The following is a 57,671-nucleotide window of genomic DNA, read 5'->3' as shown; positions in this document are numbered from 1 at the left end:
GGCCAATGGACCTACCATTTTGGATCAAGGTTTTACCTTTTTTGATATGGTGGTTTCCCGGGCTTCATTTTTGGACGGCTGGAGTCAGTAAAGAAAGCCTCCTTTTTCTGGGTTTGATGGGGGTTTGGTACACTCGGGTTTTTATTCCCCAAAAGATATATGTGTTGGCGATCTTTTGGTTACTTATTTTTATGATCAAACCTTTGATTGGGATTTTACTTCTTCCGTTTCTTTTGCTGATGTATTGGAAGGAGTTTTGGATAAATTGGAAAGTAGGGCTAGGTCTTTTAGTATTGTTTTCTCCGGTTATTTTTTTGGGTGGCAGATGGCTTTGGGTTTACAGTCATATGGAAGCTTTTTCGATTTCGGACTTGCTTCGCTTCAGTGAGGAGCAATTGTCTTTTTTGGCATCTTATGGAGCCAATTCAGCACTTCCTATGTTGGATTATTCATTGACTTGGCGGATGATAAGTTTTTTATTTCGTCCATTTATTTGGGAAGTATGGGATGGGTTTTCATTGGTGTTTGCCTTAGAAAATAGCCTTTTACTTCTACTGTTTGTTTGCTCTATTTTGTTTGGAATCAAGTATTTGAAAAGCTTTTCTTTAAGCTTAGGTTTACTTTTCTGCTTTACCATATTGATTGCATTTATCTATTCGATGACCCTAAATAATTATGGACTTTTTTATAGAATGAAATCTGTTTGGCTTCCTTTTTTGTATATCGGTTTGCTATGGTTAATTTGGCCTTTCATAATCCGAAAATTTCGGTGAATAAGTGGTGAATTTGCAGCGTCCTATCTTAGTTATTTCTTTAGATTTCGAACTTCATTGGGGAAGGTTTGATAAGTATTCATTGGAGGAGCATCAAGGCTATTACGAAGGGACACTTCAAGCTATTCCGAGGATATTGGAGCTTTTTGAAAAGCATCAAATTCATGCCACTTGGGCTACCGTTGGGATGTTACTGGCAAAAGATTGGGAAGAGTGGACCCATTATTCTCCGGCCTTGCTTCCAGGCTATGTTAACTCTAATTACTCAGCCTATCATTGGGCTATAAATAAGCCTAATTTGAAAGGACTTTTTGCTCCTGAGCTAGCCCTAAAAGTAAGCCAAACGCCTGGTCAAGAGATGGCTTCTCACAGTTTTGCCCATTATTATGCCATGGAATCAGGGGCTAGCAAGGAATCTTTTCAGGCAGATTTGATGGCTAGTAAAAAGATCACAAAAGATAAGTTAGGAAAGGATCCTGTTTCCTTGGTTTTTCCCAGAAATCAATACGATCCTCAAATAATCCAATCTGCGTCTGAAGTTGGTTTTAAAAACTTTAGAACCAATCCAGAAGATTGGTTTTGGAAAAATACAGTAGAGGAAACTCTCCTTAAAAAGATTTTCAGGACTGGAGACACGCTTTATCCTTTAGGTAAAACAAGTAGCTATGAAAGTCCTGAGGTCTATGGTGATATTTGCAAAATTCCGGCCTCGAGACTCTTGCGACCATATCGTAAAGGTTCTATTTTTAATCCCACCAGAATTAAAAGGATTAAGTCCGAAATTAGAGCAGCTTGCAAGCAGAATCAGGTTTACCATCTTTGGTGGCATCCACATAATTTTGGGCATTATCCAATGGAGAATTTAAAGGTGCTTGAGGAGCTTCTCGAATTTATAGATGAAATGAAAGCCACATCAGGCTTAGAAAGCAAAACTATGGAGGAGTTGGCAAAGATTATGTTTGAAACAATAGAGAAAGAAAAATCTTCGGATCAGAATATTTCCGTAAATTAAAGCTAATGCGAAACCTGCTTCCTATTTTGATCTTAGTTTGGAGTCTTACTGCTTGTATTAGCAATAAGAGAATCACTTATTTGCAAAATCTTCCCGGAAATGAAGAAATAGATTTGGATGAGTTTATTCCATTCGCTGAGGTAGAATACGAGTATATTCTTCAGCCCTTTGACGTGGTAGATATCGACTTTGCAAGTTCGGATGAGGAATTGACCAAAGCTTTCGAGTTTCAGGGTTCCCGAATGATGCGTCAAGGCGGAGGGGGTGGAGGTGCTAGTGATATTTTTTATTTTACAGGATATAGTATAGACAAGCAGGGCTTTGTGGAGCTACCTAAACTCGGAAGAATAGAAATCGCAGGATTGAGTGAAAAAGAGGCACAAAAGAAAGTTCAGGATGCTATCAATGTCTATTTTAAGGAAGACGTGTTTGTAAAACTAAGAATTGGAGGAATTCGATTTACTGCATTGGGAGAATTTAATAATAGCGGTACCCAGATAATTCTAAAAAATAGGGCGACTATTTTCGATGCCTTAGCGATAGCGGGAGAAAGTAATATCCTAGCTATGCGTAATAAGCTTTTCATCATTCGTCAGTACGATGGAGGAAGCAAAATCCATCAAATTAATCTTCACGACAGAGCTTTATTAGGTTCTCCCTATTATTTCATACAGCCTAATGATATTCTATATCTTGAGCCCATGAAAATTAGGCAATTTGGAAATGCAGATAATTTATCCTCTTCCTTGGGCTTAATTATTTCCATTGGCTCCTCTTTGATCTTATTGACCGCTCTTTTGACTAGGAATTTATGATCGATGGCAAGGTAGACGTATCCAAATTTCAGGAAGATATCAAGCCGATTGATATCAAGTATTACTTGATCAAATATTTCAGGTATTGGCCACTCTATGTCACAAGTATATTCTTGGGATTGATCATTACCTTTCTTTTTCATCGCTATTCTGTGGAGGAATATGAGGTACAAGGAAGTATTTTGATCAAGCAGAATTCCAGTCCAGAAATGAGAATATTGGACCGTTCCAATATTTTTTCCGGGGCTTACAATTTGGAAAATGACATCCTACTTTTGACTTCAAAAAATCTTGCTGCAGAGGCATTGAGCAAATTGCATTTTAATGTCACTTACTATGCCTCTACCAATATCAAAGAAGTAGAGCTCTACGATCAGTCACCGATATTTGTGGAGGTAAATCCGGACTTTCCGCAAATGGAAATGGGAGAGATTACCTTCACCATGCTCAATGAGGATCAATTTGTCTTGACTAGGGAAGAATCTGGCTTTTTTGATTTTCTCAATGCCAAGGCAGACGGGCCTGTGGACGAGGCCATTTTAAATAAGGTTTACAGTTTTGATGAGGAGATTACCTCTCCTATAAGCAGTTTTAAGATCCTCAAAAAAAAGAACCTTAGACAAGGGGATCAATTGTCTTTCGTGATTCATAGTCAGATGAATGTGATTGATGATTATTCAAGAGGGATATCCGTCAGGCCGATAAATAGCTACGGTACTGTACTTCAGGTCACTATGGCGACCAAAGTAGTAGAGAAAGGTAGAGACTATGTCAATTCTCTGATGGATGCCTATATCGAATACAGTTTGAAAGAGAAGAATCAAATGACAGAAAATACGCTCAACTTTTTAGAGGAGCAACTCTTCATCGTCGAGGATTCTTTGAAGAAAGTGGAGCGTAGGATTTTGAACTTTAAAGTTCAAAATAAATTATTGGACATTAATTCTGAGTTTGGGGGTGTATTGGGTAATATACAAAGTTTGGAAGATCAAATTCAGGCTATTGATTTTGAGCTTCAATACTACCTATCCCTTCAGTCTTATCTGATCGAAAAAGGGAAAGACTATTCTGATATTCTAGCACCCTCACTAATTGGGATAAATGATGGCCTCCTAAATGGTCTAATCAGCAATCTGATCGATATCTCTTTGCAGCGAAGAAAGCTCTTGGCCTCTGTCAATGAAAATCACCCCAATGTGATGGAGTTGGATGAGCAGATTACTAAGATTAGAGAAAATATTTTTGAGAATATCGACAACCTGGTACAAAATACCAAGGATAGAAAGACCAGAGCAATAGCAAAATTAGAATCAGAAGGGCAGGAGTTTTCCAAACTGCCACAGGCCGAGGCTGACTTTATGGCTTTAAACCGCGAGTTTAAACTTCGTGAAAACTTATATAACTATTTGCTCGAAAAGCGGGCTGAGGCAGGGATTGCCAAAGCTTCCAATATTTCCGATAACTCTATATTGGATTATGCTAGAAGAGGAAGCTTGATTTTTCCCAAGAAATCTCAAAATTATGGACTTGCTTTTGGACTAGGGCTTTTTATTCCTTTGGCGCTACTGATTTTATATCATTACCTTAATAATAAGATTGTAGATCAGGTCCAATTAAAAAATGTACTTAGAATTCCCCTCTTAGGGACAATTGGCTACAGTACAAAGGACACCAATATGCTAGTACAAGAGCATCCCAAATCCATGGTTTCAGAATCCTTTAGGTCCTTGAGGTCAGCTTTGTTTTATATCGCTAGTGAAAAAACATGTAAACGGATCTTAATCACCTCCTCTGTCTCAGGTGAAGGTAAGACCTTTGTAAGTATCAATTTGGCATCTGCCATTGCCCTAAGTGGAAAGAAGACGATTTTGATTGGGTTAGATTTGAGAAGACCAAAGATATCGGAATACTTAGGTGTAGAGAATCAGACGGGATTATCTAATTACTTGGTAGATAAAGCAGATCGAGATGACATCATTGTACAAACCAAGTATGAAAATCTCTTTGTGGTGCCTTCGGGCCCTATACCTCCCAATCCTGCAGAACTTTTGCTCAAGGATAAAATGACCGAATTTTTAAAATCTTTAGAGGACGAATTTGATGTGGTAGTGATGGATACCCCACCTATTGGGTTGGTTTCAGAGACGATGGATTTGCTTCGTTTTTCAGATGTCAATTTGTATATAGTTCGTCAGGATTTTACTCATAAGCGCTACCTTTTAATGATCAATGACCTCTACGCCAATGATCAAGTAGATAATATCTATTGTGTGTTCAATGGTTTGAAAGCGGGGCTAGATGTTTATGACTTCGGTGGATACAATTATGGCTATGGATACAATTATTCCTACATGCGTAAGAATGAATATACCGGTGCCTATTATGATCAGGAAGAACCCAAAAAGCGATCCCGATGGGTAAGTAAAGTGCTCGACAGATTTAGAGTTTAACCGCTCTGTAATTTTTGATGTAAGAATTTATGCAATCTTTTTAGTAAAAGATTGATGGGAGAGAATCAGCTTTGAACTTTAAATAAGTCAACCTAGCATCTGTCCTCATAATTCAGGGGGATTTGACATGTAGAACCTTTGAAGGGATTTAGCTCTTCCTATTCTCTACTGTATTCAAAAAGAATCAAATCTGATGTTTCTGTTTTGGATTTAAGCTGGTAATCCGCACCAAGCTTATTTATGTAATCAGGAAAATCGTAGGGTCCCTTAGTTTTATCAGCAAGTAGAAAATAGCTCTTAAACTCACCCAGTCTAGTAAACCCTAAACGTTGGTAAGCTTTCTCTTGAAATGGGCTTCGGGCTATCCATCCTTCGATAAAAAATCGGGTTTTTTCACCCTTTGGATAATATTGTGAAAAATATTCTAAAGGAAAACTTTCAAGATAAAGTGGGATGTCCTGCCTTTTTTGTTCAATGATGCTTTCGTATTGGGAAAGGTATTCTTTTCTTTTATTTGCCTCTTTCAAAAAGTTAGCTACATGAATACTCAAGAAAAGGCCAAACAGGCAAAGAGTTAGAATGAATTTGAGTTTGGTTTTGAAATGCAGGCTTTGCTCTAAAACGGGAATTAAAATGGGGAGATAAAAAAGGAAAATCACCCGGCCTCTTATGTGATTAAAGTGATTAAAAATCAGTAGAAAGAGGATCCAAGCAAAGGCAAGAAAGAGCATTTTTTTGTTGGTTCTAAAATGAATCCAGTAGAGGAATAAAAATGTATTGGCTAGAAAACTTTTGAAGAGCTCCATGGAGTGGACCTGAACCAGTCGGGTTAAAGAAGCCATGATTTGTTTTGTAGAAAAATACTGATGGTTTAATTCCTTTTGATGAAGTTTTAAATCAATAATTTCAATTGGAGATTCTTGGATAAACCAATTTGAAAAAGCTCTCCATTTAGGATCATTTTTATAAAATTCTTCAATCGTATTTTGATAAAATACAGGATGGTCAATGACCTTATGTCTTGCCTTATTAAACTCCAGGTATTCCTTGTATTCCGATTGATTCTCCCAAATGGTTTTGGAAGCTATCAATACTAAGATTACACCCAAGGCAATACCCAAACGCAAAACTTTGGTTTTTTGAAACTTAGTCAAAGCAAACCATGCAAAACCAATCCAAATCAATAAGCTTGCTTCTGCTCGGAGTATCCCTGAAAGGAGTAGCAATAGCAAAGAAAAGGTAATTGTTTTACTGTCTTTATGATCACTTATTATGGATAATAAAGCAGCAAAAGCTGACCACCCGGCCACCAATGTGAATTGCGGAAAAATACAAAGGTGCAAGCTGATCAGAAGCAAAATGACTTGGTAAATCGACTTGCTCCGGGTAGAAATAACAGACTTTTGGATGACTCGACTCGAAAAGCTAAAAGCAAAAAAGATCAGAAAATATTGGTAGATGCTGTACCAATTTGCAGGTGGTAAATGCTGGTACAAAAAAGAAAGAGAAGTAGATAAAAGTGGGTGCATGAAAACAGCATAGGTTTCGGATTCACCAGTATAAGCTCCCGAAACCAACCACATCATGATCACGTCATCATTGACTTGGAATCTCCAGGGAAGAAAATAGAAAATCAGGATAGCCAGAAAACCAATCGCAATCCAAGTATATGCAAATCGGGATGGTTTAGTGTTAGGCTGGACTTGTTTCATAAGGACAAAAACCTGATTATTTAATTTTGACTAAAAATAGGTTATTTTTTCCAAGGGGAAAGTCTGATACGTGCTCTGCTTTTTTCAAAAATTCTTTTTAAGAAATAAGACCAAAGCTCTTCATAGGTAGAAAGTAAAAATTTTAATCCTTGTCATGTCCTGAGTTTAGTTGATTTCCCATAAAATCATAGAGACTTGTCGGAGGGAATCAGCTTAGGAGGAGCGTATACTAAAAATGAAATCTTCATTACGTATTGGATGAGTAGTTATTTTTTTGAGAGGAGAAGGCTTTGTTCTAAAAAGAATAGCTTCTATTTTAAATACAATAAAACCCGTAAACTTGTGTGATCATCGCTAATTAAAGCCTATTTACTTCCATGAAATCCGCCGCTCTTATTCCCGCACGCTTTGCCTCTACACGATTACCGGAAAAGTTGATTCAGGACCTTGGAGGAAAGTCAGTGATTCAGCGAACCTATGAGAGTACTTCTGCCACCGGACTTTTTGATGAGGTTTGGGTAGTGACAGATTCTGAAACTATTCAAAAACAAATTTTAGACTTGGGAGGTAAAGTCTTTTTTAGCCAAAAGTCACATGAAAGCGGTTCGGATCGTATAGCTGAGGCCCTTTCGGAAATTGATGCTGAGATCATCGTCAATGTGCAGGGGGATGAGCCTTTTCAGGATAAAAAATCTCTGGAGGATCTTTTGAACTTGTTTGATGACGCTAGCGTGGAGGTTGCTTCTCTTTATTTTTCCATTACCGGAGAGGAAGCCCAAAATCCCAATGCGGTAAAAGTAGTCTTGGATGATCAAAGCAATGCCCTTTATTTTTCCCGATCCATCATCCCTTTCAATAGAGAAAAAACAAATGAGGTTTCTTACAAGAAGCATGTGGGGATTTATGCTTATCGAAGAGCAATGCTGCAAGCCTTTCCCTCTTGGCCAAAAGGGAATTTGGAGCGAATCGAAATGCTTGAACAGCTCCGCCTATTGGAAAGGGGCATTAAGATCCGGATGGCGGAAACTCTACATCAAGCCATTGCCATCGATACTGCTGAGGATTTAAAGCGAGCACGAGCTTATTGGGTCGATTTTGCTAGTAAGGGATAAAAAAACCTGTCAGGTTATAAAACCTGACAGGTTTGATAGAAATGGAGTTCAAATTAATTCAACCTTCTCAAATACCGGAAAAACTCGGAATCCGTAGAAAGAACGATACTGGTATTTTCATCCATAGATTTCTCGAAACTCTCCATAGTTCTTAAGAATTTGTACAGGTCGATGGATTGCCTGTTTTTATTGTAGGCATTTGCATAAATATTGGTTGCCTCGGCATCAGCCCGTCCTTTGATTTCTTCTGCCTCACGAAATGCTTCCGATTGAATTTGAGCTAAGTCACGCTCCTTGTTTCCCAAAGTGACACGAGCCTGCCCTTGACCTTCCGATCGGAATTGATCAGCAATTCGGTTTCGCTCAGAGATCATTCGGTCATAAACCCGATCTCTCACCTCATCCACATAGTTCATTCGCTTAAATCGAAAATCCAAAATCCGCACACCCAAATCAGCGGTTCGTTCATTGGCTTTTTCCAAGACGATCTGTTCGATTTTATCCCTTCCAACCGAAATATCCTCCAATACCTCTATTTGCTCCATAAACTCTTCGGTGATCTCAGGATCACGGTTGGTGGATCTAACCACATCAAGCAAGTCATGGCTGGCAATGGCGTTTCGGGTTTCCCCATCAAGTATATCATCCAATCTGGATTGGGCTGAACGCTCATCTCTCAATCGGATAAAAAACTGAAGGGGATTGGTGATTTCCCATCGGGCATAGGTATCCACAAAAATGAACTTCTTGTCTTTTGTCGGTACCTGATTTTTATCTCCGTCCCACTCCAGATAGCGCTTGTCAAAGAACTGTACTTTGTGAAGAAATGGGGTTTTAAAATTGATTCCCGGCGTTGTTCTGGGTTCACCTACGGGTTTTCCAAACTGGGTGACAATAGCCTGTTCCGTTTCGTCTAAAATGAAATAGCTATTGAAAACCAATATGGCCAAAACTGCAGCTACTACGATATATCCTATTTTATTTTTTCTCATTGTACAGGTGACTTTACTTTATCGATATTCAAAAGTGGAAGGACATTATTGCCTTTCTCATCGACGATGATTTTGTTTCCTATTTTAGGTAGGATTTTTTCCATGGTTTCTAGATAGATCCGCTGCTTGGTGACTTCGGGTGCCTTAATATAGGCATCATAAAGTGCAGAGAATCGCTCAGCTTCTCCCTTAGCGCGATTGACTCGGTTGAGGGAGTATGCCTCAGCAAGCTGTATAGTTTCTTCTGCCTCCCCACGTGCTCTTGGGATGACACGATTGTAATCCGCCTCGGCTTGGTTGATCAGCGTTTCTCGCTCTTGCTGAGCTTCATTTACAGCATTGAAGGATGGCTTGACAGGTTCAGGAGGATTCACGTCCTGTAGTACAACCTGATCAATTCGAATTCCATTTTCGTATTCATCGCAGAGTTTTTGAAGCTCTACCTCTACACTAGAGGCTATCTCCTGCCTGCCTACAGTGAGCACTTCGTTGACAGTCCGGTCTCCCACTATCTTACGCATCACGGATTCAGACATATCTCGAAGGGTTTTTTCAGCATTTCTTACTTTAAATAAAAACTTGTAAGAATCAGTAATTCTGTATTGAACTACCCATTCCACATCCGTCAGGTTAAGGTCTCCTGTCAGCATCATGCTTTCATCTCCATAGCCTGTTTTGACATAATCTGAGCGCTGACCTGCTGTGAGGGTTCGAAATCCGAATTCCTGCTTTAATTGCCTTTGAACTGGGATTTTAAACATTTTTTCAATTCCTAAAGGAAGTATAAAGTTTAATCCCGGCTGTACTGTTCGGTTGTACTCGCCGAGCTGTATGACTACACCTTCTTCTTCAGGACCGACGGTTTTTACACTGGAGAATAGGATAATCAGGACAAAAATTACCCCTACAATCTTTCCGAGGTATTTTTTAATCCAATCCGGATTGATGTTAATATTGATATTTCGTTCTGCCATATTTTATTTGTTGATACTCTTAATAGGCACTTAGGCTATTTTTGGGTGTGAAAATTATTTTTTGGAATGGACGGTGTTAAGAAGGCTGTGAATAGGACGCTTTGTTGAATTCCCTCAGTTAATAAGATTCAATTGCAAGATACGAAATTCTTAGGGAATGCCTGTTTTCTTGTTAAAAAGCAAACCTTAAAGCAAGATAGGTTTCGGGATTTACAAGAGACTAAGTGGGCTGAAAATGGAATCGTTGAAAAGAGGGAGGAAAGGAGCGACTTAAACACTTCTTCCCTCACTGTTTGCAATCAAAATTAGCTATTACGCTTGTGGTCAAAGGGTGTAGCTGACTCTGTAAATACAATTGGCCACATCATCGGAGATCAATAGACTTCCATCTGGTAATTCCTGTACGTCCACAGGTCTACCCCAAACTTCCTGTGTAGCCTCATTCAGCCATCCGGATGCAAAAGGCTTCTCTCCAATCACTTTTCCATTCGCGTCAATTTCAACCTTTACTACATCGTAGCCTGATTTTTTACTTCTATTCCAACTACCGTGTTTGGCAATGATGGCCTGATTTTTAAAGTCCGCTGGAAACATACTCCCTTCATAAAAACGAATACCCAATGGGGCCACATGGGCTCCGAGTTTGGCTTCAGGCTGCACGTATTCAGAGGCCGCTTTGCCTTTATTGCCAAATTCCGGATCCTTCACCGTTCCAGCATGCCAATAAGGATACCCGAAGTGCTGACCTTTCTCAGTCACTTTATTCAATTCACAGTCAGGAATATCATCTCCCATCATGTCCCTACCATTATCTGTAAACCAAAGTTCTCCGGTAACGGGATGCCAGTCAAAGCCTACGGTATTTCTCACCCCGTGTGCGTAAATTTCCGGCTGTGGGTTCGCCGCATTAGGATCAATTCTGGTAATAGAAGCATAAATCTCATCCTTTGATTCGCAAATATTGCATGGCGCACCTACGGGTACATAGAGCATACCATCCGGCCCAAAGGCGATGAATTTCCAACCATGATGCCCATCAGTAGGGTAATCATCATAGACTACTTCAAATTTTGGATTGTTTAAATTGTTTTTGATGTCCCTGAATCTTAAAATTCTGCTGACTTCGGCCACGTAAAGGTCCCCGTCTTTGTAGGCAACTCCATTGGGCATTCGCAGTCCTTCGGCCAAAATGAACTTGGAATCCGCTTTGCCGTCTCCGTTTTCATCCACTAGTGCATAAACATTTTTTTCCTGACGGTTTCCTACAAAAACAATCCCTTCCTCTGACATGGAAAGCGACCGGGCATTGGGTACATCTGCCGCCCATACTTCTATCTTGAAACCATCAGGAAGTTTTATTCGGTCCAATTTGACATCAGCTTGGGCCTTGCTGATATCTCGTTTGTTCGAGGAGTTTGAGGTTTTCACTCCCTGTAGCTTGCCACTTTGCTGACAGCTCGCACTAAGACTCAGAAATGTGGCACTGAGGAGTAGACTAAGTATTTTTAAGGTTTTCATATTAAAATGCATAGGTTTTGATTCCAATTACTTTAACTATCAAGATACATCATGTTGTTTGAATCATTCAATTTTCTTCAAATAAATGACAAAACTGAAGCTCGATTCGGAAATCCTAGGGTAAAAAATGATTTAACTGTGTCAGTTTTTTCATCCTTCCCAATCCTTCACTTTTGATTTAGGGTACTCATTTGACCTAGCTTGCATTAGCACTCAGTCTTCCTATGAGTCCAATTAAACAAACTTTTACCATTCGGGAAGGATAGGAACGGGCGATTAGCTATTTTTGCGGCATGTTATCAATCAGTAATCTCTCATACTTTATCGGGGGAAGAGCCCTTTACGAAAACGCCAACCTTCATATCAAACCCAAAGATAAAATCGGTTTGGTGGGTCAAAATGGTACTGGCAAATCCACACTTTTGAGAATTATCAATGGCGATTATCAAGCCACTACAGGAGAGGTACAAAAGGCCAAAGACTGCACCATAGGCTTTCTGAATCAAGATTTGCTTTCCTATCAATCCGATGAGAGTATCCTCAATGTCGCTTTGGAGGCATTTAAGGAAACCCTTGCCCTTCAAGATGAGATCGATGAGGTCTTGAGGAAAATGGAAACTGACCATTCGGAGGAAATCATCAATCGTCTAGCTTTTCTTCAAGATAGATTTGAGGCCAACGAGGGCTATACTATCAAGGCCAAAGCGGAAGAAGTACTGGAGGGAATCGGCTTTAAAACCGAAGATCTTCAAAAACCGCTGAGGACTTTCTCGGGAGGCTGGAGAATGCGTGTGATGCTCGCCAAACTGCTTTTGGAAAAGCCTTCCCTCTTAATGCTCGATGAGCCTACCAACCACCTGGATTTACCATCCATACAATGGGTGGAAAACTACCTGAAAAATTACGAAGGTGCAGTGATGGTAGTTTCCCACGATCAGACTTTTCTGGACAATTGCATCAGTAGCACGGTGGAGGTAGCCAATCAAACCTTGACACTGTATCCGGGCAATTACTCTTTCTACAAGGAGGAAAAGAAGCTGCGAATGGAATTGCAGCAAAATGCCTACGAAAACCAACAGCAAATGATCAAGCAGACGGAGCGTTTTATCGAGCGATTCCGCGCAAAAGCCACCAAATCCAATCAGGTACAGTCCCGAATCAAAGCACTTGATCGATTGGACCGAGTCAATGAAGTGGTCAATGACGAAGCCTTTGTCAATTTTAAATTCAAGTTTTCACAGAAATCAGGTCGTGATGTTGTGGTATTGGATCATGTGTCCAAGGCCTATGGCGATTTGACAATCTTAAAAAATACCTCTGCTAGGATCGAGCGGGGAGATAAGATCGCCCTCATCGGTGCCAATGGGAAAGGTAAATCTACCCTGCTCAGGATCATTGATGGCTCGGAAAAAATCGAAGGAGAGCGAACGGAAGGCTATAATGTAATCAAGTCCTTTTTTGCGCAGCATCAGCTCGAGGCCTTGACCTTGGACAATGAAATCTTACAGGAAATGGCACAGGCTGGAAGCTCCAAAACAGATACCGAACTCCGTGGAGTTTTGGGTTGCTTTCTCTTCTCCAATGAGGAGGTTTATAAGAAAATCAAAGTACTCTCAGGAGGGGAAAAATCTCGTGTCGCCTTAGCCAAAACCCTGATCTCAGAAGCTAATTTCCTGCTTTTGGATGAACCGACCAATCACTTGGATTTTCAATCGGTAAACATCCTCATTCAAGCATTGCAGCAGTATGAGGGGACTTTTGTGACAGTTTCCCACGACAGACATTTTATCAAGGGCGTAGCCAACAAGATCTGGTATATCGAGGATCAGGAAATCAAAGAATATCCGGGCACCTACGATGAATATGAGTTTTGGCGCAGTCAGCAGCAGGTCAGCAGCCCAAAAGCGGAAGCTCCAAAACCCGCACCCAAAGAGAAGCCTCAACCTAAGAAGTCTGATGTAGAGCTACAGCAGGCAAGGAAGGAATTGAAAAAGCTGGAGCGGGACCTGCAGGATTCGGAGGAGAAAATGGAAAAACTGGAATCCAAGCAGATCAAATTAGAAGCGGAACTCGCCAATCCTGAATTGTATGCGGATGAGCAAAAATCACAGGAAGTTCAGCAGGAGTATCAAGCTGTCAAAAGTGAGTTGGAAAAAGTCACGCAAACTTGGGAGAAGTTGGTGGACGAAATATCGGCAGTTCAGGAGGCTTTAGCGTAAATCAGTTTAATTCCCTATTTTCCAAAATGAATCAGCTCTCCAAGATTTTTTTTATTTCCCTTTTATGGCTTTGGTCGGGTGGCTTACAGGCTCAGATTGAAGATAAAGTGCACAAGGATCATATTTATTCGGTTCGGCTTTTCCCGGCAGGTGCAGTTTATGATAGTCAGTTGGATGCTCCTGTAGTTTCCATTTCAGATTCGAGGTCTTTGGTATTACATTTTGATGATTTGGCCTATGATCCGGAGCTGTACTCGGTCAAACTCATTCATTGCGATGCGGATTGGCAACAGTCACAGTTGAAAAATAACGACTTCCTCTCCGTTTTCAATGAGTTTACGATTGAAAATTATGAGTATTCGGTCAATACCAGGATCCCTTATATTCACTATACCTTTCCGCTGCCTAGAGTTACTAAATCAGGAAATTACATTGCTAAAGTGTATCGGGGTAGGAATGAAAATGATGTGGTCTTGACGCGAAGATTTATGGTGTATGAGGACTTCTTTACCGTAGGTGCAGCGGTTGTTCCACCCACCCAAACTGCTGAAAGGCAATCTTCGCAGCAGCTCAATGTGACGATAAATTACTCCAATGGGGAGGTTATGGATCCCAATACACAGATCAAAGTTCTGATCCGTCAAAATCAACGATGGGACAATGCCAAGTACTTGACCAAGCCTACTTTTTTGAATGAAAGCAGTAAGTTGATGCGTTTTGAAAGCTTTGATGGGGAAAATACTTTTTTGGCGGGCAATGAATTTCGTTTTGTGGATTTGCGATTTATTCGGACAGCAGGGATGAATATTGCCAGAATTACGGTGGAGACAGACGTCATCTATGCAGATGCCAAAATCGACAGTCCTAGGCCTAATCTGGCCTATTCCCAGTATTTGGACTTGAATGGTCAATATGTGGTCTTTAATAACGATAGGCCGGGAGGAGACCCTGAGATTGACAGTCAGTATATCTTGACTAATTTTTATTTGAAGTATCCATTTGGAACTGAACCCATTTATTTGATGGGAGCAGTGAGTGCTTGGGGCAAATCTCCAGAAGCCCAAATGAAGTGGAACGAGGACTTGGAGCTTTATGAAACTTCACTGCTATTGAAGCAGGGGTGGTATGATTATCAGTTTGCTTTGGGAGAGGAAAAGGATACTCAATCTTTCGAAGGGAGTTATTTTCAAACCGAAAATGAATACGAGGTGATGGTCTATTTTCGGGCTTTGGGTTCTCGATATGATCAATTGGTTGGCTATGTCTACCTTCAGCCCAATCGGAGGAGATTGTAGGTCGTACCTTTGTCTTAATCTTGATTAGGGATACGGGCTTTTTCAATGGACACAAAAAAATCCCGAGTGAATTACCCGGGATTTTTTGATTCAAAGACTCATTGCTTATTGGTAGTGGACGTAGTTGGTTAATAGTTGTACGTCAAGTTTTCGGTTTTCATTTTCAGTTTCCTTCATTCCTCTCAGCACCAGCGTGTAGACACGATTTCCTTTGAGTTCTACATTCGGAGCTTCTACCAAAACTTCACCATTTACAGCTGATTTGACTTGGATGTCATAGGTATTAGTAGGAGTAGAGATGAATCCTGAATTCTCTCCAAAACCTATATTTTCTGTTAGAGGCTCCTCTGTCTCACTTAGCTCAATGAGCACATCCTCTGTATCTGGAGACAGGTGTACGAGTCGAAGCTGAGCCTCCTCTGCTACAGGCTCTTCCCATTCATCTTTGACCAAAATTATATCCAGGTTGGACAATTTATTCAAGATGAAGAGGGAGTAAATCGTATCCGGTTTCAAAAGAAAATCCTTTTCTAAAAGCGCTGATGCGGCATTGAAAGGGGAAATTTTAAAGCGTCTTTCTCCGACATAGAAGGGACTGTAGGCCAAGGCTCCAGAGAAGTTTAGCTCTGCAGTGTTGATCTTATTTGCGTCTGCATAAATGTCCAATGAAGGAGAGTCGGGTGATCCCTGATAAATGGAAACGTAGGAGGTAGGAGGTAAATTGGGTGCGTCGAAGTCGTTCAAGCAACTACTCAGAGTAAAGGTGCTTGCGATGGTCAGCATACTCAAGGCCCAGGAAAGGCCATTTTTTTTCAAAGAAGTTAATCTTTTCATCGTGGTGTTGGATTTATATTGTTTTCTGTCCCCGATACGCATAGCTCATGATTTTCGCTTCAAGAGAACCAAAAAAAAGCAAGAATTTTTCAATCCTTGCTTTTGGTTCATCTTTTCGTTTTTGGTCCATTACATGAGTAAATTACTCATTTCTTCTAGCTTAGGCTGGAAAGGCTGATCATAAAGACGGGTTCCCGTAGCTTTGTACAGTGCATTGGAAACTGCCGCAAAAACAGGTGGAAATAGTGGCTCTCCCAATCCTGTAGGGTCTTCATTGTTTTGGACAAAATGCACCTCTATTGCTTTTGGGGCATCTTTTTGCCGTATCATTCTATACTGATCAAAGTTACGCTTGGTAGGAGCCCCATTTTCAAAGGTGAGTTCTCCAAAGAAAGCATTTCCAATACCATCGACTATGGCGCCTTCACCCATGTTGGCAGCAGCATCTGGATTGACTACGATACCACAATCTACTGCGGCTACCACTTTCTCCACTTTTGGTGTCTTTCCTTCCATCTTGAGATCCAAAACTTCAGCTACGTAGGAGTTGTGACAGAAATAGGCAGAAACCCCCCGATGAACTCCAGCCGGAGGGTTGCTCCAGTTGGATTTTTCACGAACTAGTTCTAAAACGCCTGCATATCGCTTAGCATCGTAGTCATTGTTTTCTCCCACAGGATTGGTTTCCGCTCTTTTCAAAAGTTCAAGCCTAAATTCGATCGGATCCTTTCCAATTTCTTCAGCCAATTCATCCAGGAAAGATTGCTCTGCACCGGCAATAAAATTGGACCGTGGTGCTCTAAAGGCTCCAATGGTGATGTTGGAGGGGATCTCCCAGCCTTCGGCTAGGTAATTATCGATAGCACCTGCCGGGAATCTATTGGGGTGGATAGGCGTCTCTGGAATCCCTCCAGCTTTCACATGGAGAGCTAATAAATTATTGTTTTCATCCAAAGCAGCTCTGTAAGTGGCAGAATACGTAGGTCTATATACACCGGCTGAAATATCGTCTTCCCTGGTGTACACCAATTCTACTGGAGCTTGAATTTTCTGGGAAATCAAGGCTGCTTCCACCATGTGGTGGCTATAAGCTCTGCGACCAAAGCCACCGCCCATTCTTGCCAGGTTAATTTGTATTTTTTCTTTCGGTAATTCCAAGCTCGAAGAAAGTGCATTCATGATGAACTCAGGGGCCTGTGTGGGTCCATAAATGATGGCATGGTCACTTTTGACATCCGCAAAGCAATTCATAGGCTCCATGGTATTGTGTGCCAAAAATGGTGCGTTGTAAGTTCGTTCAATCACTTTTGCCGCTTTTTTAAAGGCTCCCTCAGGGTCTCCATCTCGACGAAGCACATTTCCGGGCTTTTCCACATACTGAGCCATTTGTGCTTTGTGGCTAGAAGTATTTTCTAATCCTGCAGGCACTTTGACATCTATCATACCCCCTCTTGCTGCCATAGGAAAACTACTTGCTGGCGCCTCTTCCCATTCTACTGCAAGCTTCTTTTTAGCTTGAAAAACTTCCCATGTTGAATTTCCAACAATTGCGATTATTTCTGGAAACGTAGTCGTGTCAAAGAAATTCCTTCCATAATTTTCCTTGAAAATCTGAATGTCAAATACATCCAGAATTCCTGGCATTCCCAGGACAGAAGATTTATCAAAAGATTTGATTTTCATTCCAAAAGCAGGAGGCTGAACTATAGCTGCATACTTCATTCCTTCCACCTTATGATCGATGGCAAACATTGGCTTACCTGTTACAATCTTGGATCCATCCACATTCTTTTTGGAGTTCCCGATGACCTTAAAGTCCTTTGTATCCTTAAGCTTTACTTCTTCAGGGATATCTAGTGTGGCAGCCAAACTAGCTACTTCTCCGTAGTGGATTTTTCTTCCTGATGCTTTGTGCTCAATAGATCCAGCATTTGTGATGATTTCAGAGACGGGAACGTTCCAAATTTGCGCAGCTGCAGCTATCAGCATGGCTCTGGCAGTGGCTCCGGCGGTTCGGAGTGGTGTCCACCCTTGACGGATTCCCTGACTACCCCCTGTAAATTGACGGTCAAATCGCTCAGGGTAAAAGTCTGCTTGCTCTACCATCACATTTTTCCAATCCACATCCAGTTCCTCAGCAAGGATCATTGGCATGGATGTTTTGACATTGGAGCCAAATTCTGGGTTAGGGGAGTAGAGCGTGACCGCTCCATTTTCTCCTATTTTGATATAACTATTTAATTCAAACCATTCCTTTGGCATTCCAAGTGCCTCTTCTTCGGTAGGCTTACATCCCGCCAGCCAACTGAAACTCAGTACCATTCCTCCCCCTGCAAGGGCAGAGACTTTTAAAAAGGATCTTCGATCTAATTTCTTATTTAAAGTTGCCATTGAATTTTTGGATTAAAGGTTTTGGGCGGCTGTTTTGACAGCAGCTTTGATTCGCAAATAGGTACCACATCGACAGATATTTCCATTCATTGCATTTTCGATTTCCTCATCACTTGGGTTGGGATTATCCTTAAGCAGAGCTGCTGCATTCATGATTTGCCCAGCCTGACAATAGCCGCATTGTGGCACATCGTGTTCGACCCAGGCTTTCTGAAGTGGATGATCGCCTTCCTCGGAAAGACCTTCTATAGTGGTGATTTCAGCGCCCTCGGCACTCGAAACAGGTAGAGAACAAGAGCGAACGGCCGTACCGTCCAAATGAATAGTGCAGGCACCGCATTGGGCGATCCCACATCCGAATTTAGTTCCTACTAAGTTTAGGTGATCTCTTAAAACCCATAAAACTGGAGTGTTTGGGTCTACATCAACCTGTTGAGATTTTCCGTTAATTTTGAGATTGAAAGTGGCCATATTTTTTGAATTTGAATATTAAATTTAGGCTTTTTAGCTAGAGTATCCTTACGGAAATCAAATAGAAGCTTTTGAAAATCAATCAGGTCAAGCTCTGTGGACTGTTTCTCTCTATAATGTTAAAAAATCCTTTTTCTTTTAATCCTTAAATGGGTAAAACATAAAGTTAGAAAAAAGAAAGTTCTCGGTTTAAGTTAGAAAAAACGGAAAACCTATTGCTTAGTAAGCCAGGTATTTAGTTTTTCAATCAAATCTGAAACTTGATTTTCATCCATCGGCTTCTCCCAAAAATCGATAATTAATTCATATTCAGTTGATTTTTCGCGGTCACTTTTATCCAAAGAGGAGGTAACCATGACTACTTTGATCTCTGCGTATTGGATGGATGCTCCGAGCTTTTCCAAAAACTCCCAACCACTCATCGAGGGCATATTGATATCCAAAAAAATCAACATCTTATTTTGCTCTAAGTCTTGGGAGAAAATAAAATTTAGAGCTTTCTCTGCATCATAAAAGGTTTTCGGATCAGGGTGAAGCTCTCCCTCTTTGACAATGATTTCATGTAGAAATAGCACGCCAGGATCGTCATCTATAATCAGCACTTGAGGGGAACTTTTGTTCATTATTTTGTTAGGTTTTCGGATTTGGAGTGGGTGTCCTTTACAATATCATCGACTTGCTTCAAGGTCTCCAAAAGCTCAATTTCTAGTTCTTCTTTACTTTTTCCTACTTTACTATATTTAGAATACTTAATCAATAATTGATTGATTCCCATCGCTTTGGTTAAAGGTGCTCGAAGAAGGTGGGATTGGTCCCAGGTGAGCTGCTTCATGATCACATTTTGATCTTCGATTTCTTTTACCGCTTCTTTGAGTTTTTCATTAGTTTGGCTGAGTTCCAGTGTTCGTTGGGTGACCTGGGCCTCAAGTTCCTTTTTCAGTTTGCTGTTGAAGTAAGATTGAAAGATAAAATAGATTAATAGCAACAGTGCAATTACAATGCTAATCCAGAATAGGGGTGTTTCGAAGAAAGTAGCCGCTACCTTAATGGGGAGAGAATAGATACCATCAGTCTGTCCGTAGCGAAGAATTTTAATTTCAAGTGTGTATTTTCCAGGTTTGAGCCCATTAAAGAAAAGTAATCTTTGCTCATTGATTGGGAGCCAACTTCCGGAATTACTGTTTATTCTATAAAAAACCGAATACTGAGAAGGGTTTTCAAAATCTATTAAGCTAAAGGAGACTTGAAACATTCGGACACCTTCGGGAATTTCTATTTCCCCGTGGATAGGGCTCTTTTCCTCTCCGATTTGGAGTTCATCCCAGACAAAATTGGTGGGGGCTTGTGGTTTTTCAGAAAGGGAAGTAGGATCTATTATCCCAATGCCTTCAACAGTAGGAATCCAGATTTTACCTGAATAATCTTTGATTGCAGCCGGGTAAATAAGCCCGTTGGTCTCAGAATTCGGCATCCCCATACTTTGGTTGTAAAGCGTAGATCCCAATAAAAAGTCATCTTCCTCACTTTCTTTGAAGTTATTTAACTCTTCGTAGGAGAAGTATTGTACCCCAAAATTATTGCTGATCCAAAATCCGTTATTTCCATCATCGGTGATACTGTATACCGATTGGGATTTTAAACCATTGGCCTTTATTAGAGATTTGAATTTGCCGTCTTTTAAGAGAATCAAGCCACCATGAGTACCAAACCATAAGTCTCCGCTTGCATCTTCATGCATGCAATAAATCACATCTTCACCGGGTGTCAAAGGCAGGGTTTGATTCTCTACAAACTTTCCATCTTTGATTCTGAAAATGCCGTCATTAAAGGAACCGATCAGAATTTCTTTATTCTTTAATTCTAAAATACTCACAAATCGAGTAGTACTGAACTCAATGGGGAGATCGACCAATTGTAGCTGCCCTTCGTTGTCGAGGTATTGCATTCCTCCATTTCTGCTCAGTACCCAAAGCCAGTCATTGGAGTCTTTGAACAGGGCTTGCACATAATCATTTCGAAGTCCCTCTTCTTGTGTGATTTGATCGATAACTTCACCTGAATTGATATCGATGACTGATATCCCTGAGGGTGAGCCTGCGTAAAGTTTATTTCCTAAAGAAGCAATGCTCGTGATTCCGTTCTGTAAAAGCCCATCTTCTTCGGTCCATGACTGGATTTCTCCATTGACTATTCTATGTAAACCGTCTACTTTGGTCCCTATCCATACGCTGCTGTCTTTATCTTGGAAAACAGGCTTGATGTTTTTTTCTTTCAAAACTTCAAAACCTAACTGCTGGACTTTAGCAGGTTTGACGATTGCCAAACCCTTCCCTAAGGTGCCTAGGTACAGATTGTTTTCCTCTTTTATTATTCTCCTTATGGTATAGTTGCTTATCTCCGGATAATCAATGCGAGAAACTTCTCCATTTTCAATGATTATCAGCCCTTTTTCAAGAGAACTGCCCCAAATTCGATTTTCTGAATCTAAAGTTAGGCTGCTAAGATTGATATCTTCAATTGGGTCAATTGGAATGAGGTTTTCTAGTTCATCATTTTGATTTAATCGAAAAATCCCCGAATCGGGAGAAAAAATCAGCGTGTAGTCCACGAACCCAAAGACTTTCATCGCGGCAAATGACACCGGAGAAATCAGGGTGGAGCTCTGTGCTTGGAAGTCCAATTTGTAAAGACCTTGGGTAGTTCCCACTAAAAGAAGATTGGGGCTGAGAGGAAAAAAAGATTGAATCTCAAGCTGAATTTCGGGATTCCAAAACTCAAGTGAGCTAAACGTATTGTTTTTCCAGCGGTGAATTTCTCCTTTTGCGGTTCCAATTACCAAATCACCTTGCTCGTCTTCTGCAATAGCTCTAATCCAAGTGTTTCCTGTAATACTAGAACAGTCTATTACTTTGAGGATATTTTTTTCCAAAAGTGCAATGCTCCGATCTGCAGTAGCCCAAATTCCCCCTTTTGTTTTGAAAAAGGTGTAGTAGGTTTGCTCCTGCATAATGGGGTAGGTATCCATATCAAAAACCTTGGAGGACATTCCGTCGAGCCTCACCAAACCTTCTTCAGTAGCGATCCAGAGGTAGCCTTGATTGTCTTTTTCCAGCGCAAAAACTGCATTTTGAGGCAAACCATTAGAGTTGTCCCAAATCTCCATGACATAGTTACTAGGTGTAGAGTAGGAGTCGATTTGTGGCCTTGGGTTTTGGGCGTAGTTTTCCTCAATTCCGAATAAAAGGAATGGAATAACTAAAAATACAAAAAGTTTAACTGTTTGATTCAATGGTTAAAATCAAAGGGTGAGTGGTTTTTTAAAGATATTTTTATTTCAGATCCCATTTTCCACTTGTTTGACTCAGGGGTTGATCAAACAAGGAGGAGAACTATTTTAAATGAAATTTAGGACTTTTTTTGATACGTCAAACCAATTTGGTGATCAAGAGTCTAAACGACAAAAAAAAATCTGAAAAAATCAAGTTCTAACTTGTAAGGGCTAAGTTATCAGGGTTAAAATTTCTCTTCTCGGCTTGCAGAAACTCAGCTTGTTTTATTAGGCCTCCTTCTCTCTTAAAAAACAAAGGAGGGGACTTTTACCGACCTTATTTGACTCCTCAAAAAAAGGTTCCGGGTAAGTTTTATATCTGAGGTGCAAAGGGTTGATCGTAAAACCGCCTGCCTGTCGCTTTATAAAGCGCATTTGCCAAAGCCGCAAATACGGGTGGATAGCCCGGTTCGCCTAAGCCTGTTGGATCTACCTGACTTTCCACAAAGTAGGTCTCAATCGCTTTCGGAGCTTCTTTCATTCTGATCATGCGGTATTGGTCAAAATTACTTTTATCCGGTACTCCATTTTTGAATTTCAGCTCACCATACATCGCCGTACCAATAGCATCTACTACAGCTCCTTCACAAAGATTTCTTGCAGCATCCGGATTGATCAAAAGACCGCAATCTAAAGCTTGAGTCACTCTTTCGATATTAATATTTCCATCCTTCAGGGTTAAATCCACAACAGATGCAGCATAGCTGTTGTGACAGAAGTAAGCCGAAACCCCTCGGGAAATTCCCTGCTGGCTTTTTCCCCAATTGGATTTGGTTTTTAGCAATTCTAATACACCGATGAAGCGATCCGCATCGTAGTCATTGTTTTCACCGATAGGGTTCGTTTTGGCTTTTTGTAAAAGGGCTATTCGAAAATCGATTGGATCTTTCCCCGCAGCTTCTGCCACTTCATCTAAGAAGGATTGCTCGGCCGCTGCAATAAAGTTGGATCGGGGAGCACGGAAAGAACCTACGGTAATATTGGAAGGAACGGTCCATTCTTCAGCCCAATAGTTATCGACTGCACCTGCAGGGAAACGATTGGGATAAATGGGAGGCTCCACCAAGCCTCCGGCATTGACATGAAACCCGATCAGATTATTGTTTTTGTCCAATGCCGCTCTGTAAGTTGCTTGATACATCGGTCTATAAATCCCACCAGTCATGTCATCTTCTCGTGAGTAGATCAATTTGATCGGAGCATTGACTTTTTGGGAAATCACAGCCGCTTCGATCAACCAATGTGCATAGGATCGACGACCATATCCTCCCCCTAGTCGAGTCATTTCAATTTCTATGTTTTCAATGGGTACACCCAACCTTGTGGAAAGTGCCTGCTCAGTCAGCTCGGGTTTTTGAAGTGGGCCGGCACAATGAATTTTGTTTCCCTCCACATGGGCAAAGAAATTCATCGGCTCCATGCAGTTATGGGCCAAGAAAGGGCCTCGGTAGGTTTGTTCGATGATTTTAGCAGCGGAGACAAAAGCGGCTTCAGGGTTCCCGTCTTTTCGAACTGTACGGGCATTTATTGCTGCTTGAGCCATTTTTTGAACTTGCTCATCTTGATTTTCTAGCCCTTGAGGAATTGTTCGGATTTCTTTTCTTCCAAACCAATCCCGATTTTCATCATAGGTAGAAAACTCCTCCCATTCCACCTTTATGGCCTTTTTTGCTTGCATGACTTCCCAAGTAGAATTGCCGACGATGGCTACTAAATCCGTGAAGCTAGTCGTGTCAAAAAAAGTACGTTCGTAGTCGACCTGATGCGATTTGATCTGGAAAATATCCCGGATTCCGGGCAAAGATCGAGCGGCAGAATCATCAAATGACTTGAGGCGCAACCCATGTGCAGGTGGATGGATGATCATGGCGATGAGCATCCCTTCCTTTTTGTAATCGATCCCAAAAAGTGGCTTTCCTGTTACAATATTTTTACTGTCCACATTTTTATGAGAGGTTCCGATCAGTCTAAACTTAGAGATTTCCTTGAAGGGAATTTCCTTGGGAATTGGTAAGGTGGCCGCTTGGGAAGCCATTTCCCCGAAATGGGCTTTTTTGCCACTACCTTCGTGAATTAAGAACCCAGGTTCGGTGCTGATCTCTGAAGCTGGAACATTCCAAGTTTTTGCTGCTGCATGAATGAGCAGTTGACGGGCAGTAGCTCCGGCAGTTCGCAATGCGGTCCAGCCCAATCGAATCGCTTGACTCCCCCCAATAAACTGCCGAGTAAAATTGTCTGTGTCCAAAGGGGCCTGCTCTACCACCACCTTACTCCAATCGGCATCGAGTTCCTCTGCCACGATGAGGGGCATGGAAGTCTTGATATTTTGTCCGCCTTCCGGATTAGGAGACATGATGGTGATCAGTCCGTTTTCTCCTATTTTGATGTAACCGTTTAGCTTAAACCATTCCTTTGTAAGACCCGGTTCTTCGATCTCCTTGGGCTTGCATCCCGCCAGCCAGTTGAAGCTCAGAATCATTCCACCACCTGCTAAAGCAGAGACTTTGAGAAAAGATCGGCGGTTGAGAGTAGAGGATGTTTTCATGAAGACTGCGTTTTAAACTTTCGGAGGGAATTAAGAAGTTTATCCTAATGGACTAGTGAAACCATTGAAGTAAAGTGCAAGATACAAAGTACCCTAGGAATCAAATTACACATATCAAACAATTGTGCGCTTAAAAAAAAAGTAAAAAAAAGGCTGACCCTAGGGATCAGCCTTCAATTTTGACTTGATTATTTTTTACTGAGCAGGTAGTAAAACCGTGTCGATCACGTGTACTACTCCATTGTCTCCAGCCAAATCGGCTGCTACGACTGTTGCGCCACCAATCTTAACCACTCCATCTGCAATGGATACGGTCAATGTTTCTCCATTGAGCGTAGTGACTATTTGTCCGTCGCTTAAGTCTCCTGACATTACATTTCCTGAGACCACATGGAAGGTTAGAATACCAGTTAAAGTTTCTTTGTTTTCAGGCTTCAAAAGATCTTCTACAGTTCCCGCTGGTAGGGCCTCGAAAGCCGCATTAGTAGGAGCAAAAACGGTAAATGGTCCCTCTCCGCTAAGTGTTTCGGCCAGTCCTGCTGCTTGAACAGCGGCTACCAAGGTCGTATGATCCGGAGAACCGATAGCGATGTCCACTACTGTGTTGGATGGTTCTGGAGTCTCCTCCACTACTTCTACCGCAACTTCTTCAGTGGCTTCCTCTTTAGGAGCGCTGCAAGCAGTCCACAATCCTATCGCCAGGAAACTTCCCGCTAGAGCTAAAATTTTTGTACTTTTCATTGTTTGAAGGTTTTTTTAGATGTCTACAGAGGAACAAGCTCTTGCCAAGAAGGTTTAAAAATACCCACATTAATAAATTATAAAGACTAGAATTACTTATTGGTAGTCAGTAGATTAAGTTTGATGAGCCATTTCTTTAGCTCCTGCTCTACTTGTATTTCTTTTTTACCTTCCATTAAAAAAAGAATTCCATCCCTTTCGATTCCACCTTTTGTGGAAAACCCTTTTAGGATCTGACATTTTTCGCAAATCCGTTCCACAGTTTTAAAACTACTTCCAATCTCATAGCCCGCATGCGTGTTAAAGGGAATGACTTTCTTTCCGCTTAGGTCATTTGATGAAAGGAAGCTTTTCATTGGTGGAGGCAATTGCATTCCCCAAGTCGGGAAACCGAGAAAAACCACCTCGTATTGTTCCAAATCGGTGATATTGGTTTTTAGCGGAGGCAGGAAGCCAGTTTCATTTTCTTTGGCCACTTGGGCTACGATGGCTTGGTAGTTTTCCGGATAGGGCATGACCAATTCCAATTCAATCAAATTTCCTCCGACTTCCTTTTGAATCATCTCCGCCACTGTTTTGGTGTTTTTGGTGCGGGATAGGTAGACGATTAGTATTTTGTCTGCGGCGACCTGTGCCACTTTCTGATGGTCACCTGTATGTGTTTGGCAGGAACTGTTCAAAGAGGTATATAGGAAAAAACTGAGGAAGAAGAGCTTCATTGGTTTGGTTTGATGATGCTTTTTATGCCCAAGTGAGTGCCTGCCTGACGGTTAGTCAGGTCCCTGCGCACTTGTTTTGTTTCGGTTAGTGGAGACACTAACCGAGGCTGCAGGGATTACAAATCCCGAGGAGCGTGGTTGAAAATCTGTTAAGTTTATTCGATCTGGTTCGAGACTGTCGCTATCTCTATTTCAAGCCTGTCAGGTTTAAATTCTTATTTTTAATTTCCTCAGGGAGTCATCAGTCGGGTAAAGGAGAGTGAGCCCAGCTTCCATCCATCAGCCTTTTTGATATACACTTCAGTGACTTCGAAAGGGTTGGTGACTTCGTTTCCGCCGACTTCTGCAACCAAAGTGATTCGGTTGAGAAGGATAGCTGTATTGTCGATGATTTCCACAGAAACTTCATGGATGTCGGCTTTCTTGTACCAAATTCCACCGCTGCGGATGATGTTGACTTCGCGTTCTTTCCCCCAGGAGCCACCCATGTGGACGAAGACGGATTGATCGTCAAACAATTCGGCCAGTTTATCGGCATCTTTATCCGCCATCCATTGCCATTTGGTTTTGGAGAGCTCGATGATTTCCTGTTTCTCGGAAGTGTTTTGGGCAACGGTGATTTGCACAAGGAAGAGGAGCAGGAATAGGCTGAATACTATCTTTTTCATGCTATATGGGTTTGTGTGAAGTGACAAAGTGAGTGTTCTCATTCACTTGATTTTATTTGAAAGTTCCTTTCAGTGGAGACACAGACTGGAGAATTGTCCGAAAGAAAAACCTGCCAGGTTTTATGGGCTTTGTTATTGTTTCCTGTCTTTTTTCGCCCCAAACCTGGCAGGTTTCAGTTATGTTACTTCTCGATCTCATGGGTATTGCGAACGCTACTGAATGTAAAAACAAGCATTTTCCAATCATTTCCTTGCTTTTGGTACACTTCGGTGACTGTAAATTCATTCTCAACATCACTTCCTCGGACGAAAGCTGTGAGGGTGATCCGATTCCAAACGACTGCAACATCACCGGAAATCTCCACGGCAGTGTCATGAATTTCCGCATTTTTGTACCAGATACTGCCAGTCTCAATGATTTCCAGTTCACGGTCTTTTTTCCAAGTTCCGCTCATGTGCACAAACTTCGCCTTATCATCAAAGAGTTTTTCCAATTTGACTACATCTTTATCGGCCATCCATTGCCATTTGTCTAAGGACAGTTGTTTGATTTCTTGTTCGGTGTTGGCTTGTGCAAATGTGTAATCGGTTCCTATTAGAAATAGGGCAAATACCAATAAATACTTTTTCATAGCTAGCTAATTTAGAAATTGAAATTGGAATAAATCCTTACAAAATTCATAATTGGCCTTCTACTTATCTAACTCTATTCAAACCATATCTTATCAAATTCAAACAATCATTATAAAACCTGATGTAAATCAGTCTTGATGGAAGCTCGAATATGGATATTTGTTTGAAAATCGTAAGTTTTCATTTGAATAGGATTAATCCGATTCGATGTTTTCCTACGACTTTTGTGCGCTGAATTCTTGCATTATATTACCATGAAAATCAATAGACTACTCTCCATCTTGAAGGGAATTGCCAAATTGAAGTATTTCAATGCAAAAAGTTTGTTTTGTTCGGGAATTGGGTTGATTGTGATAAGCTTCGGCGCAATTGCCCAAGAAGAAAATAATAGACACCTAAGCGGTACCATCACCGCCACCAGCAATGGGGTATCCATTATCCCTTCCTTCTCCTTGGATAGACCGGCAGTTTATTTTGATCTCAGTATGGGTGGCGAGCGATTGTCCTTTGATCCTATGCTGCGGTTTGGAATGGACGGAAAGCCATGGACACTTATTTTTTGGGGTCGATACAAAGTAATCAAAGACAAACGGTTTTCGCTTACGATAGGCGGGCATCCGGCTTTTCTCTTTACAGAAAATGAAATGATCGTGAATGGAGCGGAAGAAAAGGCATTTGTTGCTAATCGTTATGTCGCAGGGGAAGTGAATACGAATTTCAAATTCACGGATAAATTCTCGCTCGGGCTTTATTATCAGCGCGGAATGGGAGTTCAGGTAATTACTGCAAAAAACTCCGATTTTCTAGCCTTAAATGCTGGATTGGCGGATTTTAAGCTTAAAAGGGAGCTCTTACTTCAACTCAGCCCACAGGTATTTTTCCTAAATCTTGACGGAGACTCTGGCTATTATGCCAATACAGCTTTGACGCTCAAAAAAACTGATTTTCCATTTCAGCTTCAGACCTTTTTCAACCAAAAAATCAAATCCACCATCCCGGGGAATGATTTGGTTTGGAATGTGAGTTTGATCTATAAGTTTGAAAATCGTTACGCTAAAAAATAAACCCATGGAAAATCCCGAAAGCATAGAGGAGTTTTACAAGCGGAAGTTTAATTGGATTCCGGAATCTATTGCAAATGAAATTGGGCATTTTAACCTGTTTCGTTTGGAGCCTTATTTTGAAGGGAAAATGAAGGCTGTGCCTTATCGTAGAAGGGATTTTTACAAAGTTATGCTGGTCAAGGGTGAAAGTACGGTGCACTATGCAGACCGTATTTATGAAGTGAAAAAACAGGCGCTTTCTTTTTCGAATCCTTTGGTGCCTTACAAGTGGGATCATTTGACTCCTGAGACCCAAGGGATTTACTGCATTTTTAACCCCCACTTTTTTATGAATTTTGGTCAAATCCAGCAATATGAGGTCTTTCATCCCAACGGAATCCACATCTTTGAATTGAGTGATGAGGAAACAGAAGAGGTGGAAAAGCTCTTTGATAAAATGCAGAATGAGTTTAATTCAGAATATAAATACAAATATGATTCGCTTCGAGCTTTGGTATTTGAGTTGATTCATTTTGGCATGAAGTTGCAGCCTGCGGAAATACAAACCTCTCAGCACGGGAATGCTTCTGTTCGGATAGCATCTATTTTCTTGGAACTGCTTGAGAGACAGTTTCCAATTGATGATATACATAAAATCATAAGCTTGAGAACGCCTGCAGATTTTGCCGATCAACTCAATATTCATGTCAATCATCTCAATCGGGCGGTTAAGGAAATGACTGGAAAAACCACCAGCCAACTGATTGCGGATCGCCTAGTTCAAGAAACCAAAATCCTTCTAATGCAAAGTAACTGGAATGTATCTGAGATAGCTTATTCTTTGGGATTTACTGAGGTGACTCATTTTAATAATTTTTTCAAAAAACACCTGAATATGTCACCCACTCAGTTTAGAAAAGCTTGATTTCTGAACTTTGCTCTGAAAATTGAAATTCTAATTCAATAAAGTCGCTCTAACTGTATTTATAACTTTATATTTTACCTTTCAACTCAAATCGCCTTACCTTTTGAGCTAAAAATCATTATCATCGCATATGCTTCAGGACGCTTTTGGACGTACTCATGATTACCTCAGGATCTCGCTCACAGATCACTGCAATTTTCGTTGTACCTATTGCATGCCGCAGGAGGAGATGGAGTGGATGCCTCAGTCCAAGCTGATGAGTCAGGATGAAATCCTGAAATTGGGAGAATTGTTTATCCGACTTGGGGTAAAAAAAATCCGGCTGACAGGCGGTGAACCTTTGGTCAGAAAGGAATTTCCTGAGATTTTGGAGCGTTTGGCAGCCCATAATGTGGAGTTGACACTCACTACTAATGGCGTGCTCATCCATAAGCATGTTGAGGTGATGAAAAGAGCAGGAGTTCGCTCTGTAAATGTTTCTTTAGATACGCTCAATAGAGAAAAGTTTTTAAAATTGACTCGAAGAGATCAGTTGGATCAGGTTTGGGGAAATATCGAATTGTTACTCAAGGAAGGCTTTCGGGTCAAAATCAATGCTGTAGCTCTTCATGGCTTGATCGAAGAGGAAATCTGCGACTTTGTGGCCTTGACCGAGAGGCTTCCCCTTCATGTACGCTTCATCGAATTTATGCCCTTTGCCGGTAATCATTGGCAAAGTAAAAAAGTCATCACAGCAGCTAGCATGCTGGAACTGGTGAAGGAAAAATTTCCAGTGGAGAAACTGCTGGACAAAAAGCACGACACAGCTAAGAAATACCAAGTTCCAGGCTTTGCTGGCACCTTCGCTTTTATCACCACGATGAGCGAAAACTTCTGTGCAGGCTGTAATCGAATCCGGCTTACTGCAGACGGAAAAATTAAGAATTGTCTATTTGGCAAAGAAGAATTGGATCTTTTGGGCGCTTTAAGAAAAGGAGAGAATGTGGAAGAACTGATTCGTTTATCCATTTCGAGAAAGCACAAGGCCTTAGGTGGACAGTTTGACCCGGATTACCTTAAGGCCAATCCGGATGTGATTGAAAATCGAAGCATGATCAATATCGGAGGGTAAAATGATTGCAGTAACGAAAGCCAAATCCATTCTTCAAAGCCTAAACTTACCCCAAAAAAAAGTCCGAGTCCAGACTGTGGATGCTTTGGGCTGTTTTTTGGCAGAATCTGTCAAATCTACTTTGAATGTACCTTCTTTTGATAACTCGGCCATGGACGGTTATGCTTATTGCTGGGAAGATGGACTAAGTGAATTGGAACTAATCGGGGAGTCGGCAGCAGGTGCCTCTAACTTGCATAAAATTGAGCCGGGCCAAGCCATTCGAATTTTTACAGGTGCACCGATGCCGGAAGGTGCAGATTCGGTGATCATGCAGGAAAAAGTACAGAGAAAAGGTGCTCGTATTTTTTTCGAATCAGAAGAAGCAGAGCAAGGCAAGCATGTTCGCTATCAAGGATCCCAATGCCAAAAAGGAGCTACAATAGCCGAGACAGCGTCTAAAATTACCCCAGGAATGGTAAGTTTGCTAGCTTCAGTGGGAGTAGGTGAGGTGGAGGTTTTTCAGGCCCCCAAAGTCACGCTTATTATTACCGGAAATGAAATCAAAGCCATAGGATCTGAGCTTAAGCGCGGCCAAATCTATAATGCCAATGGCCCTGCTTTAGAATTTTGGTTAAAAGATTTGGGCGTTTCTGAAGTCAATCAGATCCAAGTTAGAGATCAAAAAGCCGAGGTGGTTCAAGGTCTTAAAGAAGCATTGGAAATAAGTGATTTGGTAATATTTACCGGAGGAATTTCGGTAGGGGATTATGATTTTGTAAAAGAGGCTGTGGAGGCAAATCAGGTTCAAGAGCTTTTCTATAAATTGAAACAGCGACCGGGAAAACCGCTCTACGCGGGGCAAAAGGAGGAGAAAGTTGTTTTTGCTTTGCCGGGTAATCCGGGTTCGGTTTTATCCTGCTTTATGCAGTATGTCAAGCCTTTAATTCATTCTTGGATGGGAAATTCAGATGCCTGGAGTAATTATTTTGAGTTTCCGATAGCTGCGGATTTTGAGAAGAAAATACCACTTACTCAGTTTCTAAAAGCAGAGTTAACAAAGGGGCAGGTACGAGTACTTCAAGGTCAGGAGTCCTTCAATTTGATAGCCTTTGGACTGGCCAATGGTTTTGTAGAAATACCCGAAGAAAGTACAGAGGTAAAGGCAGGAGAAAAGGTTAAATTTTATCCTTGGTAATGGAGGACTTGCTGTATTACGGTTTGTTTTTTTTGATGCCCTTTGCGGCCTTTTTGTACGCCTCGGTAGGGCATGGCGGTGCAAGTTCCTATTTGATGATTTTGGCTTTGTTGGGCTTTGCGCCCGAGGAAATACGACCCACGGCCTTGATACTGAACATGATGGTATCGATGGCCTCTTTCCTTAACTACCGAAAGGCAGGTGAATTCCCCACGCATCTTTTTTGGTCGCTGATCTTATTTTCTATTCCTGCGGCCTATTTTGGGGGGACAATTCTCTTGGATGCATCAATTTACAAAAAGGTCTTGGGTGTCTTGCTGATCTTTCCAGTGCTAAAGTTTAGTGGGATTTTCCCAATTGCTAAGGAAAAAAAACTGAAAAGAGCTTGGTGGATGGGACCGCTTTTGGGAATATTGATTGGCTTTGTTTCCGGGATGATCGGAATTGGTGGTGGGATAATTCTGACTCCTATTGTCCTGATGCTGGGTTGGGCGGGTGTAAAGGAAACCGCGGCCCTAAGTGCGCTCTTTATATTTTTAAATTCGGTCGCTGGCTTTTTGGGAGCGAGTACGTATGAGATTCCTATGAAGGAAGAACTTTGGGTTTTAGTGCCATTGACCGTGGCAGGAGGGATGCTTGGTGCCTACCTTGGGGCTAGAAAATTCTCCAATCAAGCCCTAAAGTACCTGTTGGCTTTTGTCTTGTTTTTTGCTTCCGTAAAGTTGATTTTGGGATAAAAAATGTCCCGTCCCTCTGGGACTCTCTGGACTGGGGTATGCCTCCAAGACTAGGGATTAAAATCCCCAGTTATTCAATATTGCGTCCCTACGGGACTTATTTTCGGGTTCTGCAGTAACCTTTAAACCCGGATAAAATGCCGTAGGCATAAACGATTGATTAACCAGCTATTTTAATGGCTGGATTAGGATAAGCCAAATTGGACAGAGAGTGCCAGCAGCACGGTTGATTTCTTTAATGCCCCGTCCCTTTGGGACTCTTTGGACTGGGGTATGCCTCCAAGACTAGGGATTAAAATCCCCATTTATTCAATATTGCGTCCCTACGGGACTTATTTTCGGGTTCTGCAGTAACCTTTAAACCCGGATAAAATGCCGTAGGCATGAACGATTGATTAACCAGCCATTTTAATGGCTGGATTGGGATAAGCCAAATTGGAAAGAGATTGCCAGCGGCACGGTTGATTTCTTTAATGTCCCGTCCCTCTGGGACTCTTTGGACTGGGGTATGCCTCAGAGACTAGGGATTAAAATCCCCAGTTAGTAGATCGTCCGTCCCGATGGGACTTGATTATGGCGTATGAATGAGAATTGGACACGAGTTTAATGCCGTAGGCATGGAAGATTGATTAACCAGCCATTTTAATGGCTGGGCAGGAGGTCAGATAGAATGAGGGGAGTGCCATAGGCACGAACGATTTATTTTTTAAATTAAGGTTTAATCAAACTTACTGTATCATGCCTAATACTTACTCATCACTCTATTGTCAATCAGTTTTTGCTGTAAAATACCGGTCAGCTGTAATCAAAAAATCTTTTGAGAAAGAACTTTATGCGGTAATTGGGAATCTCATAAATGAAGCAGGTTGCCAAACTTTAATTGTAAATGGTGTAAGTGATCATGTTCATTGTTTATTTCGGTTTTATCCTAGACATTCCATTTCTGATGTTATGAAAAGTGTAAAATCAAAATCATCCAAGTGGCTAAATGAATCCGGTTACTTTAACAATAGATTTGAATGGCAAATAGGTTTTGGATGTTTTGCATATAGTCAAAGTCAGGTTAGTAGAGTAAGTAGGTATATCAATAATCAAGAAGAGCATCATAAAAATATGACTTTTAAGGCCGAGTATATTGAGCTGTTGAAAGCACATAATATCTCTTATTTGCCAGAGTATTTATTTGAAGATTTACAATGATTAATGTCCCGTCCCGCTGGGACTCTCTGGGCTGGGGTATGTTTTAGAGACTAGGGATTAAAATCCCCAGTTAGTAGATCGTCCGTCCCGATGGGACTTGATTATGGTGTAGGAACGATAAATGGACAGGAGTTTAATGCCGTAGGCATAAAACGATTGATTAACCAGCCATTTTAATGGCTGGATTGGGATAAGCCAAATTGGACAGAGAGTGCCAGCAGCACGGTTTATTTCTTTAATGCCCCGTCCCTTTGGGACTCTTTGGACTGGGGTATGCCTCAGAGACTAGGGATTAAAATCCCCAGTTATTCAATATTGCGTCCCTACGGGACTTATTTTCGGATTCTGCAGTAACCTTTAAACCCGGATAAAATGCCGTAGGCATGAACGATTGATTAACCAGCCATTTTAATGGCTGGATTAGGATAAGCCAAATTGGACAGAGAGTGCCAGCGGCACGGTTGATTTCTTTAATGTCCCGTCCCTATAGGACTCAAGGGGGGAGCTCATGCCTTAGAGACTAGGGATTAAAATCCCCAGTTAGTGAATCGTGCATCCCGATGGGACTTGATTATGGCGTATGAATGAGAATTGGACAGGAGTTTAATGCCGTAGGCATGGAAGATTGATTAACCAGCTATTTTAATGGCTGGATTGGGATAAGCCAAAGTGGAAAGAGATTGCCAGCGGCACGGTTGATTTCTTTAATGTCCCGTCCCTCTGGGACTCTTTGGACTGGGGTATGCCTCAGAGACTAGGGATTAAAATCCCCAGTTAGTTGATCGTCCGTCCCGATGGGACTAATTGCCATGTTCAAAATAGTTATTCAAAAAGCTGACTGATTGTATTCATAGGGAGAAACATTTTTCCACTATCTGGGAGCTGTATAAACCCATATTTTTCATAAAACTTCTCAGCATGTTGATCAATTGGATCGACTATTACTGCGAAACAACCTAAAGATCTTGAAATTTCATAACATCTTTTCAGCGCGTCAATCAAAAGTAATTTACCTAATCCTTGCCCTTGAAATTGGTGATCAATTGCCAATCTACCGAGTAAGATTGTTGGAATAGAACTGTAGGATTTGGGTAATTTTTTCTGAATTTTTAAAGGAATTAGATCTAGGGGAATGCTGCTATTAGATAGTGTGTAATAACCTTTTATTTTTTGGGTTTCTTTTTGAGCAATCACAAAACAGGCAGAAAGTTTTCGTTTGACATCTTGATTTGCCAGCTTATGGATATAAGTATTCAGCATTTCCTTTCCACAAGAAAATTCAGATTTTTTATGCTTGGATTGTAAAGGTTCAGAGAGTTGATCCATCAGGAGAAAATAGATTTAAATTCTGCTGCTGCATCCGAAAGTGATTTATTGGGGCTTTTAGGGTTCATGACCATATCGAAAAAAATTTCACCATCTCTCTGTGAAGAAAGAATCCGTTCATTTTCAGAAATGATTTCTTTTGCTTTTTCTTGAAGGGTAAGCACTACGAAATCAGTTAGATTTCTGTATCCACCGAGTTGAACAGCCTTCTCAAAGAGTTCCTTTTGTTCTTTGGAAAGACGAGTGTCAAATCGGGCTCCTTTGGTATTTAATTCTTTGGTATCCATAATTCCAATTTTTTTGATAAATGTACGTTAAAAATACGTACGACATACCATGTACGTTTATTTTCTGTACAATTTAAAGCCAAAAATTTTTTTAACAAGGATTACCAGTGCCAAGATAATTTAAGGAAATCAAAGGTTTGATAGGTTCTCGTGGTGAATTGAAGTCCCTATGGAATCTATATTTGTCTCTCACCGGTTATTTGATCAGGGAATTAGTTAAATCAAGCCTTGAACTTTAATTTAGGGGGATCGATTAAATTACTATGGAAAACCAAATTACTCTCAAAGCTTTTGGGATGATTGCAGAGAAACTAGGTGCTGATCAGCTTCGATTGGAAAACCCTGGCAATTCTCATGAGCTTAAAAATGAGCTTTTTATGAAATACCCCGAACTGAAAGGCTTGAAGTTCAATCTAGCCATCAATAAAAAGATGGTTTCGGAGGAGACAGACATTCCAATCGGAGCCGAAGTAGCCCTTTTACCCCCATTTTCTGGAGGATGATATGGATAGATTTGAAAGACAGGTGATCCTTCCCGGTTTGGGAAAAGCAGGCCAAGACAAGTTGAGAAATGCATCGGTTTTGGTGATTGGTGCCGGTGGCTTGGGTTGCCCGATTTTGCTTTATTTGGCAGCAGCCGGAGTGGGGAGGATAGGTGTGGTGGATGGAGATGAGGTCAGTTTGTCTAATCTCAATCGGCAAGTGCTTTTTGGAGAGCAGGATTTGGGGAAAAATAAGGCGGAGCAGGCAGTTTCTTTTTTCCAAAATAAGTATAGCGATATCAGTTGGTTTGCCTTTCCGGAATTCATCAATGTCAGCAATGCCGCCCAACTACTAAAATCCTACGATTTGGTTATCGACGGATCAGATAATTTTCCCACTCGCTACTTGGTAAATGATGCCTGTGTTTTAGCGCATAAACCTTTGGTTTTTGGCGCGATCTATCAGAATGAGGGGCAAGTGTCGGTTTTTAATCGTAACCGGAGTTCCTGTAACTATAGGGATCTTTATCCACAGATGCCCTCTGCCACAGAAATCCCCAATTGTTCCGAGACCGGGGTAATTGGTGTTTTGCCTGGTATTATAGGAAATTTGATGGCTTTGGAAGCGATTAAATTGATCTCGGGTCTTGGCAAGGTGCTGGATAATAAGGTTTTGTTTTTTAACAGCTTGTCTTCCGAAACCTACGAGGTGGAGATCAATCCTCAGTTTAAGGCGAGGTCGGCGGCACCTCAGGGTTGGGAGGCTTTCCAGGCAATGAGTTACGAATTAGCCTGTGAGGGTATAGAGCAACTCGATTGGGAAGATGCCTTTCAGCGGGCGGGTCACGGGACTATGCTGGTGGATGTGCGTGAACGGGATGAGAAGCCTCCCTTGGTTTGCTCGGTATTGTTTAAGGCCCCAATGTCGGATTTCGACAGCTACATGGATCAAATGGAAGAGGCCGAGGCCTTATTTTTCTTCTGTCAAAGTGGAATTCGTAGTCAGAAAGCAGCTTTGCGGATCAAGGCGGAATATCCCGGTAAAACGGTATTTTCTATTCGTGGAGGAATCGATGCATTAAAATCAAGTCAATTTAGAAATGGATAAAATCAGAAAACCTAAAAATATATTTGTTCAAGGAGCTATCTCCCCTGACAAAATCGCCCATTCTATTGCCAATCATAGCAGCAAAACGGACATCGGTGGTCATTCCATTTTTCTAGGTCAAATAAGGGCAGACCAAAAGGAAGGAGGGAATGTCATCGGAATCGAATACACGGCCTATGAAGAAATGGCCTTGGAAAAGGCTTTTGAAATTCGAGAGGCTATCTTTGCAAAATATCCGCTGACCTGCATGCACATCTATCACAGTTTGGGAGAAGTGAAAACTGGCGAACTTTGCCTATTCGTATTTACCTCTTCAAAGCATAGAAAAGCAGCCATGGATGCTTGTGATGAACTCGTGGAGCGTATCAAAACTGAGCTTCCCATCTGGGGCAAGGAAATCCTGGATACTGATGCGCACGTATGGAAAGTGAATACCTAGAACCCAAACCCAAAGCTATGGAAATAGAGATGAAGTATTGGAGAAAACTTTCTCCTGATCAGCGACAAGAGCGCGTTCAAAAGGCCTTGAAAGATAATGTTGATTTTTCTAAGGACGCCAACCTTGGCTATCCGGCCTCCCGATTAGATGAAAAAGTGTTTAGTAATGAATCACTTTATCTCCGGGAAATGCCTGTTCTGAATACCTACATTGCTAATCCCAACCATATCGGTTGCCATACTTATGGCACCTCTGAGTATGCTTTTAAGGGAACGCAAGAATTGGAGCGGGAAGTCCTAAAGATGATCGCTGTCGATTTGTTCAAAATCGAAGACGATCAATTTGATGGCTATATTTCACCTGGCGGTACAGAAGCGAATGTACAAGCGATGTGGATTTATAGAAATGAATTCATCAAAAATCAAGGAGCTAAGCTGGAGGAAATTGTGATTTTAGCTTCAGAAGACACTCATTATTCTATTCCCAAAGGCGCTAATTTATTGATGCTAGATTGGGAAAAAGTCCCCGTGCAGGCCGATACCCGGGATATGGCTGAAGAGGAAATAGAGAGGGCAGTTAGGAGAGCGCTTGCCAAAGGTAAAAAATATTTCATTGCCATTGCCAATATGGGAACCACTATGTTTGGTTCGGTGGATGATCCTGTTCCTCTAGTGGATGTTTTAAAGCGTTTTGAGGTTCCTTTTCGTTTGCATATCGATGGCGCATATGGCGGATTTGTTTATCCTTTTTCGGATGATGAAAATCAGATTACCTTCCAAAATCCAGACATTTCCTCTTTGACTATTGACGCACATAAAATGCTTCAGGCACCTTATGGAACTGGGATTTTTGTTTGTAGAAAAGGACTGATTGAGCATGTCTTGACCAAAGAAGCTGAGTATGTGGAGGGAATGGATTTGACGTTTTGCGGAAGTCGCTCTGGGGCCAATGCTGTGGCAGTTTGGACGATTTTGACGACCTACGGTCCTCACAAATGGTTTGAAAAAATTTCTGTTTTGAAAATGCGTACCAATTGGCTTTGTAAACAGTTGGATCAAATGGAAATTCCGTATTTCCGTGAGCCCGAAATGAATATTGTTACCATTCGGGCCCATGCAGTGCCTGAACCTATTGCTCATAAGTTTAATTTAGTTCCTCAATCTCATGATGCTTCTAATGAATGGTATAAAATCGTACTGATGGATCATGTGGAGATAGAGCATTTAAAGGAATTTATCGCCGAGATGAAAAATTTTGCGAAGGTATCGAGCTAACTTAAAAATACAGATGCCTTCTCATTACTACTAGTCCAACTTGCTTCCGATGAAGAATTGGGATGGCAGTCAGACTTCGATCTCGAGACTCCCGTCTCTCAAGTGATCGGCTTGATCAAATTACACTGCTTATTCTGGCTTGGATGACGCTCAGCCTAGCTTCGACTCTCCCGATACTTGATCGGGACAGGCTGTTCAGCCTAACTAGGTCTCTTTAAACACATAATTCCTGAATACGCTCTGAGGGTTTTTAAATCCCTCGGAGCGTTTGTTTTTATAACTTATTCAAAGAAATCGGTTGATATTTTAGACCTGTCAAAATTTTCAACCGATTGCACAATTTTTTCCTATATTTTCTTTGTTTTTAGCGTTTTATACTTGCTTAAAGTTCGTATGTTAGTTGGGTTAAGTAGGTGGAAAAGTCCATCTATTTTGCGTTAAACCCAAAATACTCCGATGGCAAAACCACGCCTTTCCTTTTCCCAAATTATTAATATGAATGTTGGATTTTTCGGCATTCAATACAGTTTTGGACTTCAGCAAAGTGCCGTCAACCCGATCTATGATATGCTCGGTGCGATGCCCGATGAGATCCCCATTTTAAATTTGGCAGGTCCTATGACCGGCTTATTGATTCAGCCAATCATAGGGGCATTGAGTGATAATACCTGGAGTCCAAAATACGGTCGAAGAAAGCCTTTCTTTTTCATTGGTGCCTTGATTTGTAGCATCACGCTTTTTTTCTATCCCTTTAGTAGTTCGCTTTGGATGGCAGCTGGATTGCTATGGGTTTTGGATGCGGCCAACAATACCGCAATGGAGCCTTATAGAGCTTTGATAGCGGATAAATTGCCCGATGAGCAATACAGTACAGGATTTTTGACCCAGAGCTTCTTCACAGGATTGGGGATTACCCTCGCCAATGTGTCCCTTTTTGTCTTTCAAAAGTACATTTCCGGTACATGGGGCTCTTTGCCCTATTGGGTCTATGCCTCTTTCTTTTTGGGCACGGTTTGCTCTATAGGTTCTGTGCTTTGGAGTATTTCCAAAACTGACGAAATACCACCTAGTCCCGATGAATTGGCAGCCTTAAAGGAACGGACGAAGGGCATGCCTCACCCTGCTATTCAGTTTTTTTTATCGATTTTAACTACCCTATTCGCCTATTTGGTCTTCTTCGTTTTACTAATTCCAGCCATGTTCTCAAAGGGACTGCTACACAAGGTTTTGCAAATGACAAAGGAGAATAAGACGACTCGGGTTTTATTTGCGCAAAATATAGAAATCATAGAATCCATCATGGTGATGCCTTCCGTGATGTGGAAGCTAGCCCTGATTTATTTATTTCAGTGGTATGCTTTATTCTGTTATTGGCAAAATGCCGCTAAGAGCATTGCTCAGTCGGTTTGGAATACAAGCCCTACTGCCGACCCCAAGCTTTTCGAAGAAGCGGTAGGCTGGACAGGACTAGTCAACGGCTGGTACAATGTGGTGACTTTTCTTTCGGCTTTCTTTTTGGCTGGAATGGCGAGGAAATTTGGTCCTAAAAAAGTCCATTTTCTCTGCTTGATTTTAGCGGGGATAGGGTTGCTTATTTTTCCCAATCTGGAAAATAAATATGCATTATTTATCCCTATGACAGGATTTGGGATAGCCTGGGCTAGTATGATGGGAGTGCCTTATTTGTTGGTAGTCAATGAAATACCAAAAGAGCGCTACGGGGTCTACATGGGAGTGATCAATATGATGATCGTCATTCCGATGATCTTACAGACACTTACCTTTGGTTTTATTTCTAAAACATTCTTGAATAACGATCCCGGCTTGGCGATCATTTTTGGTGGAGTACTTCTACTCATCGCTGCAGTAGCAACACTCAATATCAAGGAAAATAAAAAAGTAATCACAGATGTCAGTGGACTTTCTGCAGGACATTAATCACAAGCATTGAAAAAATTCATGGAGCTAAATAGAGAAGTTGAGCCTCAGTTAATGGTGCTTTTTGAGGAGTTTAATTTGGACAGTAGAGGAAAGGATCAATCCTTTTTTATTCGACTACAGGAAGGATTAGACCCGCTTCGAAAGTTGTTTTTCAGTATTTATGGTACTCATTCAGCCGGTGAAAACCATTTCGAAAATCTATTGAAAACAATTTTTACCGCGTATCAAAATCGTGGGAATGACCTGAAAAGAAGAGATGAGGAAAAACTGGCAGCGGGAAATTGGTTTCTAAGTAATGAATTGGCAGGAATGAGCCTTTACGTGGATCGCTTCTGTGGGAAAATCACTGATTTGGGAAAGAAACTGGATTATTTCGAAGAGTTAGGCATCAACTTTTTGCACCTTATGCCGCTTTTTGAAAGTCCCGAGGGGGAAAGTGACGGGGGATATGCGGTATCGGATTTCAGGAAGGTTAGTGATCGATTTGGTACATTGGAAGATCTAGGCAAGCTCATTAAAACCCTGCATCGAAAAGAGATGAATGTGATGCTGGACATAGTGCTTAATCATACCTCTCATAGACATGAATGGGCCGAAAAAGCTAAATCCGGTGATGCCTTTTACCAGGATTATTTTTACATGTATGAAAATCGGTGGATTCCCAATCAATATGAAGCTGCGATGCCTGAGATTTTTCCGGAAAGTTCGCCCGGTAATTTTACATGGTCAGAAGAATGTCAAAAATGGGTGATGACGGTCTTTCACGGCTATCAGTGGGATTTGAATTATCGCAATCCACATGTCCTTCGGGAAATGCTGGACACCATTTTTTTCTATGCCAATCTCGGTGTGGACCTGTTGCGCATCGATGCACCGGCTTTTATCTGGAAAGAAACTGGCACTTCTTGTCAAAACCTTCCTCAGGCACATACTATTTTGCAATTGATCAAGCAAGCGGTTCAAATAGCAAGTCCTGGAATGGCTCTGCTAGGTGAAGCGATTGTGGCACCAGCAGCTATTATGGAGTATTTTGGTAAAGGTGAGCAGGAAGGCAAGGAGTGTGATTTTGCTTACAATGCTACACAAATGGCTTTGCAATGGGATATGCTCGCTTCGGGGGAAACTCAGGTAATGCTCCAAGCTCAGTCGATTTTGGCCCAAAAACCTTTCGGGTGTAGCTGGATAGCTTATACCCGATGTCATGATGATATTGGACTAGGGTATGATGATTATATGATCGCTGAGACAGGCAAAGACCCCTATTTGCATAGACGATTTTTGAAGGATTATTTTACTGGAAAAACGCTTGGTAGTCCTGCAAGAGGAGCCCTGTTCTCTTCCAATCCAAAAACAGGAGATGCGAGGATCTCGGGTACTTTGGCTTCCTTATGCGGGTTGGAAAAAGCCTTAGAAGATAAGGATCAGGGACAAATCAATTTATCCATTCAGAAAATCCTGTTGATGCAGGCTCATTCCTTTTTTCTTGGTGGATTGCCCATGCTTTTTTACGGGGATGAATTGGGCTATACCAATGATTACTCTTATCTAGCTGATCCTGCAAAAAGTTACGACAACCGGTGGATGCATAGGCCCATCATAGACTGGGCTAAAGTTGCCAAGATTCAGGATAAAGGAAGTATTGAAGAGCAAATTTTTTCCGGAACCCAGCGTCTACTTTCTATACGAAAAAAACTCGCAGCTGTACGGGACTTCAAAAATATTTCTTGGCTTGGATCGCATAATATTCACATTGCCGGTTACCTGAGAAGTTTGGGTTCCCAGCGAATTTATGTGTTGTTTAATTTCAGTAGTCAATTTCAGTCTTTGACTTGGTATGCTTTCAAAGAACATGGTTTGGTTCCTAATCAGCTTTGGGATCATTGGATAGGAGAAAGGATTCAGGTGGGATTAGATCATGAATACTTACATCTTAAGCCCTATGAATTTAAAATCCTTGAGGTAAAGTAAATTAGCGATAAAATATCTTTAAATACTGATAATCTATTGTTTATGGTTTATTTTAAAGTAGACTCTCTAGCGATAAGGTCTGTGTCTATTTTGTAGGTTTCATTATTTCCCAAAGAGCTTTCTTTGAGAAGATTTAGTACTATTTCAGTGGCTTTGGAACCCATTTTAAAACCATGTTGCTCTACTGTACTGAGACTAGGAGACATCACTTCCGATATTTTCCAATTGCTAAACCCCATGATGCCCATCTCCTCAGGCACGTTGATTTTTGCTTCTTTGAGAAACTTCATCGCGCCCAAAGCCACCAAATCGGTGATGCAAAATAGGGCATCGGGAGGATTAGGCAATCCCATCAGTTGCTTAGCAAAATCATATCCTTCGGACTCATTGATTTCCTTGCAATGAGGCACCCATTCCTGGTGAAATTCCAAGCCATGATCTTCTAGTGCTTTCTTGTAGCCTTTGAGGCGATCTATGGAATTCTGAACAGCAGACAGTCCATTGATATGGGCGATTTTACGATAGCCCTGATCAATCAAATGCTTTACGGCTGTGTATGCACTCTCAAAATCATCCGTGATGACTTTGGGAGTGGGGAGGAGCTCGGAAAATTTATCAAATTGAATGACTGGTTTTCCCTCGTCCAAAAACTCTTGAATGTGATCAGTTTTGATGGTGTCATTGGCAATGGAAATCAATAAACCATCTACATTCCCACCCATCATACTTCGGCAAGCGAGAATTTCATTTTCCTGCTTTTCGTCCGTCTGACTAATTAAAAGGCGGTATCCCGATTTATTGGCCTCATGTATGGCACCGCTGATCACTGCTGAGAAAAAAGGATGTACCAATTCAGGGACAATCATCCCAATGGTTTGGGTGCGGTTTTTCCGAAAATTTACCGCTATAGAATTCGGTACATAGTTATGCTTCTTGGCATATTCCTTTACCAGTTGGATGGTTTCTTCAGAGATCCCCGGATAGGAATTGAGGGCTCTAGAGGCTGTAGAAACGGAAATATCTAATTCCCGAGCGATATCTTTAAGGGTAATTCTTCGCTTGTCTGACATGGATTTTGGGTCTATGATTCTTAATATAGTCCCAAATCCTGCTGAAATCAATATGATTTTTTCTAAAGTCCGATTTATTGTATGATCGAACCGGATTGATCCAGAAATACAGTTTTTTGTTCGGTGTCCTTTTGTAGGCTGACCCGATATCTAAAGATCCCAGATTCCTCGATAAAGCTCACTCGATTAATCTTAAATCCCGGATAGGATTCAATCAGCTGCTCTGCTATTTCTTGAGGTAATTGATCCTCGTAGGGAATGGTATTGTCAAAGCGGTATTCAGGTCCCAATTCGCTTTTTCGCTCTATGAATTGATTGGCGCCACTTTTTGCCTTGACTAGGTCAAAGGCGTCGTATAGCTCGCCAACTGCAGTGTAAGCTTCAAATTTCAGCGTGTTTTTTTCGACTGTTATTACTTGAAATAATTGAGTATTCTCGGCCGCACGATCCCGGACCGCTTCAAAATTCTCCCAGGCATTGGGATTGAGGCCGTACATTTTTCCACCACTCACAGAGACGACATATACGGTCCCTGTTTGATCGCGCATGTTGAGTCCCTCTAGCTTATTTTCTCCTGGAGCCACTCTTCCTCTTGCATAGCTGTGGTCATGTCCCTGAAGCGCAAGGTCAACCCCATATTTGTCAAAAATAGGTTTCCAAAGTGCTCTCAATTCGGAATTGTCTCTTCCTGATGAAGCGGAAAATAGCGGGTGATGATAGGAAACTATGGTCCAGCGCTTGTCATTTTCAGAGAGTACCGACTCCAACCATTCTGCCTGAATCTGATGATCCCTATTACTATCCAAAAAGATAAATTTCACTTGAGGGTAATCCACATAATAAACAGTCTCTTCGAGTCCTTCGGGGCCGTTTTCAGGAAAACTGAATTGGGGTTTCCACTGAATGGATAAACTTCGCTTTCTAGCCTCACGATCCGCTTCGTTGAGGTAGTTGTACTCATGATTGCCAGGGACAGCTAGGGTAGGAAGCATGCTATGAATAAAGCCTCCTGCTGTAAACCATTCATGCCATTCTTGCTCCCTGTGGGCATAATTGATCAAATCACCGGCATGAATGATAAAATCCGCATCAGGCGCTTTGCGATAGCCTTCACGGATCAGTCTTGACCAAAGTTCAAGAATGTAGTTTTGAGCATCTCCCACATAAAGAAATGAAAACTTAGCATCTGGATCAGCCTCAGGGGTTTTAAACTGAAACCACTCGGACCATCGGGTTCCATCTCCCACACGGTAGGCGTAGACTGTTCCCGGAGTCAAACCCGAAAATCGAGCGGAATGATAATTTGCTTGTACTTCTGCCTGTTCAATTTCTGAGGCATCTAGGGTTTCAGTTTGGGCCGTTTGGGTGATGGCATTTCTCCAAAACTTAGGAGCTGCTGTTGCAGGAGCAATTTCTGCATAAGCTTCAGAAATTTCTGTGCTTGTTCGCCAGTTAACCCTGATTTCTTCGGTGGCATTCTGACCGAAAGTCAATACTATTCGATCAGGATATACAGTGGGTTTACTCCAATCAAAGCCAAATTTGGGCTCTTTGTAGACCCGTGGCTCTTGGGCTTGAATTCCTAAAGTGAAGAAGAATAAAAAACAAGTGAGGAAAAGGCGATATACAATAGTCATGTGCTTAGATTTTATGCAAAATACCCAATTTAATTTCTTGAGACAGCCTTGCTGTTTTACGCTTTGATTAAGTTTTTTGAAAGGGCTACTCCTAAACTTTCTAAAATCTTGGTCTTTTATGGGAAATGAGTAGCAGCTACTAATCAAGTGTGGTGTGTGAAAGCGGGAATTTCGCAACTGCCTAAATCCGAAAAGGGCTTACTGCGAGATCAAAAATTCCCGGAATTCATCCGTATTGAAGTTGCTCATTCCTTCTTGGTAAAAGACGATTTTCCCTTCGGGATTGACGACCAAAGTGGTAGGAATGGATTGGCTTTGTAGGCTTTTATTGATTCCATAACTGGCGTGGACAGCTGGGAAAGCCCAATTCTTAGACTCAATCAGACCTTTGCTTTTTTCAAATTCATTGTCGAGGCCGATCATCAGAAATTCCAGATTTTCTTGATCCTGTACGGATTTGTATAGTTCTGAAATATGGGGCATTTCGGCCCGACAAGGCCCACACCAAGAAGCCCATAGATTGATAAAGACTGTTTTTCCCTTGTAATCGGACAGGTTTACCCGATTGCCTTCAAAATCCATAAATTGGCCGGAATAGTCAAAATTTTGATTGGTCAGGTCTACACGCTCAAGCTTGGGTTTGATCAGCCCCGTGGATAGCAAGACGGATTGGATAGCTCCCTGCACTACAGGCAAAAGTCCTGTAAAATACAGAAATGCGAAAAATGCGAAAATGAGTCCCCAAGACTTAATTTCTTTTTTCCAATCCATTTTCTTTTCCTTTTTCTCTTCCATTATCAAATTTGGTTTACCCGGGAGATGATCAATTAAACTTATGCAAATTTACTCCATCAAAGCCAGTCGCTTAGTGACAATCCATACAATTCCTTCTTTTTGTCTGCCCAAGGACTCCTATCTTGCGGTTCGATTGGGCATCCAAAATCTATAGACTTACAATTGTCCCTGAGAATACTCTTCATCCGAATAGAATGTAAACCCATTTGTTGGACTTGCCTGCAAAAACAAGGCTGGTCTCAGAATAATAAAAATTTAATTACATGAATTACGAAATCAAGATTTCCGCCGAACTCCAAGTCAAACCCAGTCAGGTCAAAGCGACCATGGATTTGCTGGATGAGGGTGCAACTGTGCCATTTATTTCCCGGTATAGAAAGGAAGCCACCGGAAGCCTCGATGAGGTACAGGTGGCAGCTGTACGGGATCGCCTACAGCAGCTTCGAGATTTGGATAAAAGAAAGGAAGCTGTAATCAAGTCTATCGAAGAACAGGGAAAAATGACAGATACCCTGCTTCGCTCCATTGCAGCTGCAGAAACGATGGCCAAGCTAGAGGATATTTATCTTCCATATAAGCCTAAGCGAAGAACTAAAGCTACGATTGCGAGAGAAAAAGGCTTAGAGCCATTGGCAGAAGTTATTTTTAAGCAAGAGACCCAGGATTGTGAATCCCTTGCTGCTGAGTTTGTCAATGCAGAAAAAGAAGTCAATAGTGTTGAGGAAGCCCTGCAAGGAGCAAGAGATATTCTGGCTGAATGGATCAACGAGGATGCTGCACTTCGGGAGAAAATGAGAAAACTCTTTTTGGAGCAGGGGAACTTCACCTCCCGTGTCATCCCTGGCAAAGAGCAAGAGGCTATCAAGTACAAGGACTATTTCGAATGGACCGAACCGATAAAGACAGCTCCTTCGCATCGGGTTTTGGCTATGCGCCGAGGTGAAAAGGAATTATTCCTGATGCTGGACTCTTGTCCTGAGGAGGGGGATGCTTTAGCGCTGATGGAGCGTCAGGTATTGACAAATGCCTCCAACGCGGCAGTGGATCAGGTTCGTCTAGCGATCAAGGATGCTTATAAGCGACTGCTGAAACCCAGCATGGAAACCGAGATCCGTCTGATGACCAAAAAGAAGGCAGACGAAGAGGCCATCCGCGTATTTGCAGAAAATCTCCGTCAGCTACTTTTGGGAGCTCCATTGGGTGAAAAGGCCGTGATGGCCATAGACCCGGGATTCCGAACAGGCTGTAAATTGGTTTGTCTCGGTCCTCAGGGGCAGTTTTTACATTATGAGGCCATTTATCCTCATGAACCTCAGCGCCGATCGGCCGAGGCGGGTATGAGTGTCAAAGGGTTGGTGGAAAAGTTTTCCATTGAGGCCATCGCGATTGGAAATGGAACGGCAGGAAGAGAAACTGAAGCTTTTGTCAAAAGTCTGAGTTTGCCCAAGTCAGTCATCATCACCATGGTCAATGAGGCTGGAGCATCTATATATTCTGCTTCCGACGTGGCTAGAGAGGAGTTTCCTGACTTAGACTTGACCGTCCGGGGAGCGGTGAGTATCGGGAGGCGATTGATGGATCCTTTGGCCGAACTTGTAAAAATCGACCCAAAATCCATAGGAGTAGGGCAATACCAACATGATGTGGATCAGTCAGCACTCAAGAATGCGCTTGATGATACGGTGATGTCAGCCGTGAATGGCGTGGGAGTGGAGGTCAATACCGCTTCCAAGCAATTGCTCACTTACGTATCCGGTCTTGGTCCTGTTTTGGCGCAAAATATTGTCTCATATCGTGATCAAAACGGACCTTTTGCCAGTCGCTCACAATTGCTAAAAGTGCCTCGCTTGGGAGAGAAAGCCTACGAGCAGGCAGCGGGTTTTTTACGCATTCGTCAGGCAAAACATCCTCTAGATAGTTCGGGGGTGCATCCTGAGCGCTATGAGTTGGTGGAGCAGATGGCCAAAGATTTGGGAACCACAGTTTCAGAATTGATGACTTCTGAGGAGCTTCGTCAGCGAATCAATCTCAAAAATTACGTCTCCGAGCGAGTGGGGATACCTACCTTGGAGGATATTTTACAAGAATTGGCAAAGCCCGGCCGGGATCCGAGAGAGAGTTTTGAGGTATTCCAATTTGAGGAAAGTGTCAATAGCATTTCCGATCTCAAAACCGGAATGAAGCTGCCCGGAGTAGTGACCAATATTACGGCTTTCGGAGCTTTTGTGGATGTAGGCGTTCACCAGGACGGTTTGGTGCATTTGAGTCATTTGGCGGATCGATTTGTGAAGGATCCCAATGAGGTCGTTCAGGTCAATCAAAAGGTACAAGTGACGGTAATGGAAGTAGATGTGGCTAGAAAGCGAATCGGATTAAGTATGAAGTCGGATCCCTTTGCAGAGCGAGGAAAAAAGATGGCAAAGCCTGTAGAAAAGCGTTCTCAATCCCCATCCCAAAAAGAACCAAGCATGGCCGAGAAACTGGCGATGCTAAAGGGGAAGTTTGGGGGGTAATTCTGTTGATATTTCGATTTTAAAAGGTACGGTTCCAGTTGGAGCTGTGCCTTTTTTAGTATCTAAGACTTAGTTAAAATTAGTGAAGAATTTGCTAATGGGTAGCCTATTTCTGAGAAAAGGATTAGATTAATAGTAGTCAAAACCAATGAAATCTAATTTATGAAGCGGCTTTTCTTTATTCTTTTTTCGATTTTAGGTATCCATACAGCGCAAGCAGAATGCGGGATGAGTGGTATGCAATTTTATCCTATTCAGAAGGAGATCGGGTTAAATTCTCTATTTATCCTAGAAGGCTATGCCATGAGTCAAAAAACCGTGGTAAGTTTTAAGGACCGAAAAATCTATTTGGAGAGTGACAAAGGCGAAGAGGTAGAATTGGAGCTTTTAGAAGTCTATGAAGGTCAAATGAATCTTACTCAGGCTGTATTTCGGCCTAAATCCAAACTTAAGCCTAATACCCTCTACAGACCAAAATACGAAAACGAGACGGAAAGAGAATCATTGGAAATGAAACGGTGGAACGATGAAATTAAAGAAAATGAAAAAGTGGAATGGAGGACTTCTAGAGCGAAAGTTTCAAAACTGAATCGTAAACTCGGGCTAGAATTTGAGAAAAATGAATTGAATCACTACGGGTGCGGACCGGCTTCTTACGCAGTATTCGATATCATAAATGCAGACGAATCGGAGGCCTGGTTTAAAACTGAAGTGGTCGAGATAGAAACCAATACACTTACCACCTTTTATTTATTTGAAAGGATGGGAAATGTGGAAGTAGGACATGACATGTGTTCGGGTGGATTTAAATTTAAGGACTCTCATAAATACAAGGTAAGATTTACCGCCATGAACAGTGATGGAGATCCCTTAGAAACAACTGATTGGGTGGAGTTTGATAGTCCTTATCAAAAGATGAAAAACCCCTTTTTTTAAATGGTTCTGATCGGTAAATTTTCCCATTTAATGAAAATTGAATTTGGATTAAACGCTATTGATAGGGCTGCTCGCTTTTCTTTTTAAATGCTACTAAATCAAAAAAGTGGAGTTCTAATCCACCGTCAATCAATAAAAAAGACCTGTCAGATGTTTGAAATCCGGCAGGTCTTTTTGGACGTTCTTTAAAAATCTCTTCCTCTACCTCTGCGATCCCCTCCATCCCCGGAGTTCATCAAGTCCTGATAGTCTTCGATATCCGTTCCCTTGGCAAATCGACGGATATTGTAGGAGAAGGTCAGCATAAAGTAGCGCTGCAATACATTGGACTGCGTATCTTCGATAAAGGTGTCGGTGATGTTTCTTCGGATATTATTGTTTTGTCTAAACAAATCATACACGTTTAGGGAAATTTCTCCTCGCTGATTGTTGAAGATCTTTTTACCCAAACTCATATTCACCAAAGTAAAGCTTTGATCAAAGCCTTCTGAAAGCCCTTTGTTTACCTGATGATTGATGTCTGTGCGGAATACAAATCCTTCCCAGATGATCCAGTTGAAATTTAACCTTGCTCTTTGATTGAAAAAGTTGTTATTCAGATTAGGGTTGAGGGTGTTTTCAACATTGTTGAAAGACATGCGTGTCCAAAGGTTAAAATCAATCTGATCACTGATATTACTGCTTAAGGAAATCCCTGTACTGAGTCTTCTGGAATTGTTAAACCCGTACTCATTATTGACTAAGGTCGGGCGCTTGGTGTAGCCTGCACCCGCGTTGATATTCAAGTTTGACTTGATAAAACCTACAGGCATTCCGTAACTCGACCAGGATCTAAAATCCCAATAACCGTCCAAGTTGACCGGGCTGAAAAGCTGGGAACCGGGTTCAAGATTGATTCCAGGCTGAATTTCTGTGGTCTCCTGAGCGATGAATGAGCTATTGGCTACGGTATTGTTGACAAAGGAGGAAGAGGCATATAAAAACCAGCTTTGGTCTGTCTCAGGATTATTGCTTCGGAATCTTACACGTAGTCTGTTGGAGTAGGACTGATCCAGATCAGGATTACCCACGTAGAGTTGCAGAGGGTTTGAGTTGTCCACTACAGGCTGAAGCTGTCTCAAATTAGGCTCCTGCGTCCGGGTATCATAGTCAAATTGTAAGTTGGTATTTTCCGTGATTTGATAATTCAGACGGAAGGAAGGCTGTATACTTTCAAAGGTACGGTTGAGCTCGAATGCTCTAGGAAATCCCTGCGTATTGTCCAACTTGGCGTTTTGGTATTGCACCTCGACCTGCATTCTGACTTTTTCGGTCTGGTATTGATAGCCTAGTTCTGTCTCTTGGGTTAAAAACTTGCTTTCGAAGGTATTACTCAAGGTGGTGTCCAATACAAACTGCTGCTGAATAGGGTCCTCGTCAAAGACGTCAAAAATCAACTGATCAGAATCATTGATTCTTTTTCCTATTTCGTACTCGAGCTCTAGCTGACTTCTTTCGCTCAAGGCTTCCGTAAAGGAAACACCTGTCTCCCAAGAAGAGCCACTCCGATCTCTATTGATCTGCTGATTGATGATCTCGGTTCTTGATTCAGGGATAAAAAACTGGTTAACTGCAGTTCTATTGGCCCTGTCCTCGTTCCAGTTTTCACTGATTCTGCCTCGGAAAGTAAATGTCCTACCTGGTTTGTCAAACTTGTGACTATAAAAGATTCGGTTGAAAATATCAAAATCCTTGTTTTTGGCCGTTCGGTTGTTTTCGATGGTATTGATCAATTCAGAACCATTGGAGGTTTCCCCTGAAAAATCGGAAGTTTCTGTTTCAAATCTTGCCGAAAATCTAGGGATAAATACGATCCTATTTTTCTCATCAATATCGTACTCCAAGCGCATGTCAAACTGATGTCTGTTGTTTAGCCTTGTGTCATTTGAAACCTCATTGTAGAGCTGATCAGAATCATCGTTGGTGATGAACTCTCTGAATCGAATATCCTGACCGATATTTTCTCTTGAGGAATATAAATAGCTTCCGGTAACTTGGATTTTTTCTCCCCAGGTATCGGTATAATTCATCCCTAGAATATTGGTGCTTATTACACCATTTTGTGGTCTAGCATTATCCTGAGCATTGGGGTCAGAGGAAAAGTCGGTGACATTGATATTATTGGAAAGGCCGGTGAAAGTCAGCCTTCTGTCCCCATCAAAGTCATTGATACTAGCTCCTGCCAAGTAGCGATCATCTGTGCCATAGCCTGCCGAAACTCTTCCAAATTGGCCTTTGCGTCGGTTGGGTTTAGTGATGATATTCACAGTCTTCAGGCGCTCCCCGTCGTCAAATCCGCTGAGTCTTGCTTTTTCACTCAGTTGATCAAAAATTTCTATTCCTTGGATCACTTCCGCGGGTAGGTTTTGAAGAGCAGTACGGACATCCGTACCAAAGAAAGGCTTGCCATCGACTAAAATCTGACCGATATTTTCACCTTGTGCTTGCAAGGCCCCATTCTCAGAGGTGACTCCTGGGATTTTTTCGAGCAGGGTCTGAGCACTTGCATCCCTCATGGTTTTAAAGGCATCTGCATTAAATAGGGTAGTGTCAGATTTATTTTGACTGGTAGACCTTCTAGCTTCTATAGTGACCTCTTCCAAATCGGTATCTTCCTGACGAAGTCTGATAGTCCCTAAGTCTACATCCTGACTGATGTCTAAGGTTCTGAAGTAATTCTCAAATCCCAAATATTGAATTTTTAGAATATAAACACCTTCTTTAATTCCGGACAATTCGAAATTTCCATCAAGGTCAGAAATTATACCATCTACTTGACTGGAATCTCCATCATTAAGTAATAGGAGGGTGGCATTGGGTACGGTGTTCGAAGTACCTGCCTCCAAGATTTTACCACGAATGGAAAACTGCTGTGCCTTCACTGCAAAAGCAAGGGTAAATGTTAAAAAAAGGGTAATATAAAGTTTCATATAGTTGGTTATTTGAGTCGGGAGTCGGGAGTGCTATTCCTTTTTCCCACTACAAAACAAGTAACTTGAAGGCAGATTGTTTTCGCTTTTTGGCTAAACGGTCAAATGAGCAAATGAATAGTTAACCGATCATGTAAAAAGTGCTGTTAATCATTGATTTAGAGGATTTTGAAGTAAATCTGAAGTTTTATGACAATTCTCGTCAGAAAATAATGTTAATTTTTGATTCATCTATATGTTTATAAAAACAACATTCTTACCTTGGTATTCGAAATAGAATAAGATAAGAAAATGAAGGAGAAAATCAACATTACGACCAAAAACCTGGCTTCCGGAAACTGTCAGGTGAAGTTTTTTGTGGAGGATGAGCAAAAGCCCGAATATGGGTATTTGCTCATTTCGGAGCCCAAGCCGGTGGGGGAGATTATTGCTGAGATTCAGCATAGATTAGAAAACAGGAGGGCAGCGCGACAGAATATCAATCCGCTATTTCCGGTAGAGCCTTCAGCAGACGATTATAACTTTTACCTTTTTTCCGCATGAGTTTCTTGGCTTCTAATCTTCGGTTTTTGCGTAAGCAAAAGGGAATCACCCAAAATGAATTGGCTGAGCAATTGGATGTACAGCGGACGATGATTTCGGCTTATGAAGATGGTCGCTCCGAACCCAAATTGGCCACTTTGCAGCGCATTGCTGATTTGCTTGAAACGGGTATAGAGGAGCTTTTAGAGCATGATATTGAGCGCTTGGGTCGAAGGGCGATTCAAAAGCGCAACATTCAGATTCTCACTATAGCCACTGATCAAAATGATGAGGAAAACATCACTTGGGTGGGACAAAAGGCTTCGGCAGGATATCTTAATGGTTTTGCTGACCCAGAATACATGGAGCAGCTTCCTCAATTTCATCTTCCCAATCTTGCAAAAAACGCAACTTACAGAGCTTTTGAATTAGCGGGAGATTCCATGCTTCCTTTGATTTCAGGTACGATCATCATCGGTGCCTATGTGGATCAGTTGCAGGCCATCAGAAGTGGTCGAACTTATGTTTTGGTGACTCGAACTGAGGGTGTAGTCTACAAACGGATTTTCAACTACCTCGAAGAGAATGGAAAGCTTTTTTTGGTCTCGGATAATGAGCACTATAAGCCCTATGAGGTAAAGGGTGAGGATGTCTTGGAAATCTGGGAGGCTAAAGCTTTTATAAGCACTGATTTCCCCAATCCCGGTGATAAAAAGAAAGCCTTGAGTCTGGAAGACCTGGGAGAGATGATCAAGGATATACAGCTCGATCTGCAGCGCTTGAAGGGTTAAAAGCCTTTTTCTACAGATTTGAAGATTAGCCCAAAAGCAAATCTTCAAATCGTTCCTGAATTTTTCCTACCGCATCAAAGGCGGGGTCAATATTGACTACTCCTTTTCCCAGTTCATGCCAAAGCCCATCGCCACAGTCAATGTAAGCTCCTCGCTTAGTTCCTGGCTTTTCTTTGGCGATTTCATAGTGATAATCAGGAGTGAAGATCAATTTCATCAACTGAATCGCATAATCCCAATTGATGGATTCACTTTCTTCGCCTTTTGATAAAATCACATTGCGATCAGAGAAGTGTACAGTGATTTTACAATCAATGCTTTCCTCATTGGTCACCAATCGGTAATTGATGTGAAGCGGGGCTTCTTTTTTGTTTGTTTCATAGATAGCTTGAATCAGGTCCTGAGCCATGAGCTGCCAAGCTTCCTGATTGACGGGAGTCTTTGGGATGCTCTCCTGTCCCGGATAGAGTACAATTCCTCCTTCGTCTAGCTGTCGGGGAGACCATTTATTTTCTTGGTAGAGTGCTTGAATAGGTTCAATCCAAACCGGGTTCAATTCCCCTTCAAAATGATAATCGTCGTCAAGCGTAAAGCCTTCGTCAAGAATTTCCTCTTCGCTCAATTCTTCCCGGTCAGTGTAATGCAGGTCCAGTTTGACGCTTAGGCTAGCACCTGACCAGTCCAATTCCATGTGGAAAACGTGGCTGTATGGAGGAGGGATGATTCCCGAATCGTATTCGAGTGTTAGACTTTGGATAGTTTCTTTAGAGGACTTCATTTTTTAAGCTTTGTGCAAAAGTATATTTTTTCAAGCAATTAAGCCCTTATTTTGCAACTCAAACCGCATCCAATGGAAGAGAATCTGAGTCGAATAGTAGAGGGTATTTACGAGAAGTCCTATGCTGTCATAGATGACTTTGTCGATGAAATCTTTCGAAAGGCCCTTTTTGACGAGCAAACCGACCTGCTAGAGAGTGGAAAATTTAGAAAAGCGGCAGTAGGTACCGGGGAACAAAAACAAATTCGTCCTGAAATCAGAAGTGATGAAGTCTTATGGATGGAGGCACAGAACTTGAGTTTACTCCAATCGGAGTATTGGAAAAGAGTGGAAGAAATCCGGCTGGCCCTTAATCGGCGATGCTTTTTGGGTTTACAGTCTTTCGAGGCGCACTTTGCACGCTATCCCATCGGGTCTTTTTACAAAAGGCATTTGGACCAATTTCAGCAGGTCCCTTATCGTGCAGTCACCGTTATCCTCTATGTCAATGACGCGTGGACCGAAGCCGATGAAGGCGCCCTAAGAATGTATCTCCCCATGGAGGATGACAAAGAGGAAGTGCTTGATCTTTTGCCCCTTCCGGGAAGATTGGTCGTGTTTTTAAGTGGGGAGATTCCTCATGAGGTTCTTCCTACCAAAAAAGAACGAAATAGCATTACGGGTTGGCTAAGAACCATTCCCTAGCGAAGGACTATTTCATGGTAAGTGTATTGTCCAGCTTCTATAGAAAAAGCGCATCGGCTAAAAGAAGGGATGGATAAAAAGCCATTTGGATTGTTTGAAAACCCAAACTTATTTAAGGGGTAGCCAAAGAAATTTTTGCGAATTTTTCCATCCTCATTTTCATCATGAAAAACCGAAATGGCATAATTTCCAGCTTGTAAATCATTGATTTTTAAGCGGGCTTTTTTGCTTTTGATTGGGACAGAAAGGGCTTTGATTGCTTTGGAAGGATCCTCGGGGAATCCATCTGAAGAGGAGAAAATTAGGACGCGAATCAGACCTTTTTCAGACTCCAAGTTCGTTACCGTTAGTTCCAGGCTTCCAAATGTGGGAGTTGTAGCGATGATTTGCATACTAAATAGAACAGAAAGAATAAAAGTAATCATAGAGGCAGCGATCTTATTCGGTCTACTTTTCCACTTGGAGTCTCTTGGAATTTATTTACCGTCAAAATATCCTTTGGGAGCTCGTAAGGCTGGAAAAGCAGCTTCAATTCTTCCTGCAAAAGTTTTGCCTTTTTTATTTCGATCATTTCGGTTTCCAGTACCAAGACCATTTTTTCACCAAATTTAGGATCTGGGATTCCAGCAAGGAAGAATCTTGAGGAAGGAAAGTGAGTATGGATTGATTTTTCCATGCGCTGCTCCAAGAGCTCGGGATGTAATTTGATCCCACCGGAATTGATGACAAAATCCACCCTCCCTAACCAAATGAAGGAACGATCAGAAATAAGCTTGACCTGATCATTGGTTTGGATTCTATTTCCCAAGCTCATAGGTCCTTTTACCCATAGCGTCTCTCGCTCATCTAGACCGATTTCCACCCCGGGAAGGGTATAATAAATTAATTCCTGCTCGGTAATTTTAGCCAAGGCAATGTGAGATACCGTCTCGGTCATCCCATAGGTCTGATAGGCTTTAAGATTATATTTAAGGATATCTTCTCTTAGCTGAGGGTTGCTTGCTGCTCCACCTATGATCAAATGGGAGACTTTTTGAAGTAAAGCTCTAGATTTAGGATTTTTGAGGCTCTCCTGAACCTGAAGGGGTACCATCGCAATAAAATCTGGAATTTGATCAGAATTTAAATCTTTCAAAGGATCCGCCTGAGGAGCCTGTAGTAGGATGGGAGCTTTCCATTCCATGGCCCTCACCAGCATCATTTTTCCTGCGATAAATGCCGGATTGAGACAACAGAGTAGGAGGTTTCTTGGGTTTACTTTAAAAAACTCCCCTGTCGCTCTAGCACTTGCCTGCATTTGGTTTCGATGAATGGACAGAACTTTTGGGGCTCCTGTAGAGCCCGAGGTTTTTTGCTGGAATACGGCTTCTCCTGATTGCCAGTCCCGACAAAATTGAAGGGCTTCTAGCAAAAAATCAGGATAATCTTCAGCAATATTTTGAAAATCCTCCAGCGTGGAAAACTGTCGGTTTTGAAACTGGAGGTAAAACATAAATCGAATTTAAATTGCTTGGCCAAGTCCGCTAGAGGAACAACAAATTTCGAACAAGCCTGTTATCTTGCAAAAAAAATCAGATTTTTAACCAAAAAGAATACCATGGAGTGGATCACTGCCAAAGAATACGAAGATATCACCTACAAAAAATGTAATGGCGTAGCTCGAATTGCCTTCAATAGACCTGAAGTCAGGAATGCTTTTCGTCCTAAAACCACGGCTGAGTTGTACGATGCTTTTTATGATGCTCAAGAGGATACTTCTATCGGTGTGGTACTTCTGAGTGGGGAAGGACCTTCACCAAAAGACGGAAAATGGGCTTTTTGCTCCGGTGGAGATCAGCGTGCCCGAGGTCATCAGGGCTATGTGGGAGAGGATGGGTACCATCGATTGAATATCCTAGAAGTACAGCGTTTAATTCGTTTCATGCCTAAGGTGGTGATCGCAGTGGTACCCGGATGGGCTGTGGGAGGTGGACATAGCTTACATGTAGTCTGTGATTTGACTTTGGCGAGTAAGGAGCATGCCATTTTCAAGCAGACGGATGCGGATGTGACCAGTTTTGATGGAGGCTATGGCTCTGCCTATCTAGCAAAGATGGTCGGTCAAAAGAAAGCCCGAGAGATTTTCTTTTTGGGGAGAAATTACTCGGCTCAGGAAGCCTATGACATGGGAATGGTCAATGCGGTTATTCCTCATGATGAATTGGAAAATACAGCTTATCAGTGGGCTCAGGAAATTCTAGAGAAATCTCCAACTTCTATCAAAATGCTGAAATTTGCCATGAATCTAACAGATGATGGCATGGTAGGACAGCAGGTTTTTGCAGGTGAGGCAACTCGCCTTGCTTACATGACAGAGGAGGCTAAAGAGGGAAGAAATGCCTTTCTGGAAAAGCGTAAGCCAAATTTCAGGCATATTAAATGGATACCTTAATATGAGATAAAAGAGGCTGTCTCAAAACTGGTTAAAAAGTTTAAGGCAGCCTTTTTTAGAGCGTAGAGGCCGATTTACTGATTTTCGGCCTTTATTTTTTTGACCTCTGTTCAACTTCGGGTTTCGGTGTTGATTTTTGGTAAAGGAGTTACTATGCAGTATTTCCACGGCTTAATGGACAAAAACCGGGCTTTAAAATGGCTCATCGGACCATCTTGGCCAAGTTGTGTGCGATGACCAGCAGACCAGTTTCGATAGCTACTTTTTCCTTACCTCTGAGCATGAATCTGCCTCTGCCTTTGTTGAACTTGAGGTTTCCGAAAAC

Annotated in this window: 49 protein-coding genes (1 of these 49 running past the window's edge); 25 read left to right on the top strand and 24 right to left on the bottom strand. The window is 41.7% G+C overall.

Annotated elements, in window-relative coordinates:
- The 4 genes in view from BLQ57_RS14205 to BLQ57_RS14190 are tightly spaced (at most 7 nt apart) and all read left to right on the top strand, a layout consistent with a single transcriptional unit that may run on beyond the window.
- A protein-coding gene (locus BLQ57_RS14205) for a hypothetical protein (protein WP_087940080.1) crosses the window boundary here: on the top strand, nt 1-773 show its 3' portion. Its footprint begins 394 nt before the window's first position; the window shows 773 of its 1,167 coding nt (coding positions 395-1,167); the start codon falls outside the window, past its left edge; the stop codon is at nt 771-773.
- A 7-nt stretch (nt 774-780) separates the two neighbouring features.
- Complete coding sequence (locus tag BLQ57_RS14200; protein WP_244887423.1) at nt 781-1,785, top strand: polysaccharide deacetylase family protein; 1,005 nt, start codon at nt 781-783, stop codon at nt 1,783-1,785.
- Between the two features lie 5 nt (nt 1,786-1,790).
- Nucleotides 1,791-2,600, top strand: coding sequence for a polysaccharide biosynthesis/export family protein (locus tag BLQ57_RS14195; protein ID WP_087940081.1), 810 nt, complete (start codon nt 1,791-1,793; stop codon nt 2,598-2,600).
- On the top strand, nt 2,597-5,050 hold the full coding sequence (locus tag BLQ57_RS14190) for a GumC family protein (protein ID WP_087940082.1): 2,454 nt from the start codon (nt 2,597-2,599) through the stop codon (nt 5,048-5,050). The genes BLQ57_RS14195 and BLQ57_RS14190 overlap by 4 nt, the downstream gene beginning before the upstream one ends.
- A 158-nt stretch (nt 5,051-5,208) precedes the next feature.
- Here the strand turns inward: BLQ57_RS14190 and BLQ57_RS14185 are convergent, their stop codons facing one another.
- Nucleotides 5,209-6,762 (bottom strand): hypothetical protein, encoded by a 1,554-nt coding sequence (locus tag BLQ57_RS14185; protein WP_087940083.1) that lies wholly within the window; start codon nt 6,760-6,762, stop codon nt 5,209-5,211.
- A 377-nt stretch (nt 6,763-7,139) separates the two neighbouring features.
- Between BLQ57_RS14185 and kdsB the strand changes: the two genes are divergently transcribed.
- On the top strand, nt 7,140-7,874 hold the full coding sequence (kdsB, locus tag BLQ57_RS14180; RefSeq protein ID WP_087940084.1) for a 3-deoxy-manno-octulosonate cytidylyltransferase: 735 nt from the start codon (nt 7,140-7,142) through the stop codon (nt 7,872-7,874).
- A gap of 53 nt (nt 7,875-7,927) precedes the next feature.
- Here kdsB and hflC read toward each other — a convergent pair whose 3' ends face one another.
- From hflC to BLQ57_RS14165, 3 genes are all read right to left on the bottom strand, one after another.
- Nucleotides 7,928-8,866: a protease modulator HflC gene (gene hflC / locus BLQ57_RS14175; protein ID WP_087940085.1), complete on the bottom strand. Its 939-nt coding sequence runs from the start codon at nt 8,864-8,866 to the stop codon at nt 7,928-7,930.
- On the bottom strand, nt 8,863-9,840 hold the full coding sequence (gene hflK / locus BLQ57_RS14170; protein WP_087940086.1) for an FtsH protease activity modulator HflK: 978 nt from the start codon (nt 9,838-9,840) through the stop codon (nt 8,863-8,865). Before hflK ends, hflC begins: the two co-directional genes overlap by 4 nt.
- 324 nt (nt 9,841-10,164) lie before the next feature.
- The gene (locus BLQ57_RS14165; RefSeq protein WP_087940087.1) at nt 10,165-11,358 is read right to left on the bottom strand and encodes a PQQ-dependent sugar dehydrogenase; all 1,194 of its coding nucleotides are present in this window, start codon (nt 11,356-11,358) and stop codon (nt 10,165-10,167) included.
- Nucleotides 11,359-11,651: 293 nt separating this feature from the next.
- Here BLQ57_RS14165 and abc-f point away from each other — a divergent pair, with 293 nt between their 5' ends.
- Both abc-f and BLQ57_RS14155 read left to right on the top strand, forming a co-directional pair.
- Nucleotides 11,652-13,577 (top strand): ribosomal protection-like ABC-F family protein, encoded by a 1,926-nt coding sequence (gene abc-f, locus BLQ57_RS14160; protein WP_087940088.1) that lies wholly within the window; start codon nt 11,652-11,654, stop codon nt 13,575-13,577.
- On the top strand, nt 13,526-14,872 hold the full coding sequence (locus BLQ57_RS14155; RefSeq protein ID WP_244887422.1) for a type IX secretion system plug protein: 1,347 nt from the start codon (nt 13,526-13,528) through the stop codon (nt 14,870-14,872). The genes abc-f and BLQ57_RS14155 overlap by 52 nt, the downstream gene beginning before the upstream one ends.
- 105 nt (nt 14,873-14,977) lie before the next feature.
- Here BLQ57_RS14155 and BLQ57_RS14150 read toward each other — a convergent pair whose 3' ends face one another.
- From BLQ57_RS14150 to BLQ57_RS14105, 10 genes are all read right to left on the bottom strand, one after another.
- Nucleotides 14,978-15,706, bottom strand: a complete 729-nt coding sequence (locus tag BLQ57_RS14150; protein ID WP_169712762.1) for a DUF4397 domain-containing protein — start codon at nt 15,704-15,706, stop codon at nt 14,978-14,980.
- A 129-nt stretch (nt 15,707-15,835) separates the two neighbouring features.
- A complete protein-coding gene (locus BLQ57_RS14145; RefSeq protein WP_087940091.1) occupies nt 15,836-18,097 on the bottom strand; it encodes a xanthine dehydrogenase family protein molybdopterin-binding subunit in 2,262 nt (753 codons plus the stop codon).
- A 12-nt stretch (nt 18,098-18,109) separates the two neighbouring features.
- Nucleotides 18,110-18,568, bottom strand: a complete 459-nt coding sequence (locus BLQ57_RS14140; RefSeq protein ID WP_087940092.1) for a (2Fe-2S)-binding protein — start codon at nt 18,566-18,568, stop codon at nt 18,110-18,112.
- Between the two features lie 212 nt (nt 18,569-18,780).
- Complete coding sequence (locus BLQ57_RS14135) at nt 18,781-19,191, bottom strand: response regulator (RefSeq protein ID WP_087940093.1); 411 nt, start codon at nt 19,189-19,191, stop codon at nt 18,781-18,783.
- The gene (locus tag BLQ57_RS14130; RefSeq protein ID WP_087940094.1) at nt 19,191-21,857 is read right to left on the bottom strand and encodes a ligand-binding sensor domain-containing protein; all 2,667 of its coding nucleotides are present in this window, start codon (nt 21,855-21,857) and stop codon (nt 19,191-19,193) included. Before BLQ57_RS14130 ends, BLQ57_RS14135 begins: the two co-directional genes overlap by 1 nt.
- A gap of 352 nt (nt 21,858-22,209) precedes the next feature.
- Complete coding sequence (locus BLQ57_RS14125) at nt 22,210-24,441, bottom strand: xanthine dehydrogenase family protein molybdopterin-binding subunit (RefSeq protein WP_087940095.1); 2,232 nt, start codon at nt 24,439-24,441, stop codon at nt 22,210-22,212.
- A gap of 195 nt (nt 24,442-24,636) precedes the next feature.
- A complete protein-coding gene (locus BLQ57_RS14120) occupies nt 24,637-25,182 on the bottom strand; it encodes a fasciclin domain-containing protein (protein ID WP_087940096.1) in 546 nt (181 codons plus the stop codon).
- 92 nt (nt 25,183-25,274) lie between these two features.
- On the bottom strand, nt 25,275-25,901 hold the full coding sequence (locus tag BLQ57_RS14115; RefSeq protein ID WP_087940097.1) for a flavodoxin family protein: 627 nt from the start codon (nt 25,899-25,901) through the stop codon (nt 25,275-25,277).
- Nucleotides 25,902-26,131: 230 nt separating this feature from the next.
- On the bottom strand, nt 26,132-26,569 hold the full coding sequence (locus BLQ57_RS14110) for a nuclear transport factor 2 family protein (protein ID WP_087940098.1): 438 nt from the start codon (nt 26,567-26,569) through the stop codon (nt 26,132-26,134).
- Nucleotides 26,570-26,751: 182 nt separating this feature from the next.
- Nucleotides 26,752-27,201: a nuclear transport factor 2 family protein gene (locus tag BLQ57_RS14105; protein WP_087940099.1), complete on the bottom strand. Its 450-nt coding sequence runs from the start codon at nt 27,199-27,201 to the stop codon at nt 26,752-26,754.
- Nucleotides 27,202-27,456: 255 nt separating this feature from the next.
- Between BLQ57_RS14105 and BLQ57_RS14100 the strand changes: the two genes are divergently transcribed.
- The 6 genes from BLQ57_RS14100 to tnpA all read left to right on the top strand — a co-directional run bounded on the left by BLQ57_RS14100 (nt 27,457) and on the right by tnpA (nt 33,395).
- Nucleotides 27,457-28,266 (top strand): hypothetical protein, encoded by an 810-nt coding sequence (locus BLQ57_RS14100; RefSeq protein ID WP_087940100.1) that lies wholly within the window; start codon nt 27,457-27,459, stop codon nt 28,264-28,266.
- Nucleotides 28,267-28,270: 4 nt separating this feature from the next.
- The gene (locus BLQ57_RS14095; protein WP_087940123.1) at nt 28,271-29,170 is read left to right on the top strand and encodes a helix-turn-helix domain-containing protein; all 900 of its coding nucleotides are present in this window, start codon (nt 28,271-28,273) and stop codon (nt 29,168-29,170) included.
- 130 nt (nt 29,171-29,300) lie between these two features.
- Nucleotides 29,301-30,281: a GTP 3',8-cyclase MoaA gene (moaA, locus tag BLQ57_RS14090; protein ID WP_087940101.1), complete on the top strand. Its 981-nt coding sequence runs from the start codon at nt 29,301-29,303 to the stop codon at nt 30,279-30,281.
- A gap of 1 nt (nt 30,282) precedes the next feature.
- Nucleotides 30,283-31,458, top strand: a complete 1,176-nt coding sequence (locus BLQ57_RS14085; protein ID WP_087940102.1) for a molybdopterin molybdotransferase MoeA — start codon at nt 30,283-30,285, stop codon at nt 31,456-31,458.
- Complete coding sequence (locus tag BLQ57_RS14080; protein WP_087940103.1) at nt 31,458-32,195, top strand: sulfite exporter TauE/SafE family protein; 738 nt, start codon at nt 31,458-31,460, stop codon at nt 32,193-32,195. The genes BLQ57_RS14085 and BLQ57_RS14080 overlap by 1 nt, the downstream gene beginning before the upstream one ends.
- A 738-nt stretch (nt 32,196-32,933) precedes the next feature.
- Entirely contained in the window at nt 32,934-33,395 is a 462-nt protein-coding gene (gene tnpA, locus BLQ57_RS14075; protein WP_087940104.1) for an IS200/IS605 family transposase, read from the top strand.
- A gap of 822 nt (nt 33,396-34,217) precedes the next feature.
- On the opposite strand, the gene BLQ57_RS14070 is transcribed toward tnpA, so the two are convergent.
- Both BLQ57_RS14070 and BLQ57_RS14065 read right to left on the bottom strand, forming a co-directional pair.
- Nucleotides 34,218-34,721, bottom strand: a complete 504-nt coding sequence (locus BLQ57_RS14070; RefSeq protein ID WP_087940105.1) for a GNAT family N-acetyltransferase — start codon at nt 34,719-34,721, stop codon at nt 34,218-34,220.
- Nucleotides 34,721-35,008: a type II toxin-antitoxin system TacA family antitoxin gene (locus tag BLQ57_RS14065; RefSeq protein WP_087940106.1), complete on the bottom strand. Its 288-nt coding sequence runs from the start codon at nt 35,006-35,008 to the stop codon at nt 34,721-34,723. Before BLQ57_RS14065 ends, BLQ57_RS14070 begins: the two co-directional genes overlap by 1 nt.
- Nucleotides 35,009-35,271: 263 nt before the next feature.
- Between BLQ57_RS14065 and BLQ57_RS14060 the strand changes: the two genes are divergently transcribed.
- From BLQ57_RS14060 to BLQ57_RS14035, 6 genes are all read left to right on the top strand, one after another.
- Entirely contained in the window at nt 35,272-35,511 is a 240-nt protein-coding gene (locus BLQ57_RS14060; protein WP_240507828.1) for a MoaD/ThiS family protein, read from the top strand.
- A gap of 1 nt (nt 35,512) precedes the next feature.
- Entirely contained in the window at nt 35,513-36,598 is a 1,086-nt protein-coding gene (locus BLQ57_RS14055; RefSeq protein WP_087940107.1) for a HesA/MoeB/ThiF family protein, read from the top strand.
- Nucleotides 36,591-37,037 (top strand): molybdenum cofactor biosynthesis protein MoaE, encoded by a 447-nt coding sequence (locus BLQ57_RS14050; RefSeq protein WP_087940108.1) that lies wholly within the window; start codon nt 36,591-36,593, stop codon nt 37,035-37,037. Before BLQ57_RS14055 ends, BLQ57_RS14050 begins: the two co-directional genes overlap by 8 nt.
- Before the next feature lie 17 nt (nt 37,038-37,054).
- On the top strand, nt 37,055-38,311 hold the full coding sequence (locus BLQ57_RS14045) for a pyridoxal-dependent decarboxylase (protein WP_240507829.1): 1,257 nt from the start codon (nt 37,055-37,057) through the stop codon (nt 38,309-38,311).
- A gap of 495 nt (nt 38,312-38,806) precedes the next feature.
- Nucleotides 38,807-40,249, top strand: coding sequence for an MFS transporter (locus BLQ57_RS14040; RefSeq protein WP_240507830.1), 1,443 nt, complete (start codon nt 38,807-38,809; stop codon nt 40,247-40,249).
- A 21-nt stretch (nt 40,250-40,270) separates the two neighbouring features.
- Entirely contained in the window at nt 40,271-42,220 is a 1,950-nt protein-coding gene (locus BLQ57_RS14035; protein ID WP_087940110.1) for an alpha-amylase family glycosyl hydrolase, read from the top strand.
- A gap of 47 nt (nt 42,221-42,267) precedes the next feature.
- On the opposite strand, the gene BLQ57_RS14030 is transcribed toward BLQ57_RS14035, so the two are convergent.
- The 3 genes from BLQ57_RS14030 to BLQ57_RS14020 all read right to left on the bottom strand — a co-directional run bounded on the left by BLQ57_RS14030 (nt 42,268) and on the right by BLQ57_RS14020 (nt 45,698).
- Nucleotides 42,268-43,290: a LacI family DNA-binding transcriptional regulator gene (locus tag BLQ57_RS14030; protein WP_087940111.1), complete on the bottom strand. Its 1,023-nt coding sequence runs from the start codon at nt 43,288-43,290 to the stop codon at nt 42,268-42,270.
- Between the two features lie 74 nt (nt 43,291-43,364).
- Nucleotides 43,365-44,927, bottom strand: coding sequence for a purple acid phosphatase family protein (locus BLQ57_RS14025; RefSeq protein ID WP_087940112.1), 1,563 nt, complete (start codon nt 44,925-44,927; stop codon nt 43,365-43,367).
- Nucleotides 44,928-45,125: 198 nt separating this feature from the next.
- On the bottom strand, nt 45,126-45,698 hold the full coding sequence (locus BLQ57_RS14020) for a TlpA family protein disulfide reductase (RefSeq protein ID WP_087940126.1): 573 nt from the start codon (nt 45,696-45,698) through the stop codon (nt 45,126-45,128).
- Nucleotides 45,699-45,985: 287 nt separating this feature from the next.
- Between BLQ57_RS14020 and BLQ57_RS14015 the strand changes: the two genes are divergently transcribed.
- Together BLQ57_RS14015 and BLQ57_RS14010 are read left to right on the top strand one after the other, a co-directional pair.
- Complete coding sequence (locus tag BLQ57_RS14015) at nt 45,986-48,235, top strand: Tex family protein (protein WP_087940113.1); 2,250 nt, start codon at nt 45,986-45,988, stop codon at nt 48,233-48,235.
- Nucleotides 48,236-48,397: 162 nt separating this feature from the next.
- Complete coding sequence (locus BLQ57_RS14010; protein ID WP_139162745.1) at nt 48,398-49,171, top strand: hypothetical protein; 774 nt, start codon at nt 48,398-48,400, stop codon at nt 49,169-49,171.
- A gap of 185 nt (nt 49,172-49,356) precedes the next feature.
- Here the strand turns inward: BLQ57_RS14010 and BLQ57_RS14005 are convergent, their stop codons facing one another.
- Nucleotides 49,357-52,140 carry an outer membrane beta-barrel protein gene (locus BLQ57_RS14005; protein WP_087940115.1) on the bottom strand — a complete coding sequence of 928 codons (2,784 nt, stop codon included), beginning with the start codon at nt 52,138-52,140 and terminating at the stop codon, nt 49,357-49,359.
- 291 nt (nt 52,141-52,431) lie between these two features.
- Here BLQ57_RS14005 and BLQ57_RS14000 point away from each other — a divergent pair, with 291 nt between their 5' ends.
- Both BLQ57_RS14000 and BLQ57_RS13995 read left to right on the top strand, forming a co-directional pair.
- Complete coding sequence (locus tag BLQ57_RS14000) at nt 52,432-52,683, top strand: hypothetical protein (RefSeq protein WP_087940116.1); 252 nt, start codon at nt 52,432-52,434, stop codon at nt 52,681-52,683.
- Entirely contained in the window at nt 52,680-53,453 is a 774-nt protein-coding gene (locus BLQ57_RS13995; RefSeq protein ID WP_087940117.1) for an XRE family transcriptional regulator, read from the top strand. The genes BLQ57_RS14000 and BLQ57_RS13995 overlap by 4 nt, the downstream gene beginning before the upstream one ends.
- 25 nt (nt 53,454-53,478) lie before the next feature.
- Here the strand turns inward: BLQ57_RS13995 and BLQ57_RS13990 are convergent, their stop codons facing one another.
- On the bottom strand, nt 53,479-54,231 hold the full coding sequence (locus tag BLQ57_RS13990) for a hypothetical protein (protein ID WP_087940118.1): 753 nt from the start codon (nt 54,229-54,231) through the stop codon (nt 53,479-53,481).
- 72 nt (nt 54,232-54,303) lie between these two features.
- On the opposite strand from BLQ57_RS13990, the gene BLQ57_RS13985 reads away from it, so the two are divergent.
- A complete protein-coding gene (locus BLQ57_RS13985) occupies nt 54,304-54,915 on the top strand; it encodes a 2OG-Fe(II) oxygenase (protein ID WP_087940119.1) in 612 nt (203 codons plus the stop codon).
- Here BLQ57_RS13985 and BLQ57_RS13980 read toward each other — a convergent pair.
- Both BLQ57_RS13980 and BLQ57_RS13975 read right to left on the bottom strand, forming a co-directional pair.
- A complete protein-coding gene (locus BLQ57_RS13980; RefSeq protein WP_087940120.1) occupies nt 54,912-55,340 on the bottom strand; it encodes a DUF2141 domain-containing protein in 429 nt (142 codons plus the stop codon). The genes BLQ57_RS13985 and BLQ57_RS13980 overlap by 4 nt on opposite strands.
- Nucleotides 55,337-56,407 carry an AMP-binding protein gene (locus BLQ57_RS13975; RefSeq protein WP_087940121.1) on the bottom strand — a complete coding sequence of 357 codons (1,071 nt, stop codon included), beginning with the start codon at nt 56,405-56,407 and terminating at the stop codon, nt 55,337-55,339. Before BLQ57_RS13975 ends, BLQ57_RS13980 begins: the two co-directional genes overlap by 4 nt.
- A 105-nt stretch (nt 56,408-56,512) precedes the next feature.
- On the opposite strand from BLQ57_RS13975, the gene BLQ57_RS13970 reads away from it, so the two are divergent.
- Nucleotides 56,513-57,346, top strand: coding sequence for a 1,4-dihydroxy-2-naphthoyl-CoA synthase (locus BLQ57_RS13970; protein WP_087940127.1), 834 nt, complete (start codon nt 56,513-56,515; stop codon nt 57,344-57,346).
- A gap of 202 nt (nt 57,347-57,548) precedes the next feature.
- Here BLQ57_RS13970 and BLQ57_RS13965 read toward each other — a convergent pair.
- Nucleotides 57,549-57,671, bottom strand: a 123-nt coding sequence (locus BLQ57_RS13965) for a transposase (protein ID WP_139162744.1), incomplete at its 5' end; no start/stop codon positions are given.

Origin of the sequence: Algoriphagus faecimaris (genome assembly GCF_900101705.1) — a bacterium.
Taxonomy (GTDB): domain Bacteria; phylum Bacteroidota; class Bacteroidia; order Cytophagales; family Cyclobacteriaceae; genus Algoriphagus; species Algoriphagus faecimaris.
This window is presented reverse-complemented; position numbering and strand designations above follow the sequence as displayed.

Bases quoted from the DNA above. Each gene is read 5' to 3' on its own strand.
- BLQ57_RS14195 (WP_087940081.1), top strand. From the start codon at position 1,791: ATGCGAAACCTGCTTCCTATTTTGATCTTAGTTTGGAGTCTTACTGCT.
- BLQ57_RS14190 (WP_087940082.1), top strand. From the start codon at position 2,597: ATGATCGATGGCAAGGTAGACGTATCCAAATTTCAGGAAGATATCAAG.
- BLQ57_RS14185 (WP_087940083.1), bottom strand. From the start codon at position 6,762: ATGAAACAAGTCCAGCCTAACACTAAACCATCCCGATTTGCATATACT.
- kdsB (WP_087940084.1), top strand. From the start codon at position 7,140: ATGAAATCCGCCGCTCTTATTCCCGCACGCTTTGCCTCTACACGATTA.
- hflC (WP_087940085.1), bottom strand. From the start codon at position 8,866: ATGAGAAAAAATAAAATAGGATATATCGTAGTAGCTGCAGTTTTGGCC.
- hflK (WP_087940086.1), bottom strand. From the start codon at position 9,840: ATGGCAGAACGAAATATCAATATTAACATCAATCCGGATTGGATTAAA.
- BLQ57_RS14165 (WP_087940087.1), bottom strand. From the start codon at position 11,358: ATGAAAACCTTAAAAATACTTAGTCTACTCCTCAGTGCCACATTTCTG.
- abc-f (WP_087940088.1), top strand. From the start codon at position 11,652: ATGTTATCAATCAGTAATCTCTCATACTTTATCGGGGGAAGAGCCCTT.
- BLQ57_RS14150 (WP_169712762.1), bottom strand. From the start codon at position 15,706: ATGAAAAGATTAACTTCTTTGAAAAAAAATGGCCTTTCCTGGGCCTTG.
- BLQ57_RS14145 (WP_087940091.1), bottom strand. From the start codon at position 18,097: ATGGCAACTTTAAATAAGAAATTAGATCGAAGATCCTTTTTAAAAGTC.
- BLQ57_RS14140 (WP_087940092.1), bottom strand. From the start codon at position 18,568: ATGGCCACTTTCAATCTCAAAATTAACGGAAAATCTCAACAGGTTGAT.
- BLQ57_RS14135 (WP_087940093.1), bottom strand. From the start codon at position 19,191: ATGAACAAAAGTTCCCCTCAAGTGCTGATTATAGATGACGATCCTGGC.
- BLQ57_RS14125 (WP_087940095.1), bottom strand. From the start codon at position 24,441: ATGAAAACATCCTCTACTCTCAACCGCCGATCTTTTCTCAAAGTCTCT.
- BLQ57_RS14120 (WP_087940096.1), bottom strand. From the start codon at position 25,182: ATGAAAAGTACAAAAATTTTAGCTCTAGCGGGAAGTTTCCTGGCGATA.
- BLQ57_RS14115 (WP_087940097.1), bottom strand. From the start codon at position 25,901: ATGAAGCTCTTCTTCCTCAGTTTTTTCCTATATACCTCTTTGAACAGT.
- BLQ57_RS14110 (WP_087940098.1), bottom strand. From the start codon at position 26,569: ATGAAAAAGATAGTATTCAGCCTATTCCTGCTCCTCTTCCTTGTGCAA.
- BLQ57_RS14105 (WP_087940099.1), bottom strand. From the start codon at position 27,201: ATGAAAAAGTATTTATTGGTATTTGCCCTATTTCTAATAGGAACCGAT.
- BLQ57_RS14100 (WP_087940100.1), top strand. From the start codon at position 27,457: ATGAAAATCAATAGACTACTCTCCATCTTGAAGGGAATTGCCAAATTG.
- BLQ57_RS14095 (WP_087940123.1), top strand. From the start codon at position 28,271: ATGGAAAATCCCGAAAGCATAGAGGAGTTTTACAAGCGGAAGTTTAAT.
- moaA (WP_087940101.1), top strand. From the start codon at position 29,301: ATGCTTCAGGACGCTTTTGGACGTACTCATGATTACCTCAGGATCTCG.
- BLQ57_RS14085 (WP_087940102.1), top strand. From the start codon at position 30,283: ATGATTGCAGTAACGAAAGCCAAATCCATTCTTCAAAGCCTAAACTTA.
- BLQ57_RS14080 (WP_087940103.1), top strand. From the start codon at position 31,458: ATGGAGGACTTGCTGTATTACGGTTTGTTTTTTTTGATGCCCTTTGCG.
- tnpA (WP_087940104.1), top strand. From the start codon at position 32,934: ATGCCTAATACTTACTCATCACTCTATTGTCAATCAGTTTTTGCTGTA.
- BLQ57_RS14070 (WP_087940105.1), bottom strand. From the start codon at position 34,721: ATGGATCAACTCTCTGAACCTTTACAATCCAAGCATAAAAAATCTGAA.
- BLQ57_RS14065 (WP_087940106.1), bottom strand. From the start codon at position 35,008: ATGGATACCAAAGAATTAAATACCAAAGGAGCCCGATTTGACACTCGT.
- BLQ57_RS14060 (WP_240507828.1), top strand. From the start codon at position 35,272: ATGGAAAACCAAATTACTCTCAAAGCTTTTGGGATGATTGCAGAGAAA.
- BLQ57_RS14055 (WP_087940107.1), top strand. From the start codon at position 35,513: ATGGATAGATTTGAAAGACAGGTGATCCTTCCCGGTTTGGGAAAAGCA.
- BLQ57_RS14050 (WP_087940108.1), top strand. From the start codon at position 36,591: ATGGATAAAATCAGAAAACCTAAAAATATATTTGTTCAAGGAGCTATC.
- BLQ57_RS14045 (WP_240507829.1), top strand. From the start codon at position 37,055: ATGGAAATAGAGATGAAGTATTGGAGAAAACTTTCTCCTGATCAGCGA.
- BLQ57_RS14040 (WP_240507830.1), top strand. From the start codon at position 38,807: ATGAATGTTGGATTTTTCGGCATTCAATACAGTTTTGGACTTCAGCAA.
- BLQ57_RS14035 (WP_087940110.1), top strand. From the start codon at position 40,271: ATGGAGCTAAATAGAGAAGTTGAGCCTCAGTTAATGGTGCTTTTTGAG.
- BLQ57_RS14030 (WP_087940111.1), bottom strand. From the start codon at position 43,290: ATGTCAGACAAGCGAAGAATTACCCTTAAAGATATCGCTCGGGAATTA.
- BLQ57_RS14025 (WP_087940112.1), bottom strand. From the start codon at position 44,927: ATGACTATTGTATATCGCCTTTTCCTCACTTGTTTTTTATTCTTCTTC.
- BLQ57_RS14020 (WP_087940126.1), bottom strand. From the start codon at position 45,698: ATGGATTGGAAAAAAGAAATTAAGTCTTGGGGACTCATTTTCGCATTT.
- BLQ57_RS14015 (WP_087940113.1), top strand. From the start codon at position 45,986: ATGAATTACGAAATCAAGATTTCCGCCGAACTCCAAGTCAAACCCAGT.
- BLQ57_RS14010 (WP_139162745.1), top strand. From the start codon at position 48,398: ATGAAGCGGCTTTTCTTTATTCTTTTTTCGATTTTAGGTATCCATACA.
- BLQ57_RS14005 (WP_087940115.1), bottom strand. From the start codon at position 52,140: ATGAAACTTTATATTACCCTTTTTTTAACATTTACCCTTGCTTTTGCA.
- BLQ57_RS14000 (WP_087940116.1), top strand. From the start codon at position 52,432: ATGAAGGAGAAAATCAACATTACGACCAAAAACCTGGCTTCCGGAAAC.
- BLQ57_RS13995 (WP_087940117.1), top strand. From the start codon at position 52,680: ATGAGTTTCTTGGCTTCTAATCTTCGGTTTTTGCGTAAGCAAAAGGGA.
- BLQ57_RS13990 (WP_087940118.1), bottom strand. From the start codon at position 54,231: ATGAAGTCCTCTAAAGAAACTATCCAAAGTCTAACACTCGAATACGAT.
- BLQ57_RS13985 (WP_087940119.1), top strand. From the start codon at position 54,304: ATGGAAGAGAATCTGAGTCGAATAGTAGAGGGTATTTACGAGAAGTCC.
- BLQ57_RS13980 (WP_087940120.1), bottom strand. From the start codon at position 55,340: ATGATTACTTTTATTCTTTCTGTTCTATTTAGTATGCAAATCATCGCT.
- BLQ57_RS13975 (WP_087940121.1), bottom strand. From the start codon at position 56,407: ATGTTTTACCTCCAGTTTCAAAACCGACAGTTTTCCACGCTGGAGGAT.
- BLQ57_RS13970 (WP_087940127.1), top strand. From the start codon at position 56,513: ATGGAGTGGATCACTGCCAAAGAATACGAAGATATCACCTACAAAAAA.